Annotated in this window: 45 protein-coding genes and 1 tRNA gene (1 of these 46 running past the window's edge); 21 read left to right on the forward strand and 25 right to left on the reverse strand. The window is 45.3% G+C overall.

What is annotated here, in order from left to right:
* The 11 genes from mgtE to OU793_RS12705 all read right to left on the reverse strand — a co-directional run.
* Nucleotides 1-644 carry the start of a magnesium transporter gene (gene mgtE, locus OU793_RS12655; RefSeq protein WP_005468659.1) on the reverse strand. The gene continues 712 nt to the left of window position 1, outside the view, so only the first 644 of its 1,356 coding nucleotides appear in the window; it begins with the start codon at nucleotides 642-644; its stop codon lies beyond the left edge, outside the window.
* A 219-nt stretch (nucleotides 645-863) separates the two neighbouring features.
* Nucleotides 864-1,121, reverse strand: a complete 258-nt coding sequence (locus OU793_RS12660; RefSeq protein WP_274647782.1) for an HPr family phosphocarrier protein — start codon at nucleotides 1,119-1,121, stop codon at nucleotides 864-866.
* 2 nt (nucleotides 1,122-1,123) lie between these two features.
* Nucleotides 1,124-1,987 (reverse strand): RNase adapter RapZ, encoded by an 864-nt coding sequence (rapZ, locus tag OU793_RS12665; protein WP_005468663.1) that lies wholly within the window; start codon nucleotides 1,985-1,987, stop codon nucleotides 1,124-1,126.
* Nucleotides 1,988-2,001: 14 nt separating this feature from the next.
* Nucleotides 2,002-2,448 carry a PTS IIA-like nitrogen regulatory protein PtsN gene (gene ptsN, locus OU793_RS12670; protein WP_005467453.1) on the reverse strand — a complete coding sequence of 149 codons (447 nt, stop codon included), beginning with the start codon at nucleotides 2,446-2,448 and terminating at the stop codon, nucleotides 2,002-2,004.
* A gap of 2 nt (nucleotides 2,449-2,450) precedes the next feature.
* Entirely contained in the window at nucleotides 2,451-2,738 is a 288-nt protein-coding gene (hpf, locus tag OU793_RS12675) for a ribosome hibernation promoting factor (RefSeq protein WP_005467451.1), read from the reverse strand.
* A gap of 24 nt (nucleotides 2,739-2,762) precedes the next feature.
* Nucleotides 2,763-4,229 (reverse strand): RNA polymerase factor sigma-54, encoded by a 1,467-nt coding sequence (locus tag OU793_RS12680; protein ID WP_005484866.1) that lies wholly within the window; start codon nucleotides 4,227-4,229, stop codon nucleotides 2,763-2,765.
* 50 nt (nucleotides 4,230-4,279) lie between these two features.
* On the reverse strand, nucleotides 4,280-5,005 hold the full coding sequence (lptB, locus tag OU793_RS12685) for an LPS export ABC transporter ATP-binding protein (protein WP_005467801.1): 726 nt from the start codon (nucleotides 5,003-5,005) through the stop codon (nucleotides 4,280-4,282).
* 1 nt (nucleotide 5,006) lies between these two features.
* Nucleotides 5,007-5,501: a lipopolysaccharide transport periplasmic protein LptA gene (gene lptA, locus OU793_RS12690; RefSeq protein ID WP_005467803.1), complete on the reverse strand. Its 495-nt coding sequence runs from the start codon at nucleotides 5,499-5,501 to the stop codon at nucleotides 5,007-5,009.
* Nucleotides 5,482-6,045, reverse strand: a complete 564-nt coding sequence (lptC, locus tag OU793_RS12695; RefSeq protein WP_005467805.1) for an LPS export ABC transporter periplasmic protein LptC — start codon at nucleotides 6,043-6,045, stop codon at nucleotides 5,482-5,484. The genes lptA and lptC overlap by 20 nt, the downstream gene beginning before the upstream one ends.
* 90 nt (nucleotides 6,046-6,135) lie before the next feature.
* On the reverse strand, nucleotides 6,136-7,107 hold the full coding sequence (gene kdsD / locus OU793_RS12700) for an arabinose-5-phosphate isomerase KdsD (RefSeq protein ID WP_005484881.1): 972 nt from the start codon (nucleotides 7,105-7,107) through the stop codon (nucleotides 6,136-6,138).
* Between the two features lie 36 nt (nucleotides 7,108-7,143).
* Nucleotides 7,144-8,109 carry a calcium/sodium antiporter gene (locus OU793_RS12705; RefSeq protein ID WP_005455122.1) on the reverse strand — a complete coding sequence of 322 codons (966 nt, stop codon included), beginning with the start codon at nucleotides 8,107-8,109 and terminating at the stop codon, nucleotides 7,144-7,146.
* 388 nt (nucleotides 8,110-8,497) lie between these two features.
* Between OU793_RS12705 and mlaF the strand changes: the two genes are divergently transcribed.
* The 8 genes from mlaF (at nucleotide 8,498) to OU793_RS12745 (ending at nucleotide 13,939) form a co-directional block, all read left to right on the forward strand.
* A complete protein-coding gene (gene mlaF / locus OU793_RS12710) occupies nucleotides 8,498-9,301 on the forward strand; it encodes a phospholipid ABC transporter ATP-binding protein MlaF (RefSeq protein ID WP_005455119.1) in 804 nt (267 codons plus the stop codon).
* Nucleotides 9,291-10,082 (forward strand): lipid asymmetry maintenance ABC transporter permease subunit MlaE, encoded by a 792-nt coding sequence (mlaE, locus tag OU793_RS12715; RefSeq protein ID WP_021454015.1) that lies wholly within the window; start codon nucleotides 9,291-9,293, stop codon nucleotides 10,080-10,082. Before mlaF ends, mlaE begins: the two co-directional genes overlap by 11 nt.
* 2 nt (nucleotides 10,083-10,084) lie before the next feature.
* The gene (mlaD, locus tag OU793_RS12720) at nucleotides 10,085-10,573 is read left to right on the forward strand and encodes an outer membrane lipid asymmetry maintenance protein MlaD (RefSeq protein WP_005455116.1); all 489 of its coding nucleotides are present in this window, start codon (nucleotides 10,085-10,087) and stop codon (nucleotides 10,571-10,573) included.
* 2 nt (nucleotides 10,574-10,575) lie between these two features.
* Nucleotides 10,576-11,214, forward strand: a complete 639-nt coding sequence (locus OU793_RS12725; RefSeq protein WP_005478835.1) for a phospholipid-binding protein MlaC — start codon at nucleotides 10,576-10,578, stop codon at nucleotides 11,212-11,214.
* Nucleotides 11,214-11,534: a lipid asymmetry maintenance protein MlaB gene (locus OU793_RS12730; RefSeq protein ID WP_025499549.1), complete on the forward strand. Its 321-nt coding sequence runs from the start codon at nucleotides 11,214-11,216 to the stop codon at nucleotides 11,532-11,534. Before OU793_RS12725 ends, OU793_RS12730 begins: the two co-directional genes overlap by 1 nt.
* A 3-nt stretch (nucleotides 11,535-11,537) precedes the next feature.
* Nucleotides 11,538-11,792 carry a BolA family iron metabolism protein IbaG gene (gene ibaG, locus OU793_RS12735; RefSeq protein WP_005484869.1) on the forward strand — a complete coding sequence of 85 codons (255 nt, stop codon included), beginning with the start codon at nucleotides 11,538-11,540 and terminating at the stop codon, nucleotides 11,790-11,792.
* A 9-nt stretch (nucleotides 11,793-11,801) separates the two neighbouring features.
* Entirely contained in the window at nucleotides 11,802-13,058 is a 1,257-nt protein-coding gene (murA, locus tag OU793_RS12740; RefSeq protein ID WP_025592333.1) for a UDP-N-acetylglucosamine 1-carboxyvinyltransferase, read from the forward strand.
* A gap of 155 nt (nucleotides 13,059-13,213) precedes the next feature.
* Nucleotides 13,214-13,939 (forward strand): 1-acylglycerol-3-phosphate O-acyltransferase, encoded by a 726-nt coding sequence (locus tag OU793_RS12745; protein WP_005455109.1) that lies wholly within the window; start codon nucleotides 13,214-13,216, stop codon nucleotides 13,937-13,939.
* A 74-nt stretch (nucleotides 13,940-14,013) separates the two neighbouring features.
* Here the strand turns inward: OU793_RS12745 and OU793_RS12750 are convergent, their stop codons facing one another.
* The 6 genes from OU793_RS12750 to arcA form a co-directional block, all read right to left on the reverse strand.
* Complete coding sequence (locus OU793_RS12750; RefSeq protein WP_005455108.1) at nucleotides 14,014-14,403, reverse strand: RidA family protein; 390 nt, start codon at nucleotides 14,401-14,403, stop codon at nucleotides 14,014-14,016.
* Nucleotides 14,404-14,565: 162 nt separating this feature from the next.
* Nucleotides 14,566-15,027 (reverse strand): aspartate carbamoyltransferase regulatory subunit, encoded by a 462-nt coding sequence (gene pyrI / locus OU793_RS12755; RefSeq protein WP_005455107.1) that lies wholly within the window; start codon nucleotides 15,025-15,027, stop codon nucleotides 14,566-14,568.
* A gap of 16 nt (nucleotides 15,028-15,043) precedes the next feature.
* Entirely contained in the window at nucleotides 15,044-15,973 is a 930-nt protein-coding gene (gene pyrB / locus OU793_RS12760; protein ID WP_021450062.1) for an aspartate carbamoyltransferase, read from the reverse strand.
* A gap of 89 nt (nucleotides 15,974-16,062) precedes the next feature.
* Complete coding sequence (locus OU793_RS12765) at nucleotides 16,063-16,158, reverse strand: hypothetical protein (protein ID WP_005497312.1); 96 nt, start codon at nucleotides 16,156-16,158, stop codon at nucleotides 16,063-16,065.
* Between the two features lie 92 nt (nucleotides 16,159-16,250).
* Nucleotides 16,251-17,255, reverse strand: a complete 1,005-nt coding sequence (locus OU793_RS12770) for an ornithine carbamoyltransferase (RefSeq protein WP_140103006.1) — start codon at nucleotides 17,253-17,255, stop codon at nucleotides 16,251-16,253.
* Nucleotides 17,256-17,410: 155 nt separating this feature from the next.
* The gene (gene arcA, locus OU793_RS12775) at nucleotides 17,411-18,634 is read right to left on the reverse strand and encodes an arginine deiminase (RefSeq protein WP_005455102.1); all 1,224 of its coding nucleotides are present in this window, start codon (nucleotides 18,632-18,634) and stop codon (nucleotides 17,411-17,413) included.
* A gap of 575 nt (nucleotides 18,635-19,209) precedes the next feature.
* On the opposite strand from arcA, the gene rraB reads away from it, so the two are divergent.
* Both rraB and OU793_RS12785 read left to right on the forward strand, forming a co-directional pair.
* A complete protein-coding gene (gene rraB, locus OU793_RS12780; protein WP_005455099.1) occupies nucleotides 19,210-19,623 on the forward strand; it encodes a ribonuclease E inhibitor RraB in 414 nt (137 codons plus the stop codon).
* 145 nt (nucleotides 19,624-19,768) lie between these two features.
* Entirely contained in the window at nucleotides 19,769-20,569 is an 801-nt protein-coding gene (locus OU793_RS12785) for a hypothetical protein (protein ID WP_159404028.1), read from the forward strand.
* A gap of 19 nt (nucleotides 20,570-20,588) precedes the next feature.
* On the opposite strand, the gene OU793_RS12790 is transcribed toward OU793_RS12785, so the two are convergent.
* From OU793_RS12790 to pepA, 5 genes are all read right to left on the reverse strand, one after another.
* A complete protein-coding gene (locus OU793_RS12790; RefSeq protein WP_159404029.1) occupies nucleotides 20,589-21,494 on the reverse strand; it encodes a bifunctional helix-turn-helix transcriptional regulator/GNAT family N-acetyltransferase in 906 nt (301 codons plus the stop codon).
* Nucleotides 21,495-21,604: 110 nt separating this feature from the next.
* A complete protein-coding gene (locus OU793_RS12795; protein WP_015297309.1) occupies nucleotides 21,605-22,009 on the reverse strand; it encodes a DUF2061 domain-containing protein in 405 nt (134 codons plus the stop codon).
* A gap of 210 nt (nucleotides 22,010-22,219) precedes the next feature.
* Nucleotides 22,220-25,078: a valine--tRNA ligase gene (locus tag OU793_RS12800; protein WP_140103004.1), complete on the reverse strand. Its 2,859-nt coding sequence runs from the start codon at nucleotides 25,076-25,078 to the stop codon at nucleotides 22,220-22,222.
* Nucleotides 25,079-25,172: 94 nt separating this feature from the next.
* Nucleotides 25,173-25,622 carry a DNA polymerase III subunit chi gene (locus OU793_RS12805; RefSeq protein WP_005497325.1) on the reverse strand — a complete coding sequence of 150 codons (450 nt, stop codon included), beginning with the start codon at nucleotides 25,620-25,622 and terminating at the stop codon, nucleotides 25,173-25,175.
* Nucleotides 25,623-25,736: 114 nt separating this feature from the next.
* Complete coding sequence (gene pepA / locus OU793_RS12810) at nucleotides 25,737-27,245, reverse strand: leucyl aminopeptidase (protein ID WP_005461107.1); 1,509 nt, start codon at nucleotides 27,243-27,245, stop codon at nucleotides 25,737-25,739.
* Between the two features lie 201 nt (nucleotides 27,246-27,446).
* Here pepA and lptF point away from each other — a divergent pair, with 201 nt between their 5' ends.
* Together lptF and lptG are read left to right on the forward strand one after the other, a co-directional pair.
* The gene (lptF, locus tag OU793_RS12815; RefSeq protein ID WP_005461105.1) at nucleotides 27,447-28,547 is read left to right on the forward strand and encodes an LPS export ABC transporter permease LptF; all 1,101 of its coding nucleotides are present in this window, start codon (nucleotides 27,447-27,449) and stop codon (nucleotides 28,545-28,547) included.
* Between the two features lie 3 nt (nucleotides 28,548-28,550).
* Nucleotides 28,551-29,621 carry an LPS export ABC transporter permease LptG gene (gene lptG / locus OU793_RS12820; protein WP_005461103.1) on the forward strand — a complete coding sequence of 357 codons (1,071 nt, stop codon included), beginning with the start codon at nucleotides 28,551-28,553 and terminating at the stop codon, nucleotides 29,619-29,621.
* Between the two features lie 49 nt (nucleotides 29,622-29,670).
* Here the strand turns inward: lptG and OU793_RS12825 are convergent, their stop codons facing one another.
* Together OU793_RS12825 and OU793_RS12830 are read right to left on the reverse strand one after the other, a co-directional pair.
* A complete protein-coding gene (locus OU793_RS12825; RefSeq protein ID WP_015297306.1) occupies nucleotides 29,671-30,150 on the reverse strand; it encodes an RDD family protein in 480 nt (159 codons plus the stop codon).
* A gap of 182 nt (nucleotides 30,151-30,332) precedes the next feature.
* Nucleotides 30,333-31,601, reverse strand: coding sequence for a DUF2254 domain-containing protein (locus OU793_RS12830; RefSeq protein ID WP_140103003.1), 1,269 nt, complete (start codon nucleotides 31,599-31,601; stop codon nucleotides 30,333-30,335).
* A 303-nt stretch (nucleotides 31,602-31,904) separates the two neighbouring features.
* Here OU793_RS12830 and OU793_RS12835 point away from each other — a divergent pair, with 303 nt between their 5' ends.
* A complete protein-coding gene (locus OU793_RS12835) occupies nucleotides 31,905-32,570 on the forward strand; it encodes an SDR family oxidoreductase (protein WP_140103002.1) in 666 nt (221 codons plus the stop codon).
* A 190-nt stretch (nucleotides 32,571-32,760) separates the two neighbouring features.
* A tRNA-Leu gene (locus tag OU793_RS12840) sits at nucleotides 32,761-32,845 on the forward strand.
* A gap of 621 nt (nucleotides 32,846-33,466) precedes the next feature.
* On the opposite strand, the gene cod is transcribed toward OU793_RS12840, so the two are convergent.
* Nucleotides 33,467-34,750, reverse strand: a complete 1,284-nt coding sequence (gene cod / locus OU793_RS12845; RefSeq protein ID WP_023624207.1) for a chitin oligosaccharide deacetylase — start codon at nucleotides 34,748-34,750, stop codon at nucleotides 33,467-33,469.
* A 247-nt stretch (nucleotides 34,751-34,997) separates the two neighbouring features.
* On the opposite strand from cod, the gene OU793_RS12850 reads away from it, so the two are divergent.
* From OU793_RS12850 to OU793_RS12880, 7 genes are all read left to right on the forward strand, one after another.
* The gene (locus OU793_RS12850; protein WP_005478850.1) at nucleotides 34,998-35,303 is read left to right on the forward strand and encodes a PTS sugar transporter subunit IIB; all 306 of its coding nucleotides are present in this window, start codon (nucleotides 34,998-35,000) and stop codon (nucleotides 35,301-35,303) included.
* Between the two features lie 86 nt (nucleotides 35,304-35,389).
* The gene (locus OU793_RS12855; RefSeq protein WP_180793836.1) at nucleotides 35,390-36,724 is read left to right on the forward strand and encodes a PTS sugar transporter subunit IIC; all 1,335 of its coding nucleotides are present in this window, start codon (nucleotides 35,390-35,392) and stop codon (nucleotides 36,722-36,724) included.
* A 49-nt stretch (nucleotides 36,725-36,773) separates the two neighbouring features.
* Nucleotides 36,774-37,085: a PTS lactose/cellobiose transporter subunit IIA gene (locus OU793_RS12860; protein ID WP_005461092.1), complete on the forward strand. Its 312-nt coding sequence runs from the start codon at nucleotides 36,774-36,776 to the stop codon at nucleotides 37,083-37,085.
* Nucleotides 37,086-37,095: 10 nt separating this feature from the next.
* Nucleotides 37,096-38,418 (forward strand): 6-phospho-beta-glucosidase, encoded by a 1,323-nt coding sequence (locus OU793_RS12865; RefSeq protein ID WP_015297302.1) that lies wholly within the window; start codon nucleotides 37,096-37,098, stop codon nucleotides 38,416-38,418.
* An 18-nt stretch (nucleotides 38,419-38,436) separates the two neighbouring features.
* Nucleotides 38,437-39,192 carry a chitin disaccharide deacetylase gene (gene chbG / locus OU793_RS12870; RefSeq protein ID WP_020835361.1) on the forward strand — a complete coding sequence of 252 codons (756 nt, stop codon included), beginning with the start codon at nucleotides 38,437-38,439 and terminating at the stop codon, nucleotides 39,190-39,192.
* 105 nt (nucleotides 39,193-39,297) lie between these two features.
* Nucleotides 39,298-40,308, forward strand: coding sequence for a LacI family DNA-binding transcriptional regulator (locus tag OU793_RS12875; protein WP_005461087.1), 1,011 nt, complete (start codon nucleotides 39,298-39,300; stop codon nucleotides 40,306-40,308).
* Nucleotides 40,309-40,456: 148 nt separating this feature from the next.
* Complete coding sequence (locus OU793_RS12880) at nucleotides 40,457-41,710, forward strand: HD-GYP domain-containing protein (protein WP_005497344.1); 1,254 nt, start codon at nucleotides 40,457-40,459, stop codon at nucleotides 41,708-41,710.
* The last annotated feature ends 357 nt before the right edge of the window (nucleotides 41,711-42,067 follow it).

Consider the following 42,067-nt stretch of genomic DNA (forward strand, 5'->3'; position numbering starts at 1 on the left):
GTAATCGCATCGTCAGCATCTTCCATGACGTCGATAATTTTTACGTCGGGTTGGGTCGTAATAAGTGTCGTGATTGGGAGTTCGCCAATCAGTTTGCTTTCGTCATCAATCACGTAGAGTGCATCGGTGGCTTCAGGCAGCTCGCCCTTCATACGCAGATAACGCAGGACTACGTCGACATCAACGTCACCACGAATCGTGATAACGTCCGTGTTCATCAACCCACCAGCGGTGTCTTCAGGATAAGACAGTGCCGTCTCGACGCGAGCACGATCTGCTGAATCCATTTGGGAGAGAACTTCACGGGAAAGATCATCTGGCAAACTACGTAGGACGTATGCTACGTCATCGGTATCCATGCCTTCCGTCGCCTCTGCAAGGTCTTCGGGAGCCATTTTTGATACAAGACTGTCTTTAACGTCTTCGTTTAGTTCGTCAAGAATTTCACCGTAATCTTCGGGGTCGGTAAGTTGCCAAAGAACTTCACGGCTTTTACGTGGGGATGCTTCTAAAAGGTGAGCAATATCCTCAGGTTCCATGTCCTGAAGTTGACGACGAACATGGACGAAGCGGCCGTTTTCCAGCGCTTCTGTGACTTCTTGGAGGGCTTGGTGAGCTTGGTCGAATTCTATTTGCTCTGCCATTCGTTCCTCCCAATTCCTGATATTTACAATGCTTTGAATAATAACTTAATTCTAGGCACCTTTTAATAACAACTTGTGAAACAGGACAAAATTATTTGCTGAGTGACCAGAGCAGTCGCAAAGATTTGGGAGAGATATCGCTGTACTTTTTAGCTAGGAAAGGGGATTGCGCTCTATTCAGTTTGGAGGCTAGAGATTGGAACTACAAAAGCGAGTAAATTACTCGCCTTCGTCAAACTTGTCTTCAATCAGGTGACATACAGCGTCGAGTGCCAACTCTGCTTGATCGCCTGTGGCATGAATCGTTACGTATTGTCCTTGAGCCGATTCCAACATCAACAGCCCCATCACGCTGTCTGCGGTGGCGGTTATGGTTACTACAGCATCAAAGCTTTGCGCAAGTTCTACCAACTTAACTGCGGCGCGCGCGTGTAACCCAAGACGATTTTGAATCAATACTTTACGACTTAACTCCACTGCTACTCCTTAGCATTTTTCTCGAGCGAGGTGTGACGAATCTGAACTTGATGCCCTTTATCCGCAAAGTACTCGCCAATCTGTTGGGTTAAATACACTGAGCGGTGTTTGCCGCCAGTACAGCCAATGGCTACGGTGAGATAGCTACGATTATTTTTTTCGAGCAAAGGTAGCCAAGTTTCAATAAAACTTTCTATCTGGTACTTTAGGCTCAATACCGACTGGTGCTGTTCCAAAAACGCAGCGATAGGTGCATCTAAACCCGTCAGTGGGCGCAGTGCTGGTTCCCAGTGTGGGTTCGGTAGGAATCGCACATCAAATACGTAATCTGCATCAGACGGAAGGCCGTATTTAAAGCCGAATGATTCAAACACCATCACCAAGCCTTTGCGATCACGTCCTTCTACTCGCATGCGAACTGTTTCACTCAGTTCATGCAAAGACTGACCGCTACTGTTGAGGATTAAATCCGCATGCGCTTTTAGTGGTGTCAGGATCTCTTTTTCTCTTTCGATAGCTTGATCGAGCGATAGCGACTGACCGCCTAATGATAGCGGGTGGATGCGACGAGTTTCGCTGTAGCGTTTGAGCAAGGTTTCCTTATTGGCGTCTAAGAAAAGTACGGTTACATCGAGTTCAGTTTTTAGCTGCTCTAACGTGCCAGTCAGTTCTTTGAGCTTTTTTGGGATGTTGCGGATATCAATGCTCACCGCAACATTTTGCTTGCTGTCAGCGATGGAATGTACAAACGCATCCAATAGGTTTACTGGTAGGTTGTCGACACAGTAGTACCCTAAGTCCTCTAGCACGCGCAACGCAATACTTTTGCCTGCACCAGAGTGCCCGCTAACAACAATTAATCGCATGGTGATCGTCCTGCTTATTGGTGAATCATGATGTCGTAGAGTTCTTCATCACTCTGAGCATTGCGTAGCAATTTCAGTACTTGCTTGTCGCTCAGACGTTCTGCCATAGAGGATAGAGTCTTGAGGTGCTCTTTGCACTGTTCTTCTGGTACAAGGAGTGCAAACAAAAGGTCGACAGGTCGATTGTCAATCGCATCAAATTCAATTGCTTCATCGCATTGCAGAAGTACCGCAATGGCTTTGTCGCTAGATTGCATTCGTGCATGTGGGATTGCAATACCGTTTCCGATACCAGTACTGCCCATTTTCTCTCTGTTGAGCATGCACTCAAACAGCTCGGTAGAATCTTGGCCCGTGTGTTCAGCGACGATTTGGCTGATCATTTCGAGGGCGCGTTTTTTACTCGTACAGTGGACTGCACTTTTCGTGCAGTCCAATGACAGTATTTCGCTCAGTTGCATGATTAATGACTGTTTAATTTTTCTTTGTGCTTATTAAGTTGGCGAACCAATTTATCTACCAGCGAATCGATCGCGGCATACATATTCTCGTCATCGGCTGATGCGTGGATTTCGCCATGATTTACGTGGAGTGTAGCTTCCGCGATTTGGTTAATTTTTTCAACTTTTAGTACAACTTGTACTTGATTGATATGGTCGAAGAACCTTTCGAGCTTCTGAAACTTAGATTGAACATAGTCTTGCATTGAATCGGTAAGATCAACGTGATGGCCTTGAATATTGATTTGCATAGACTTTCCTTTTCAGTTAGTGCCTTAAAGTAGGCGTTTACGCTGACTTGAAGGGGCAATACCCAAGGATTCGCGATATTTAGCTATCGTACGTCTTGCGACCTGAATCCCTTGGTCAGCCAGAAGAGCAGCAATCTTACTGTCACTAAGTGGTTTAGCAGTATTCTCTGCCGCGACCAGTTTCTTAATGAGTGCGCGGATTGCTGTTGACGAACATTCTCCGCCATTGTCTGTACTGACGTGGCTGGAGAAGAAGTACTTCAATTCAAAAATGCCACGTGGCGTATGCATGAACTTTTGTGTCGTAACACGAGATATTGTGGATTCATGCATGTCCACCGCCAAGGCTACATCATTGAGTACCATTGGCTTCATGGCTTCTTCACCATACTCGAAGAAATCTTGTTGATGTTCAACAATACATCTTGCAACTTTGAGTAGCGTCTCGTTTCTGCTCTCTAAGCTCTTAATTAACCATTTTGCCTCTTGCAAATTGCTGCGAATGTACTGGCTATCCGCACTGTTGCCTTTGCCTAATTGAGCGTATTGTTGGTTAACTTTTAACTTTGGAATGCTGTCAGGGTTGATGGAAACGGTCCATTTCCCATGATCTTTAAATACCGATACGTCCGGAATGACGTATTCTGTGTCGTCTGGGGTAATGCGGCTGCCCGGACGAGGATCTAACTGTTGGATCAGTTTTAATACTTCGCGTAGATCCGCTTCTTTTAGCTTAGTTTCTTTGATGACCAGTTTGTAATCGCGATTACCAAGGTGATCGATGTGATCGGCAAGAATCATTTTGGCTTCTGCAAGCCAAGGCGTGTCTTCTGGGAAGGTTGCAAGTTGCAGGAGTAAGCATTCTTGCAGGTTCCGCGATGCCACACCAAGCGGGTCAAACTGTTGGATGCGTTTGCGCACGGCTTCGACCTCATCCAACTCAATATCTTCGTTGTCGAAGCTTTCGTGAATCTCTTCAGGAGATAGGGTCAGATAGCCGTAATCGTCAATCGCATCAATGATGGCAATGGCAATCGTACGGTCGGTTTCACTGAAAGGCGTTAAGTCGAGTTGCCACATTAAGTAATCGTGCAGCGATTCTGTGGTTTCGCCTTGGTAGACCGGCATATCATCGTCTAACGCTAAACCGGTACTGCCCGTATTTGCGCTGTAGACATCATCCCAAGTTGTGTCGATTTCAAGCTCTGAGCTGATTTCGGACTTTTCGATGACGTCAGAACTATCAGGAACTTCGATTTCTGTTGGCTCGTTGGCACTGTTGTCAGCAGTTTCGAGTGCTGATTTGTCTTCACCATTTGCTTGAGGTTCTTCGTGGCCTTCTTCAACTTCCAATAGCGGGTTTGAGTCCAGTGCTTCTTGGATTTCTTGTTGAAGATCGAGAGTCGACAACTGCAGCAAGCGAATCGCTTGTTGCAACTGTGGCGTCATGGCTAACTGTTGACCTAGCTTGAGTTGTAATGAAGGTTTCATTCAGTGTTACTTACCTTGTAATGCTCAGAATCTTACCGTTCCTAATGTAATCATAGACGGAATTGTTCGCCGAGATAAACTTGTTTCACCTGTTCATTGTTCAGAACTTCTTCCGGAGTTCCCGATGCAATGAGGTGCCCTTGGCTTACGATATAGGCTTTTTCACATACGTCCAGTGTTTCACGTACGTTATGGTCTGTGATTAATACACCAAGGCCACGATCGCGTAGGTGCTCGATGATTTTCTTGATGTCATTAACCGAAATAGGGTCGACACCTGCGAAAGGTTCATCCAACAAAATGAATTGTGGGTTTGCCGCAAGAGCTCGAGCGATTTCGACTCGGCGACGTTCACCACCCGATAGTGCCATACCCGCACTGGTTCTTATGTGCTGTATGTGGAATTCTTCCAACAAATCTTCCAGCTTGTCCTGACGCTCTTCGCGGGTCATTTCTTGGCGAGTTTCCAATACGGCCATGATGTTATCTTCCACGGACAGTTTGCGGAAAATCGACGCTTCCTGCGGTAGATAGCCAATACCCATGCGAGAGCGGCTGTGCATTGGCAAAATACTGATGTCTTTGTCGTCAATGGTGATGGTGCCTTCATCACGAGGCACCAGACCAACAATCATGTAAAACGAGGTGGTTTTACCGGCACCGTTAGGACCAAGTAAGCCCACAATCTGACCAGACTCTACTTCTAAGCTAACATCGGTGACGACTTTGCGCTTTTTGTAGCTCTTTGCGAGATTTTTTGCACTCAGTACCGCCATATTAGTTCTCTATCTGATTTGGTTGCAAAATCGTGGTTACACGCTCGTTTTTAGAGCTGTCAGCTACCAACTTCTGTTGACCGATTTGGTAACGAATCGATGAGCCTTTGATGGTGTTACCATCTTGAGCGAGCTGCGCTTGGCCTTTCATGGTCAGTTCGTCAGTCGAGATGCGGTAATCGAGCTCGGTTGCTTGACCACTTAACGTTTTACCATCGTCCATCAGCTGCGAAAATGTCGCAGGCTTACCAAATGCTTGAATTTGTTTGATTGCTTCCGTTTTTGGATCGCGAGTGACAACAATTCTATCTGCATCGATATTGATGCTGCCTTGCTTAAGCGAGACATCACCTTTAAAAATGACCTGGTTACTCTTCATGTCCACCTGTTGGGTGTCAGAGTTAATGTAAACCGGCTGTTGAGTATCCGACTTAAGTGCAAACGCTTGAGGCGCTGCTAATACTAGTGCCAGTAGACTAAGGTGTAACGGTTTCATATCGACCTTGAACTTCATTCGTTAGAGTCGCGGTGTGCTGTTTTAAGTTTCCTTGCATCGCGCCTCCAGTAGTTTCAAATTGCGGTCCAACCAACATTACTTGTTGATCGGCTTTAAAATCACGATTGGTTAGATTGATGACCAACTTATCGGTCGCCATCGTATCGAAACTGGCGCCCGGTAATAGGTTTTGCATTAAGACTTTGTCGTACAAAGTCAGCACTTGGTCTTCATCTAAAACAGCTCTTGTAGCTGTTACCTTCCACTCGACGACGCTACCTTCTCGGTAAACCATCAAGGTAGGGCTGTTAAAAATCGTTTCTCCACTCTTAGCATAGTAATCTAAGTTGTTGGAGCGGATGATGTAACTACGTACACCATCTTCACCATAGGTGATGTTTTCTAAACCAGTTCCACTGAACAATGGCAGTTCGGTGTCTGGGGCTACTTGAATTGCATCGTTACCTTTTGGTGTGAGTAGGTAATAACCACACCATGCGACGACGAACACCAAGAGCAAATAAATAAGGCGAGTAAAACTCATATATTAAAGGCCTTTTGTTTAGCTCAGTACTTCCCTGACTATTGCCTTAATCTGTGTAATCAATCGTTTGAATGTTTCGTGTTGCCGATATTACATCACACCAGCTTTTAGTAAATCATGCATATTTAATGCGCCAACGATTTTATCTTCTTTGCATAGGATAAGTGCGTTGATGTTTTTGTTCTGCATTAAGTTCAATCCTTCCACTGCTAACATTTCTGGATGTGCCGTGGTTGGATTTTTCGTCATGACTTCGCCAATAGCCGTGGTATGAATATCAATGCGCTTATCCAAAGTGCGGCGTAAGTCACCATCGGTGAATATACCAAGCATAGCATCGTGCTCGTCCACGATTGCTGTCATTCCCAAACCTTTCTCTGAAATCTCCAAAAGCGCATCGCGAATCAACGCATCTGGAGACACTTTCGGTAATGCATTTCCGAAGTGCATAATATCAGACAGCTTAAGTAGCAATTTTCTTCCTAAAGCACCACCAGGATGTGAGAGAGCGAAGTCTTCTGCTGAGAATCCACGCGCTTGAAGTAGGGCAACTGCTAGCGCATCGCCCATTACTAAAGTTGCTGTGGTACTGCTGGTTGGTGCAAGACCAAGTGGACAAGCTTCTTGAGGGACAGTGATTTGCAAGTGCAAGTCAGCCAGTTTTGCCATGTTGGATTCTGGCTTGCCCGTCATGCTAATGATTTTAATGTTTAAACGCTTTAGAACAGGGAAGAGAGACAAGATTTCATGGGACTCGCCAGAGTTAGAAATAGCGATAACAATGTCACCCGCGCTGATCATACCCAAGTCACCATGCGCTGCTTCACCCGGGTGAACGAAAAACGCTGATGTACCTGTGCTGGCAAGCGTTGCTGCAATCTTGTTGCCAATGTGGCCTGATTTGCCCATACCCATCACGACAACTTTGCCGCTATTGGAAAGGATCAATTCGCAAGCTTGTTCAAACTGCTCATCAAAGTATTTGTCTAGCTCTTGCAGAGCCGCGACTTCGATATCAAGAACTTGTTTAGCTGCAGCGCGAAAATCAAATGGATTGGACATATCAGGGCTCCAATTTGTCTCTACTTATTAATGGTATTAAGCGGCCATGTTGGCAAATAGGTACACTTGGTAACCCAAGAAACACGTAAACAGAATCGCCCCTTCGAGGCGGTTGATGCTGCGTGATTTACCTAAACACATTGCTACTAACAACAGTGACACGCCAAGCATGACCCAAAAGTCACGTCCCATCGCGTATTCACTTAGTGTGGATGGGTTAATGATGCCAGGAAGGCCCATTACCGCCAAAATATTGAAAACGTTCGAGCCGATGATGTTACCAACTGCCATATCGTCTTCACCTTTCAATACACCAGCAAGTGATGCTGCAAGCTCAGGAAGACTCGTACCGATGGCAATAATTGTCAGACCGATCACTAGGTCGCTCATGCCGAAATGCTTAGCAATAATAACCGCATTGTCGACCAGTAGGCTTGCTGCCAAAGGAAGCAATATTAAACCGATAACCACCCACATGATGGCCTTAGGGTTGCTAACGCCTTGTGGGATTTCTGATTCTTGATCTTCAAGAAACGCATCGCCAGATTTTTGTTCTTTGCGGCTGATTTGCAACATAGCAAATAAAAAAGCACCAAACAGAACAAATAGTAAGACACCTTCATAAAAACCAAGGTGGCTGTTCCACAGTAAAATCCCAGCTAACACAGTTACCGCGATCATTAATGGTAATTCGCGACGGATAACTGCAGAACTAATAGAAAGAGGTTTGATCAGTGCAGTAATACCTAGGATTAGGGCAATGTTAGCAATGTTTGAACCCAAAACGTTACCGACAGCGGTATCGGTTTTACCGTCCCAAGCGGCTGTTGCTGACACCATCATTTCTGGTGCTGATGAGCCCATTGCAAGAATGGTCATACCGATCACTAAAGGTGAAATACCGACGTTGCGGGCTATAGCTGCAGAACCAAAAACAAGTTTATCTGCGCTCCAAACAAGTAAAACAAGACCGACGATAAGCAACGCTACGGCTTCGAGCATGAGAATTCCTAAGTATTAAATGAGTGAAATGAGTAACCGCTAATTTTGACCTTTTGCAGCTTAAAATGGAAGATAAACAACGAATAAATTAAAGGTTAGTAACGAAAATGTATGTAATTGTCACTCATTCAATCATTGCAAATAAAGTGATGATTCTGGTCTAGGATTTAAACACTTGGTGACAATCAGGCCATAATTTATGGAGAATAGCTTGAATTTGGTCGGCTTTATTTAATCGAACAGTGCTTTAAATTCCAAGCCAATGTGCTTATGATTGCAGCCTAATAAATGTACCGAAGCGGCGATAAGGGAACCCTTAGCGCTATTCGGAAGTGGATTGACTTGACAACTCTGCGAGCGTTAATGCTCTGACAGTAGAAGAGATGATATGTCGAACAACGATTTAGTCACCGTGAACAACCTCACTTTTTCACGAGGAAATCGCACGATCTTTGATGGTATTGATCTGCATGTTCCTGAAGGTAAAGTGACGGCGATTATGGGACCATCGGGAATCGGTAAAACGACACTGCTCCGTTTAATTGGCGGTCAGTTGTATCCCGAACAAGGAGAGATTTGGTTTGATGGTGACAACATTCCGACTCTTTCTCGCAAAAAACTCTACAACGCTCGTAAGAAAATGAGCATGCTGTTTCAATCCGGAGCTCTGTTCACGGATTTGAATGTGTTTGACAATGTGGCCTTTCCACTGCGTGAACACACCAATCTTTCAGAAGATTTGATTCGTACTATGGTGCTGCTTAAGCTCGAAGCGGTTGGCCTGCGCGGAGCCGCGCAATTAATGCCAAGTGAGCTTTCAGGTGGTATGGCGAGGCGTGCCGCATTGGCTCGTGCCATCGCACTTGACCCTGATTTAATCATGTTCGATGAACCATTTGTGGGACAAGACCCAATTACCATGGGTGTTTTGGTTGAGTTGATCAAAGACTTAAACCAAGCTCTAGGCCTTACGTCTATTGTGGTATCACACGATGTACCGGAGGTCATGAGTATTGCTGATTGGGTTTACCTACTAGCAGATGGCAAGATCATCGCGTTTGGCACGCCAGAGGAGTTGAGTCAAAACCCAGACCCGCGAGTGCAGCAGTTCTTACAAGGTGATGCAGATGGCCCGGTGCCGTTTCGTTTTCCTGCGCAAAGTATCGAAAAGGATCTATTTGATGGTCGCTAGCTTTATTCAATTTGTCGCTTCATTAGGAAAACGCACACTCGCCATCTGTGAAGCTTTTGGCCGGGCAACCTTGATGCTTGTTGGCGCTATCTTCTCTAAGCCTCAACCCTCTAAAAGTTTTCCTCTACTCATCAAACAGTTGTATTCCGTTGGCGTGCAATCACTGGCTATCATCGTCGTATCTGGTTTGTTTATCGGCATGGTTCTTAGCTTGCAAGGCTATGTAGTGCTGGTGGATTACGGCGCGGAAGGCAGTCTTGGTCAGATGGTCGCGTTGTCACTACTGCGTGAACTTGGGCCGGTGGTTACTGCGCTTCTTTTCGCTGGACGTGCAGGCTCTGCGCTGACAGCAGAAATTGGTTTGATGAAAGCTACTGAGCAGCTTTCAAGCTTAGAAATGATGGCAGTTGACCCACTGAAACGAGTGATTGCACCACGTTTTTGGGCTGGGGCTATCTCAATGCCACTACTTGCGATGATCTTCATGGCTGTTGGCATCTGGGGGGCACAGCTCGTCGGTGTGGATTGGAAAGGTGTGGATCACGGCAGCTTTTGGGCAGCCATGCAATCTTCTGTTGAGTTGGGACAAGATATCGGCAACAGCATGATCAAATGCTTTGTGTTTGCCATTACGGTAACTTGGATTGCTCTATTTAATGGCTACGATGCGATTCCTACCTCGGAAGGGATCAGCCGAGCAACTACGCGCACTGTTGTGCATTCTTCTTTAGCAGTACTGGGACTAGACTTTGTACTGACCGCATTGATGTTTGGGAATTAATCATGCAACAAACACGTAAAACAGAATTATGGGTTGGCAGCTTTGTATTAGCGGGAATTTGCGCGATTCTTGTGATGATTTTTCAAGTTGCTGACGTAAAAAGCATTGGCTCTGGTGATACTTACACCCTCAAAGCCGAGTTCGATAATATTGGCAGCTTGAAAGTACGCTCTCCGGTGAAAGTTGGAGGCGTGGTTATCGGTCGTGTAAGTAACATTACTCTGAATCCAGATAACTTATTGCCAGTGGTCAGCTTGTCAATTAACAGCCAGTACAATCAATTTCCAGAAACATCCAGCGTACAAATTCTAACGTCAGGGTTGATCGGTGAGCAGTACATTGGTTTAGTACCAGGGTTTGTTTTTGATGACGAAGCTATGCTGGTAGACGGAGATACCATCGAAGACACTAAATCTGCGTTAGTGCTTGAAGACTTAATTGGTCAGGTACTTTACAGCGTTGGTGGTTCAGACGGTTCAAGTAAGGAATAACTATGTTAGCTAGACTATTACTTTCATTTTCTGTGGTGCTTACCGCTTTTGGGGTTGGCGCGGCAGAAGTGGATAAAACTCAGCCATATCAAATGATGAAGCAAGTGGCTGAAGTGACATTTGCCCGACTAAAAGCAGAACAGCCAAAAATCAAACAAGATCCTAATCTATTAAAGGTGATTGTTGAGCAAGAGCTGATGCCTTACGTCAACGACCGTTACGCAGCACTGAAACTGCTTGGCCCTAACTTGAAAGGGGCAAAACGTGAAGACGTGCTAGAGTTTGTAGATGCGTTCCGTGCTTACTTGATTGCGTCTTACGCACAAGTCTTGACGCAATACAGCGATCAACAAATTGAGTTTGGTCCAGAGCCGAAATTAGACGACTCTAAGCGTATTACCAGCATCAAAGTTGAGATCATTGATGCACCTCGTCCAAACATCAAACTAGAATTTAAACTGCGTAAAGACAACAAAACTGACGAATGGGAAGCGTTCGACATGGTTGCAGAAGGCATTAGTTTGCTTTCAAGCAAGCAATCTGAGTGGAACACCAAAATTCGCCAAGACGGTATTCTTGCGGTAGCGCAAGACCTTGAAAAACTTGCAGCGGAGCCAATTCGCTTTGAGGCGAAAAAGTAATGGTTCAGTCTCACGCGCAGTGGCAGTTGCAACAAGATACGTTAACACTAACGGGGGCGCTGGATAGAGACTCAGTGCCGTCATTGTGGGCCTTTGCCCAGCAGTGGAAACCGTCGCAAAAAGAACTGGAATGCTCACTAGAAGAGATCGAACGAGTCGACTCTGCAGGAATGGTGATGTTAATCCACTTATTAGAGCATGCAAAAAAGCAAAACTGTCATATAATGCTCAGTTTCGTGCCGGCGCAACTGCGCACTTTGTTTCAACTTAGCAACGTTGAATCTTTAGTGGCCAAACACATAAAGAATTATCAGGGGTAAATTGTGGACAGCGCAAAAGTACAACAGTTATTAGAAGAAGCACTAAACCTTCAAGAAGTGCATGTAAAAGGTGAAGGTAGCCACTATGAAGTGGTTGCTGTTGATGCTTGTTTCGAGGGAATGAGCCGCGTTAAGAAGCAGCAATTGATTTATGGTCCTCTGATGGAATACATCCAGCGTAACGACATTCACGCATTATCGATCAAAGCGTTCACACCAGAAGAGTGGGCTCGTGATAAGAAACTGATGTCGCTTTAAGGTTTATTGATGGAAAAGTTTCGAGTTATTGGGTCAGATAAACCACTAGTTGGTGAAGTGACCATTTCTGGTGCAAAAAACGCAGCACTGCCTATTTTATTTGCGTCTATCTTGGCTGAAGAGCCTGTAGAAGTGGCAAACGTACCACATCTTCGCGATATCGACACAACCATGGAGCTACTAAAACGCCTTGGCGCTAAAGTAAGCCGTAACGGTTCTGTTCACGTCGATCCAAGCAGCATCAATGAATATTGCGCTCCTTATGATTTAGTTAAAACCATGCGTGCTTCTATCTGGGCGTTAGGCCCACTTGTGGCTCGTTTTGGTCAAGGTCAAGTTTCTCTACCTGGTGGTTGTGCTATCGGCGCACGTCCAGTTGACTTGCACATTACTGGCCTGGAACAACTAGGCGCAACCATCACACTTGAAGATGGTTACGTGAAAGCTGAAGTTGATGGTCGTCTGAAAGGCGCGCACATCGTGATGGACAAAGTGAGCGTTGGCGCGACCATTACCATCATGTGTGCAGCAGCTCTGGCTGAAGGTACTACAACGTTAGACAACGCAGCGCGCGAACCTGAAATCGTCGATACGGCGGATTTCCTAAATAAACTTGGCGCGAAAATCTCTGGCGCGGGTACAGACACCATCACTATCGAAGGTGTTGAGCGCTTAGGTGGCGGCAAGCACAGTGTTGTAGCAGACCGTATTGAAACGGGGACATTCCTAGTAGCTGCAGCGGTATCTGGCGGTAAAGTGGTTTGTCGTAATACCAACGGTCACTTGCTTGAAGCGGTTCTAGCGAAGCTAGAAGAAGCGGGCGCATTGGTGGAGACAGGTGAAGACTGGATCTCTATTGATATGACAGACCGTGAGTTAAAAGCAGTAAGTATTCGCACTGCGCCTCACCCTGGTTTCCCGACAGACATGCAAGCGCAATTTACGCTATTGAACATGATGGCGAAAGGCGGCGGCGTGATCACTGAAACTATCTTTGAAAACCGCTTTATGCACGTGCCTGAGCTGATGCGTATGGGGGCGAAAGCGGAGATTGAAGGTAACACGGTTATTTGTGGTGACGTTGAATCTCTAAGTGGTGCACAAGTGATGGCAACGGATCTGCGTGCTTCGGCAAGTTTGGTGATTGCTGGTTGTATCGCGAAAGGCGAAACCATCGTAGATCGTATTTATCACATCGATCGCGGTTATGACAAAATTGAAAATAAACTGGCTGCACTCGGCGCAAATATTGAGCGAGTGAGCTAGTCAAGTTAAACTGCACAGCAGGTGACTTGGATATGAAGAGAGCCGAAACTCAGGTTTCGGCTTTTTTATATCGCGCTTTCTGTCATAGTTTCTGACTATGTAAAAAGCGATATTAATAGCTGTATCTGGCAAAAGCCGGTTCCTGGAGAACAAGAATGATTGCACTGTTACGTGTATTTGCTGTCGCAATTTTCGCAATTGTGATGTTTATTGGTGGTTGTGGTTACTGCCTATTAAGCCCTCGAAATCCTAAACACGTTTTCACATTTGGCCGCTTGTTTGCCAAGATGTCTCGCGTATTTGGGGTAAAGCTAGAATTACGTATTCCTGAAGATGCGTACTCTCGTGGTCAGCACGTTTACATCGCTAACCACCAAAACAACTGGGACATGTTTACTGTGTCTGCGGCAGTGACACCAAAAGTGGTGACCGTCGGTAAGAAAAGCCTAGCGTGGATGCCACTGTTTGGTCAGCTTTACTGGTTGACGGGCAATATTCTGATTGACCGTGCAAACCGTTCAAAAGCGAAAGGTACTATCGATCAGGTGGTTAACAGCATGAAAGAAAGTGATGTGTCGGTTTGGATGTTCCCAGAAGGTACACGCTCACGTGGTCGTGGTTTGCTGCCGTTTAAAACGGGTGCGTTCCATGCGGCAATCGGTGCTGAAGTGCCAATTATTCCAATCGTATGTAGCTCCACTGACCACATTAAACTTAACCGCTGGAACAATGGTCATGTGATTGTTGAAATGTTGCCACCGGTAAGCACTGAAGGTTACGGTAAAGATGGCATCCGTGAACTCGCAAATGTATGCCGCGAGCAGATGAAGGAAAAGCTAGAAGCGCTGGATGAAGAAGTAAAACAGCGTAACGCCGCTTAAACGGGTTAAACACCGAATACAAAAATGGGTAGCTAAGGCTACCCATTTTTTATTCATTCAATCTGATATCGCAATTATTTGCGAACCGCGATTGCTTCAATTTCGATACCCACATCTTTTGGTAGACGTGCAACTTCAACACAAGAGCGAGCAGGGTAGTTTGCTACTTCGTGCTCATCAAAGAATTTGCCGTACACTTCGTTTACTGTACCGAAGTCATTTAGATCTTTAACGAAAACCGTCATTTTCACGATGTCTGACACTTTAAGACCAGATGCTTCAACAACCGCTTTAACGTTGTCTAGAGATTGACGAGCTTGTTCTGCGATGTCAGCAGACACTTCACCTGTCGCTGGGTTTACTGGAATTTGACCAGAAGTTAGAACCATGTTGCCTAGATCTACGCCTTGAACGTAAGGACCGATTGCTGCTGGTGCAGACTCAGTGTGAAGTACTTTCGTCATTTGATTTTTCCATCTGTTTTAGGGGAAGAAAGAGTATACCCAAGCCTTATTAATATGCTTGAAGGTAATCAGTTTGCCTTTAAACCTGCGGCAGGTAAAGAGCAAAATACCCTGCCAAGACAGGGTATTTCATGCGTATGAGAGTTCGGAGCGTTGGCGAGATTATCGCTCAGTCACAATCTCACGTGAGAATACTTTCTCACAGTATTTGCACTTCAAACGAATCTCTTCTTTCTTTTCGAAAACTTTAAAACTGCTTTCTACTGGCTCGTTGTGAGAGATACAGTTTGAGTTTGGACACTCAAACACGTTGTTGATTTTCTCTGGCAACTCTAGAGCCAGTTTTTTCACGACTTCGTAGTTTTCGATTTGGTTTACCGTCGCGTGCGGTGCGTACAGCGCCAGTTTGCTTGCTTGTTCTTCATTGATGAACACGTTCTCAATCTTCAGCAAGTCTTTGTGACCCAGAGCTGAAGATGGCAAGTTCAGACCAATCGTTACACGTTGAGAAGAATTGTGCATATCGAACAATTTCAGCACTTTGATACCAATTTGTGCTGGAATGTGGTCGATGACGGTGCCGTTTTTGATTGCTTCTACCTGCAATTGAGTTTCTTTAGCCATGTTTTTATCTCCTCGATTACAGTGTTTCGTTTAGAACCAAAGCCAACAGCGCTTGGCGAGCGTACACGCCATTTTGTGCCTGCTGGAAGTAGTACGCGTGTGGGGTTTTATCTACGTCTGTCGTGATTTCATCAACCCGAGGTAGCGGGTGCAGTACTTTTAGATTTTCACGCGCGCCTTCCAATAGAGCCGCCGTCAGAATGTAAGCCGATTTGATGTGCGCATATTCAGACTCGTCGAAACGCTCTTTTTGAACGCGAGTCATGTAAAGAATATCGAGCTCAGGAATTACCGCTTCCATCTCTGTGTGTAGGCTGTATTCAATGCCAGCTTCATCGAGTTCTTCGCAGATGTACTCTGGCATCGCCAATGCGTCTGGAGCGACAAAGTAGAAGCGGATGTTATTGAACTTCGCCAGTGCTTGAGTTAGTGAGTGAACGGTGCGGCCGTATTTTAAATCGCCGACAAATGCTACGTTTAGGTTGTCTAAGCGACCTTGCGTTTCCGCGATGGTGTAGAGGTCAAGCAGAGTTTGTGTTGGGTGTTGGTTAGCACCGTCGCCCGCGTTAATCACTGGAACGCCATTCGAAAACTCGGAAGCAAGGCGCGCTGCACCTTCTTGAGGGTGGCGCATCACAAATGCATCGACGTATGAAGAGATAACTTGTACAGAATCAGAAAGCGTTTCCCCTTTCTTCGCCAGAGACGTATTACCATCGTTATCAAAACCAATGACATCACCACCAATGCGTTGAATCGCGGTCTCAAACGACAAGCGAGTACGCGTTGATGGCTCAAAGAAACAGCTCGCAACGACTTTGTTTTTAATCAGTTCTGGTCGAGGTTTCTTTTTCAGATTACCTGCAGTTTCGACGATAAGTTCCAGCTCTTCACGAGAAAGCTCTGGAATAGAGATGATGTGCTTCTGGTAAAGCGAGTTCGCCATGATATTCTTCCCTATAACAGTGATGACTATCTCCAAAATTGACCGCTGAGGAATTTTGGACATAAAAAAACCTCCCCAAATGGGGAGGTTTAAAAATCGATAGAATTAACGAAAATAACACCACGTAAGCGTAGTCGCTTAGTTAGAGCAAATCGCGTTTTTACGTCAGCAATCAGCTTGGTCATTTCTTAATCCTCAGACAAATTGCCGAGCATTATACGCCTAACTTTTGCGAGCGCAAGCGATTACATCATGCTTTTTGCTTTCCAAAAAAACACTAACTTCCTAGCGTTGCAACCATAATGGCTTTGATTGTGTGCATGCGGTTTTCTGCTTCATCAAAGACGATAGAGTACTCTGACTCAAACACATCTTCGGTGACTTCTAGGCCTTTCATGCCGTATTTCTCTGCGATTTCTTTACCGACAGTGGTTTCATCATTATGGAACGCAGGTAGACAATGCATAAACTTCACGTGCGGATTACCCGTCTGCTTGATGACATCCATATTGATTTGATAAGGCGTCATAAGCGCGACACGTTCATCCCATGCTTCTGCTGCTTCACCCATTGAAACCCAAACATCAGTGTAGAGGAAATCACAGTCTTTCACGCCTTCTTCGACGTTTTCCGTCAAGGTGATTTTCGCGCCGGTTTGTTTGGCAATGTCTTGGCAAGTCGCGACAAGATGTTCTTCTGGCCAGAACGCTTTTGGTGCCACTAGGCGAATGTCCATGCCCATTTTCGCTGCGCCAACCATCAATGAGTTACCCATGTTGTTACGAGCGTCGCCAAGGTATGCAAAGGTCATTTCGTGGAGCTGTTTGCCACGACCATGTTCTTGCATGGTAAGGAAATCTGCGAGGATTTGCGTTGGGTGGAACTCGTCAGTTAATCCGTTCCAAACCGGCACGCCCGCATGAGCGCCAAGCTCTTCCACAATGGATTGACCAAAGCCGCGGTATTCGATGCCGTCATACATGCGACCTAAGACGCGTGCGGTATCTTTCATCGATTCTTTATGGCCGATTTGAGATCCTGAAGGACCGATATAGGTGACTTGTGCGCCTTGATCAAAGGCGGCGACTTCAAACGCACATCGGGTTCGAGTAGAAGATTTCTCAAAGATGAGTGCAATGTTTTTACCTTGAAGTGTCTTCTGCTCTGTTCCTGCATATTTTGCTTTTTTTAGCTCTGCAGACAGTTCGAGCAAGAACTGGATTTCTTTGGTTGAGAAATCCAATAGCTTCAAAAAGTTGCGGTTACGTAAATTGAAAGCCATAGCTCGTCCCTTAGTACGTGTGATTGAATTGAGTCATTGCATTAAAACATATAAATGCTTTATTTGTGAATAATTATTTTAAAGTAAAACTAAAAAAGGTTGATGCATTCACATCAACCTTAGTTTTTATTCACTTAATGTAAAAGGTGAATCAGCTATATATCGTCTCGTTCTATTGGACAGCTCATACAGCGAGCACCACCACGACCACGGCCCAATTCGTTACCAGGAACGGTCAACACTTGGATGCCAGCTTTGTCGTACTTCTCGTTGGTGTAGACGTTGCGCTCGTAACCAATCACAACGCCTGGTTTTACAGTCAGCACGTTGTTCGCGTCATTCCATTGCTCGCGCTCTGCTTCGTAGCTGTCACCGCCTGTGGTGATGATTTTAAGCTGATCAAGACCAAGAGCGGATTCAATCGCGTGTAGGTAGTTGTGTGACGCTTCGACATGCATTTCACCGTCTGTGCCTTTCGGGGTCAGACGCCATGTATCCAGATCCTTGCGCATGATTTCTGGGTAGACTGAGAAAGTATCCACATCCATATGTGTCATGACCGTATCTAAGTGCATACAAGAGCGGTGCTTAGGCAGGTCAATGGCGATCACTTCGCTAGCTTGTCCTGCTTTAAACAGGCTTGCCGCTAAGTTTTCTACCCCTTGTGGCGTGGTGCGCTCAGACATGCCAATCAATACCGCGCCTTTACCGATCACCAGTACGTCACCGCCTTCAACGTTTGCGTTGTCGTAATGCAGATCATCATCACCAAAATATTTAATGAAGTCTTGGCCTGCAAAGATCGGGTGCCAGCGATAGATAGCGCGTAAATGGTTTGTTTCGCGTTGGCGCGCAGGCATCATCATTGGGTTGAGTGATACACCGCCATATACCCAACATGAGGTGTCGCGGGTAAATAAATGGTTTGGTAGTGGCTCGATCACGAAATCCAGTGGGCGCTTCATCTTCGGTAGCATCGAAGAAGATTGAATAGGTAACTCAGAATAGGCTAAGCCGCCAAGCAAAATAGTCGCGAGGTGTTCGTCGTCCATTTCCAAAAGGTATTGACGTAAATCGCGAGCGAAGGTTGGCCCGTAGCGGAAGTCAGAAATCTGCGTGTTCAACAGCCACTGTTTTGCCTCTGGAACGGCTAGGGTTTCCACCAGTAAATCGTGGAGCAGAAGTACTTCAACATCTTGCTCTCTTAAGGTTCGAGCAAAAGCATCATGCTCTTCACCCGCGGCTTCTACAGCAAGTACGTCATCAAACAATAGCTCATGACAGTTTGACGGCGTGAGGTGGGTGAGGGCGCGCTCTGGGCGGTTTAAAAGTACTCGTCTAAGTTGACCAACTTCTGATCCAACGTACAGCTTACTCATTTTGCATCCTTACAAATTTTCCAGCCATTAGTTATGACAATCTTACGGCAAAGATGCAAATTCGTTAACTTCGTTTAAATGTTGTGATCGGTTGTATTTTTAGTGGTTTTTATTTTGGTTGGCATTTTTGTATTTAATTTTTGGTTTTTAATTCCATTTTGTTGGTTTTTAAATGAATGCGTTTTTATTCTTTTTGTATTTTGCAGGAAAGATTACATGCTTAGTGCATAAAATGTGCATTTCTATTCTAAAATATGCAGTTTTTCAGTTTTCTTTATTCGTTATCCTTCCAAATTGGTAGCGTGGCTGTATTCACTCAGGCGTCATAATCACTCAACAAACCATCAAATATCCTACAATGAGCTCAATTAGGATCTTCTGAATATTAAAAAATACCGTTTTTTGTTAACTTTTTGTTTCTTTGTGATGGGTTTTAATATTTGGGCAGGAAGAATCATCGCGGTTTGGCGTTTGTTTGTGGCTTTTCATCGCAATCCATGCCATATTTCACCGGTTCAGCATACTCAGTATCGGGTATAGTGTTTCCATCAAGTAACTAATCTGGAGCCAAAAACATGTCTCACGAAGATGAATATCTATCAGTAGAAGAATTAATTGAGATTCAAAAGGAAGAGACTCGCGATATCATTGCAGCATTGCTAGAAGATGGCAGCGATCCAGATTCGCTATACGAAATTGAGCACCACCTTTTTGCTGAAGATTTCGATACGCTAGAAAAAGCGGTTGTTGAAGCGTTCAAAATGGGCTTCGAAGTTCTAGAAGCAGAAGAAACAGAAGACGAAGACGGCAACAAACTGCTGTGTTGTGACGCGACAATGGAATCGGCTCTAAATGCAGAGGCGATTGACGCACAAGTTGAAAAGCTGGTTCACCTAGCTGAAAAATACGACATCATCTACGATGGCTGGGGTACGTACTACGAAGGCGAAGATGCGCTTTACTCTGACGAAGATGATGAAGACGAGTAATTTAATGTTTTCGAAAAACCAGCGTTTATCGCTGGTTTTTTTATGCCTAGAAAATGACAACGCTGGGTAACGATAAACAATTCACGTTGAGTTTATGGGGGATTTCTCCCTATAATGCGTGAAATTGATCTAGCTCAAGGTAAATATGCAACTCTCACTCGCCGGATTATGGCAAGTCTCTCCACTGACGGACCTTTCTATCCCACAGGATGACATCACTTTCCCTGCTCCTCTGAGTCAGGTGCTGCCCGCTGAATTGACGGAAGTGGCCATTCGCCAACAAGAATGGCACTTGATGCACGACATTGAGGTGGATGAATCCATGATGGCGTTCCCGGCGGTTGAAATTGTGCTGGGTGGGGTGGACTACCACGCTGAGGTGCGTTTGAATGGCGTTGCATTGTTTGACTGCGATGGCTCTCAGAATGTCTACAAGAAAGACATTCGCCCTTACATGCAAATGGGGCGCAACCGCTTTGAAATCTTGTTCTTAGAGGAAGACGAAGATCTTCTGTTTGATGAAGATAAACCCGAGCTGTGTTCGCTGTCCGATCATGAATATAGAAAAAGCGATGATCGCTTAGGCGTGTGGCAAGTGCCTTACCTGCAGTTTATTCGCAACGTACGTTTAGATCGTGTCGCGACCGAACAAATCTGGCACCACGGTGGTGGTTGTGAGTTTAAAGTGGATCTTTACTATCAGACTTTTGTGCCGGGTTTGGTCTCGGCATCAGTGAAGTTTGATGGTATGACTTACCATATTCCAATTGATGTGCGCGCCGATCATGCCAGTGCGTTATTTCAGATCGAAGCGCCTAAATACGCTGATTTGAATGACCCCGATCCGAAAGATCTCTACCAACTTGCGGTGGAGTTAGATGGGCAGCGCCAAGCATTTTCTGTTGCGCTTAGCCAAGAACTTTGCGTTACCCATGTTGTGCTTTAACTCTTAGTAATGCTCTTTATTACAGTGTTTTAAGCATCACTACTTCACATGCATCATGCCCTGTTTGTCCAAGCGGGGCATGTAACTGCTCAAAGCCTAACTTCTCATACAAACCTATCGCTTCTTTTAAGCACTCTGTCGTTTCCAAATAACACTTTTGATAGCCAAGTTGCTTCGCCAGTTGCAAACTCAGCGCGACGATACGTTTTGCCAAGCCGTGTCCACGAGTTTGGGGTAAAAAGTACATTTTCTGTAGTTCGCACACGTTAGGTTCGCCTGCTAGTGGAGCAAAACCACCACCACCGACGATGACGCCATTGTGCACAATCACCCAATAAGCGGCACCTTGTTGGTTATACACAGAATACATGTCATCAAGTGTTGGGTCTGCGACGCCGTATCCTTTGTCTGCGGTTAGACCATATTCCGCGGAAACCTGACGAATCACGTCGGCGACTTGTGGGTTATCGGCCTTGCTGAGTGGGCGAAGAACAAATTGGTTTGCTTGGCATACTTTGGTTAAGCCTTTTAGATACACTTCAAGCCCTTGTTTGAGCTGGTGCTGTTCGTTTTCGTCCAGATGGGATAGCAATGATTCGAAGAAAGTATTTTGTTGTTGGTCGAGTTGAGATAGCGCGTGTTGGCCTTGCTCGGTCAAAGCTATGAACTGGCTGCGCTTGTCTTTTGGATTTTCGATGCTCTCAACCAGGCTCTGCTTGATGAGAGCAGTTACGGTGCGGCTGGCATTGGATTTATCTACGTTAAGCTGCTGCGCCAGTTGATTGATAGTCAGTGGCTGTAATTGGATCTCGCCCAAGGCATGAGCTTGTACTGGGGTGAGGGTAACCTCGCCACATTGTTTATCAAGCATACCTAACAAGCGGACGGTCTGTCGGGAGTAATGTCTGAGCTGACGAGGATTCATCTTAAGTTACCTATAATAAGTTGCGCACCGCAATTAATTTAATTGCGGTGCGCAACATTGTCAATGATAAATCGGTTTGAGCTCGCTGTTGCTTTGGTTTCGACCCGCTCTTACGCGTGTTTGTGGAAGCAAAAATGCGGCGCTGAACTCTGATCAGACGATTTCCGCAACCAAACTTTTTCGTGGAAGTAGTAGGCTACGGTATTTAATGATGGCTCTAGCATTGCCATAACGCCACCGATAAATGCATCACCCGTTAACAAGTAAACCACCGTAAACGCTACGCTAAAGTGTACCGTTGCGAAACTCGCGGTTTTTAGCTTGGTCATGAATTGACGAGCTTTTAAAGCGGGAACACTTGCCCAAGCTTTTTCATGAAAGTAAAAAGCGACGGTGTTTACTGATGGCTCAATCATGGCAATTAAACTACCAATTAGAATGTCGCCAGTAAGCACGTAAGCGACACTAAATGCGATAGTAAAATGCAGCGTTGCGAATGTTAGTGTCTTTTTCATGATAATTACTCAATCGTGTTTGTTTCGATGAATACATTATCGATAATGCTTCTCATTAATGCCAATGGGTGGTGGATATTAATTTGATAGGTAAAAACTATCGATAGGAGGTTTTTACTGAATGGACTGATACAAAAAAGGTTGGCCATGATGACCAACCTTTCTGATTTTAAGAGCAGAAGCGTTTCGCTTCTAGTCCAACGCTAACGATTAAAGAGCTGCGATGGTTTTCTTTTGCTCTTCCAGCTTCGCTAGTGTTTCTTTGTAGCCTTCAAGCTTCTCACGCTCTTTAGCAACAACTGCTTCAGGTGCTTTCGCAACGAAGCCTTCGTTACCTAGTTTGCCTTCAATACGCTTGATTTCGCCGTGAGTCTTCTTGATTTCGCCATCAAGACGAGCAAGTTCTGCATCTTTGTCGATCAGACCCGCCATTGGGATCATCAGCTCAGACTTAGCAACCAATGCTGTTGCACACGCTGGCGTTTCTTCGTCAGCAGCAAGCACGCGTACAGATTCTAGTTTCGCTAGAGACATCAGTACTTGTTTGTTTGCTTCTAGACGCGCTGCGTCTTCTGCGTTTGCTGCTTTCAACATAACGTCAAGCGGCTTACCTGGGTTGATGTCGTATTCAGCACGCAGGTTACGGATGCTGGTAATGAACGCTTTCACCCATTCGATATCGTCTAGCGCTTCTTGGTTGAAGTTTGCTTCGTCGAATTGAGGCAGTGCTTGAAGCATAATCGTCTCGCCTTCAACACCGTCTACTAGTGGCTTGATGCTTTGCCAGATAGTTTCAGTGATGTAAGGGATCACTGGGTGAGCCAGACGTAGCGTCTTCTCAAGAACTGTGATTAGTGTACGGCGAGTGCCACGTTGCTGCGCTTCTGTACCTTTCCATAGAACGGGTTTAGTTAGCTCTAGGTACCAGTCACAGAATTGGTTCCAGATGAATTCGTAAAGCGTGTTAGATGCCATATCTAGACGGAAGTTGTCGATATGGTTGTTGAACGCTTTCGCTGCTAGTTCAAACTGAGACTCGATCCACTTGTCCGCTAGTGAGTATTCAATCTCACCACCGTTGAAGCCACAATCTTGCTCTTCTGTATTCATCATTACGTAACGGCTTGCGTTCCATAGTTTGTTACAGAAGTTACGGTAACCTTCAAGGCGCTTCATATCCCAGTTGATATCGCGACCTGTTGATGCCATTGCTGCAAGCGTGAAACGCAGTGCGTCTGTACCGTATGCTTCGATACCGTTTTCAAACGTCTTACGAGTATTCTTCTCGATCTTCTTCGCTAGCTGAGGTTGCATCATGTTGCCAGTGCGCTTCTCTACTAGAGACTCTAGGTCGATACCATCGATCATGTCGATTGGGTCAAGCACGTTACCTTTCGACTTAGACATCTTGTCGCCGTTTTCGTCACGAATTAGGCCGGTAACGTAAACCGTTTTAAATGGTACTTGTGGCTTGCCGTTTTCGTCTTTCACGAAGTGCATGGTCATCATGATCATGCGCGCAACCCAGAAGAAGATGATGTCGAAACCAGTTACTAGTACGTCTGAAGGGTGGAATACTTTCAGATCGTCAGTTTGCTCTGGCCAACCTTGAGTGCCGAACGTCCATAGTGCAGAAGAGAACCAGGTATCCAGTACGTCTTCGTCTTGGTGTAGTTCAATGACTGACTCTAGGTTGTTGTTCTTGCGAACTTCTTCTTCAGAGCGACCTACGTAAACATTGCCTTGGTTGTCGTACCAAGCTGGGATGCGGTGGCCCCACCATAGCTGACGAGAGATACACCAGTCTTGAACGTCACGCATCCAAGAGAAGTACATGTTTTCGTATTGCTTAGGTACGAATTGGATGTCGCCGTTTTCTACTGCTTCAACTGCTGTTTTCGCTAGAGGCGCAGTACGTACGTACCATTGGTCAGTTAGCATTGGTTCGATAACCACGCCACCACGGTCGCCGTAAGGAACTTGTAGATCGTGATCTTTCACTTCTTCAAGTAGACCTAGCTCGTCAAACTCAGCAACGATAGCTTTACGTGCAGCAAAACGTTCCATGCCGTGGTACTTAGCAGGAAGTTCTGTTGAGTAAGCGTCGCTTGGCTCACCGTTTGTGTTGAATACTTCAGCCGCACCGCGGATGTTTGCGTCAAACGTCAGAATGTTGATCATTGGTAGCTGGTGGCGCTTACCAACTTCGTAGTCGTTGAAGTCGTGCGCAGGTGTGATTTTCACACAGCCAGTACCTTTTTCCATATCTGCGTGCTCATCGCCCACGATTGGGATGCGACGGTCAACGATAGGAAGGATGATTTCTTTACCGATAAGATCTTTGTAACGTGGATCTTCTGGGTTAACTGCAACACCAGTATCGCCTAGCATGGTCTCTGGACGAGTGGTCGCAACAACGATGTAGTCTTTGCCATCTGCTGTTTTAACGCCATCTGCTAGCGGGTAGCGGAAGTGCCACATGTGGCCTTTAGTGTCTTTGTTCTCTACTTCTAGATCTGAGATAGCGGTGTGTAGCTTTGGATCCCAGTTAACTAGGCGCTTACCGCGGTAGATTAGGTCATCTTCGTATAGACGAACGAAAACTTCTTGAACGGCGTTAGACAGACCATCGTCCATCGTGAAGCGTTCACGATCCCAGTCTACCGATGCGCCAAGACGACGAAGCTGCTTAGTGATTGTGCCGCCTGATTCGCCTTTCCATTCCCAGATTTTGTCGATGAAAGCATCACGACCGTAATCGTGCTTAGTTTTGCCTTCTTCTGCTGCGATCTTACGCTCAACAACCATCTGAGTAGCGATACCTGCGTGGTCAGTACCTACTTGCCAAAGGGTGTTTTTACCCTTCATACGTTCACAACGGATAAGCGTATCCATGATCGTATCTTGGAACGCGTGGCCCATATGTAGGCTACCAGTGACGTTCGGTGGCGGGATCATGATGCTGTATGATTCTTTAGTAGTGTCACCGTGTGGCTTAAAGTAGCCTTTCTCTTCCCAAGTCTGATACAGAGCTTGTTCGATTGAAGTTGGGTTGTATGTCTTTTCCATAGCGCTCTTTAAATGGATACGTTGATGGTTGAATCTTAGTCAATCTCTATAAGTGAACTCTCTAAAGAGAGAGCTTAACTATAAGGATTGACCGCTAAGGATATTGAATTTCGATCGTTTGCAGCTGGTAGCCTGCTTGTCGGTAAATTTTATATCTTTCCCTTGCGAGCTGTTTAGCTTTTTCTTCGCAAGGCACGAAGTCTACCACTTGAGCAAACTTGTTCGCAAAGGTTGTCTCATTTTCCGCCAAATTAATTACCAGTTGACGATTCCAAGATGGTTTCACGCCATCGTGGCCGATTTCAATATTGGTGGCGTATTTCGGTCCTTCGCCAACGAGATTATGTGCCATGAACTGGTCTGCATCAATTTGCCAGAAAGCTTCAGCAAGCTGTTCGGCATGCGGTTTATCTTGGCAGTTTAGGTACACTTTAGCGCCTTGGCGTGCGAAATGCTGCGCCAAAAAAACGATGTACTCTTCAAAGCCAGCCGTCGTTGCTTGCGGGCTCTCTTCGTTAATGATGTAGAAGGTCGCAGTTTGCATCATTCTCTCACTTGCCTTGGTCTCATCCTAAGACCATCTTAAAGCCCATTTTCAATGAAGAAAATCGGGGTAATAAAAAAGGGCCTTGCGGCCCTTTTCGATTTAGTTCAGAAATTACTCTTCTGTCTCTTGGCCGCTGCGGTTCAAAAGGAATTGGACAAGCATTGAGACAGGGCGGCCCGTTGAGCCTTTCGCTGCGCCTGACTTCCACGCAGTTCCTGCGATATCAATGTGTGCCCAGTTGTACTTTTTCGCAAACTTAGACAGGAAACAACCCGCAGTGATAGTGCCACCAGGGCGACCACCAATGTTTGCCATATCAGCAAATGGACTCTTCAACTGTTCGTGGTATTCGTCCGCCATTGGTAGACGCCACGCGCGGTCACTTGATTGCTCAGAAGCGTTTACAAGTTCGTGCGCCAGTGGGTTGTGGTTCGATAGAACGCCGCTGATGTGGTGACCAAGTGCGATAACACAAGCGCCTGTTAGCGTTGCTACGTCAACAACACAGTCTGGTTCGAAACGCTCTACGTAAGTCAGTGCATCACACAGAACCAAACGGCCCTCTGCGTCAGTATTTAGTACTTCAACAGTTTGACCTGACATTGTGGTCAGGATGTCACCTGGACGGTAAGCGTTGCTGCCTGGCATGTTTTCACAGCCTGCTAGAACACCAATTACATTGATTGGTAGGTTTAGCTTCGCTAGCGCTTTCATTGTACCGAATACCGATGCCGCACCACACATGTCGTACTTCATCTCATCCATACCTTCGCCCGGTTTCAATGAGATACCGCCTGAATCGAAGGTTAGACCTTTACCCACAAGCACGATAGGTTTTGCATCTGAGTCAGGGTTACCCTTGTACTCGATGATAGACATCATAGATTCGTTCTTCGAACCACGACCTACCGCTAGGTAAGATGTCATGCCCAGTTTTTCCATCTCTTGCTCACCAATGATCTTGGTGGTTACGCTTTCGTAATCGTCCGCTAGACGACGAGCTTGAGAGGCAAGATAAGCTGGGTTGGCTACGTTTGGTGGCATGTTGCCAAGGTCTTTCGATGCTTTTACACCAGACGCAATGGCTAGACCGTGGGTGATTGCTTTTTCACCTAGGCTCAATTCACGACGCGTTGGTACGTTGAAAACAAGTTTACGCAGTGGGCGGCGAGTTTCAGGTTTAACGCTCTTGAATTGGTTGAATGTGTATAGACCATCTTTCGTCGCTTCTACTGCCTGGCGAACTTTCCAGTAAGTATCGCGACCTTTAACGTGCAGTTCTGTTAGGAAACATACCGCTTCCATTGAACCTGTTTCGTTAAGTGTGCTGATCGTCTTTTGAATGATTTCCTTGTACTGGCGCTCGCCAAGCTCACGTTCCTTACCGCAACCGACAAGTAAAACGCGCTCTGACAAAACACCTGGTACTTGATGCAGTAGCAGCATCTGACCAGGTTTACCCTCTAGATCACCACGGCGAAGTAGTGAACTGATGTAACCGTCACTGATTTTATCAAGTTGCTCGGCTACTGGAGAAAGGCGACGTGGTTCAAACACACCAACAACGATACATGCGCTACGTTGTTTCTCTGGACTGCCACTTTTAACACTGAACTCCATGCGTACTCCTACATCCTGAAGACAAATTGCTCTAAATGTTAGATAATGATCGCTTACTTGTTGAATTTTAGCTCCGAGCTTACATTTAGAGCTGATTTAAGCGACTAACATTTAGTTTATAATTTTTAAAAAAATAAATGGTTCAACGGGAAACTATAGTGATTCGACCAAAAAAACAAGTTTTGTATAGGTAATTTCAGCGTGATTATTGTTAGATATTTGATCCGCGAAACACTCAAGAGTCAATTTGCGATTTTTTTCGTACTTTTTTTGGTGTTTGTGAGCCAGAAGTTCATCAGTGTTCTCGCTGATGCTTCTGACGGGGATATTCCTGCTGGATTGATTTTCTCTATTGTTGGTTTGAACATGCCAGCAATGGGTTTATTGATGCTGCCATTGAGTTTGTACATCGGCATATTGATCACTTTTGGTCGTCTCTATGCAGAAAGCGAAATTGTCGTGATGAATGCGACGGGGATCGGCAACAAGTTCCTAGTGCAAGCTGCACTTTACTTGGCGTTGATCACCTCTGGTGTGGCTGCGTTTAATGCACTTTGGTTATCACCTTGGTCTCAAGACCGAGTGGAGCACCTTTACGAACAAGTCGCGGCGGAAAACAGCGTCGACTTACTTAAAAAGGGTCAGTTCCAAGGTACGCCAGACGGTTCATCCGTGGTATTCATTGACGATATTAAGGACAGCACGCTTAGCAACGTTTTTGTCGCGCAAATGCGTCCACGAGATTCGGTTCTACCTAGCGTGATGTTCTCTTCTTCTGGTGAAGTAAAAGAACTGTCAGATGGCCGTCAGGTTATTACGATGCAAGAAGGTACGCGCTATGAAGGTGTGCCAACTCGCGTGGAGTATATGATCACCAAATTTGATGAATATGAAGGGGTGATCGGGCAGCGTGAAGTCAAACAGAAAGGTCGTGACTGGGAAGCTTACCCAACGGCGGATTTGATTGGCCATCCGGATCCTGAAGCGCAAGCGGAGCTGCAATGGCGTATTTCTCTGTTTGTATGTATTCCATTGCTCACGATGCTTGTGATTCCTTTGTCTGCGGTGAACCCTCGTCAAGGGCGCTTTGCCAAAATGGGCCCGGCGATTCTGATTTACTTGGCATACTTCCTTGCGATTAGTGCGACAAAATCGGCATTGGAAGATGGTGCGATTCCGGCGGCGATTGGAATGTGGCCTATTAATGCGATGTTGCTGATTGTCGCGATCATGGCCAATATGATGGACAGTGTTCCTGCTCGACGAATGAAAGAAAAATTCCGTAAGAAGAGGCTCGCGTAAGCTGTGTTCAAAATCTTAGACCTTTACATCGGTAGAACCATCATCTCTACCACAGCCTTGGTTCTGGCAACGTTTGTTGGCCTATCGGGTATCATCAAATACGTGGAACAGCTACGAAAAGTGGGGCGTGGTGTGTATGACCTGACGCACGCTTTGTATTTCGTTTTGTTGAGTGTGCCTCGTGACGTTGAAATGTTTTTCCCAATGGCAGCATTGCTGGGTGCGCTGATTGGTTTGGGTATGCTGGCGTCGAGCTCTGAGCTTGTGGTCATGCAAGCGGCGGGTTTCTCCAAGCTGGATATCGGTTTGTCCGTGCTAAAAACGGCCGTACCATTGATGCTTATCGTGATGACTTTAGGTCAATGGGGTGCTCCAGAAGCTCAGAAAATGGCGCGTGATTTGCGATCTTTTGCATTGTCTGGCGGCAGCATCGTTTCGGTTCGTGCTGGGGTTTGGGCTCGTGATGCTAACGACTTCATCTTTATCGGTAAAGTGGAAGATGACAAGTTGTATGCGTTGAACATGTGGCGCTTTGATGATGACAAGAACTTAGAAAAAGTTATCTTCGCTGAAGAAGTGGATTACCAACAAGATAACAATTGGTTGATGCGTGACGTGCAAATCACCAACATGCAAGACGAAAACGTGATTTCCAAACAAGAGATGGATCAAATGGAATGGCACACGTCGTTGGCTCCTGACAAGCTAGCCGTGGTGACAGTAAAACCAGAAGAGCTCTCTCTGAGCGGCTTATATGATTACGTGACGTATTTGAAAGCATCAGAGCAAGATGCTTCACGTTACGAACTCGCATTTTGGCGTAAGCTGACGCAGCCTTTGTCGATTGCCGTAATGATGCTGATGGCGTTGTCTTTCGTCTTTGGTCCGTTGCGAAGTGTAACAATGGGGGCGAGAGTTTTATCTGGCGTTGTGGCTGGTTTCACTTTCTATATCTCCAGCGAGTTCTTCGGGCCATTGACTCTAGTGTATGGCATACCGCCGATATTTGGTGCCTTAGCCCCGAGCTTAGCTTTTTTGGCGATTGCGGTAGCGTTGCTGAGAAGAAAGCTATAATCAAAGAAAAAGGAAGGTGCTATGCCTTCCTTTTTTGTTTCTCTGCGATTTATTTTGCTTTTGGCAAAACCACCACTTCAGTTTTTGCCCAGATATCGTGGAAACCACGTTTTTGCGGGTCAATTGGCACGGTTAAGTTCGCAAGACCAAAGCCTGATGTCGCAAGGCGGATTAATGCTTGGGTTGCCGTAATTGGAGCGCCGTCTTTCGCGTTTCGAATTTGCAGTTTCCAAGCGCGCATGCCTAGGGTTTGACCTGCTCGCGTCCAGAAAAAGACGAAGAAGTAAATCCAGACTACCGCCAGATAAAGTGTGAATATCGGACTCAACACCGGATGTTTCCCTAACATATCTGCGGCATCCACATATTCTCCGTAGCTCAGCAAACCTGCTGCATTCAAAGCAAACACCACTGCAATTACCACACCCGCAGCCATCATTTCAATGGCTAAGACTATTAGTGTGTCATAAAACAAAGCGGCCAATCGACGGAAAAATCCCGCTGGTGGAAGAGTTGTAGAAGTAGTCATAATTCCATCACTTACCTTAAAAATTGTGCGTCAGGATATAGATTCCACCAGTCTGTGAAAAGAGAGCTGACGCACAGACTCTCCAATTACGGCCAAATCTAAGAAACTTTTCACGAAGGATGATGGCTGCGCATACGCATGTTTGAGGCGTGTGCTTAAAACGCTGCTGATTGAATGGATCGTCAACGCCGTGTTTTTGGGTCAGTTACCTGGTTCGAAAGTTGCGCAAGTTGATGCTTTTCATCTTCAGTGAAATGTTGGGTCAACGCGAGTTCTAAAGCTTTCTCTGAAAGCTTGGTTGCTGAAGCGCTAAACAGCTTGGGATGCATACTAGACAAGGCTAGTAATGCCTTTTGCAGGCGAACCTGAACTTGCAGTTGAGCTGCCCCATCATGCGCTATCGGCAAAAAGACATCATCGAATAAATCTTGGCATTTTAACGAGGGCACAAACAATCTTGGGAAGCTAGTTTTGGTCGGCTGTTGGCTAATAAGTTCTCCCCAAAGTGAAAGCGCCCGAATCGAACGTCCCAGAACATCAATCGCAGTACCATTATCATTAACGGCAGGAGAGAGGGCCCTAGAGGCTATTTCTGCAAGTACAACTAAGCCAAAGCGAGGATCTTGGTCATAGGATCGCTCAGTTCGGATCGTGAACGCTGCCGTTACCTCACTTTCTTCTGTTAATTCGCCACAGACCCAAGCCAATGGTTGACCAAGATAAACAAAACTCCCTGGCTGCCTCTCAATATAGATAGTGGATTGAGAGGCTTTAGCAACACTATCTAGGTGGTGCATATCAATATGTTGTAAGTAACCAATTTCTTTGCTGACAATCGGTTTGCTTCCTCTCGGTTTGTGCTCTGGATGACTCCAAGGAAATGCACCCAGCCAAGGCTCACAGCCTCGTTTTCGAATCGCACTTAATAGCGCTTGTTCCACATTTGAGGTGGTTTCCGAGACTCTACCAAGTACAGATAGGTGCTGAATCCAGCGAAGTAGAGTCAGGATGATCATAATGATCACCACCATGGTTACGATGAACAAATAGATCTGTGCCTGCTCGTGATAGGCGCCAATACCAAGTGCGATGATACCTACCAAACTAAACAAGAATGAGCCAAGAAAAGTCGCCAGAGCATTTTGCGTTGTGCTGTCTTCCATCAATAGCTTAGTAGCTCTAGGAGTGACCCCTGCACTGGCCGCGCTGTACGCTGAAACCATAATGTTGAGTGAAAACGTCGTCACCGCCAGCATCGACGTCGCGAGAATATTCAATATGTTATTCAGCAGCTCATTACTGACATTGATGGTGGGAGGCAGGGTAATGAATTTATTTAAAACAATAGAGATCAGGGCGGTTACAACAGCAAGTAAGGCGAAAAGTGATGTACGAACCCACAGTTTGCGTGTCATTTGTTTAAGCAGCCACTGCCATTTGGAGCCGGTCATTCTCATGTGCCTCTTATCTTTAGTGAGAAAGTCGATAGGAAATTCAAAACGTTATTCTTTGTTTAAGCATAGGTGAAATTTCCGGTTTCTCTTTGTGCTTGATGGGCTTCGTGATCAAGGTACAGGTATCCGAACCATTGGATAGTTTTGAAAACTATTGGGCATATTTAGAAGTTAACGAGCGTTAAAATCAGAAAGTCATGCTGCTTCAAAGAATGGCGTTCGTAAGATGTGAATCAGCCTATATTCCGTTACCTTAATTGGTCCACACATTAGAAAGCACTTTTACGAACGAGGTAGAAAATGATTGTAATCACAGGGGCAAGTAGCGGCTTAGGGGCGGAGTTGGCCAAGCTTTATGATGCGGAAGGGAAAGCCACTTATCTGACTGGCCGAAGTGAGAGTAAGCTCTCTACAGTCACAAACCTCTTATCGAACAATGTTGGCTATCGAGCTTGTGATCTCGCATCCCATCAAGAAGTGGAACAATTGTTTGAACAGTTAGATTCTATTCCGAGCACGGTGGTTCACAGTGCAGGCAGTGGGTACTTTGGGTTGTTAGAAGAGCAAGATCCAGAGCAGATTCAAACCTTAATAGAGAACAATCTCAGCTCAGCGATTAACGTGCTGCGGGAGTTGGTTAAGCGATACAAGGATCAGCCTGTTAATGTAGTGATGATCATGTCTACTGCGGCTCAGCAGCCCAAAGCTCAAGAATCCACATACTGCGCTGTGAAATGGGCAGTCAAAGGATTGATTGAATCGGTTCGTCTGGAGTTGAAGGGTAAGACAATGAAGATTATTGCCGTGTATCCGGGAGGAATGGCGACTGAGTTTTGGGAAACCAGTGGTAAGAGCTTGGATACGAGTAGCTTTATGAGCGCAGAAGGTGCAGCATTAATGATACATGGTTCGCTAGCTAACATTGGCAACGGCTACGTTTCTGATATTACAGTGAATCGACAGTAAATCTTTTCTGAATGAGAGAGTTTTTGCGCGGTTTTTTGTGAAGATGAATTTGATTTTCTCCTCCGAGCTTAGTTTTATCACACTTTGTGGCGAAATTATCAGCAAACGATAGTTATTTAAGGTTTTTCTGCTTGCGCAGGTCAAAAGCTTCCGTATAATGCCAACCATCAAAGGGCAATAGCCCAGAGATGCCGGTGTGGTGAAATTGGTATACACGACGGATTCAAAATCCGTTGCCTTCGGGCGTGGCGGTTCAAGTCCGCCCACCGGTACCATATTCCAAGACAGAGCCTCGACGTAAGTCGGGGCTTTGTTGTTTCTGGCGTTTGTAAATTCAAATCCAGCGTGGCGTTAGGAGTGTCTGCCCAGTTGGATGCAAGCCTTGTCACCTCACTTATCAGTACCATACATAGAAAGGTCGCTTTTATAGCGGCCTTTCGTCGTTTTAGGTGCTTGAAAATATCAAAAGAAAGTTAACGTTGCCTTCGCGGTGGCGGCAGGAATGCCTGTCCAATCAGTCCGCCCACCGGTACCATATTCTAAGGCAGAGCCTCGACGAAAGTCGGGGCTTTGTTGTATCTGGCATTTGTAAATTCAAATCCAGCGTGGCGTCAGGAGTGTCTGCACAGTTGGATGTAAGTCCACTCCCCTCACTTATCAGTACCATACATAGAAAGGTCGCTTTTGTAGCGGCCTTTCGTCGTTTGGGGGAGATGCGTTTAGATTTACGTGTGTTTGGAGATTCGCGTTGAAGACCGATTTGCCGCGTTTCAAAAGAAAAAAGCGGTACGTGTGTTTGGAGATTCGCGTTGAAGACCGATTTGCCGCGTTTCAAAAGAAAAAAGCGCGAGGGTATGCCTCGCGCAAACTACTACATGATGATAGTAGGGAACAGCTTATAGAGCTGTGAACAAGGTGTTCTGTGAGCTCGGACTCCAGTCTGCTTGAGATACGTGCGGTACATTAACTAGGTAACGCAAACCTTGATAAGTCACCACATCGCCTTGTTTGTATGAAACATTCTGAGTCCAATTAGTAGCTGGATCCGCATTCGTCCACAAGCTAGATGTTGGTGATGGAGCCCAATCTTGTTGCGCTGTATGGCTTGTTACTGCTTGATATACTGTACCGAGGTGTAGAACGTAGTCGCCGGCGCTGTAGTTGTTACCAACTTGCCAGTTCGGTGTGTAGTTATCCATGGTATCGAAGACATAACCAGCCTGTTTGGCTAGCTGGATAAACTTCGCGAGCTTCGGTAGGTTTTGAGTTGCACCCATGCCACGTTTACCGTCTTCAAACAGGAACTCGTGAGTTAGCACAATAACTTTATCGGCATGCAAAGGTGTACCACATGGGAACTCTTGTGCTTTGGAGTTGATAGGGTTAATTGTCGTAGGCGCACAAGTATTTAGCGCGGAATCGACATACCCAAGGAATGGTTCAGCTTCTGTAAGGCTGTTTGCTGGCATCGCAATGCCCCAGTTTTCAGGGGCCCAATCCACATCCCAACCGTGAGTTTGATAGCCATTATTCGCTAGGATATTTTGAACCGCGATGGCTGCTTTTACACTGTTGGATGGATTTGCCGTATCACATGCATAGCCAGGCTCCCAAGGTTTAAGATCATCGGACGTGGCACATAAGCCGTCCGCTTTGAAGTCTTTCGTAACGCGCCAACCATTGGTATACGGCAAACGAGCAAACTCATTCGCTTTATAGTTTGGGTAGCTCGTAATGTTCGGCAAATATTTTTCTAGTACTGACAAGTTTTCTGCAAACATCGAGGCATCGTAGGCAGGATCTTGATAAGAGTTGATCTGGTGATCACCCGTTGCATTACATTCTGCCGCACTGTTTGGGCCAAATTCTTCAACACAGTTGTGAACCATATGGTCATAACTGTGGTTTGCGACTATGTGGCCGCTATCCAACGCCAGTTTTAGTGCCTCTAACGCTCTGTCTTCGTTTTCATCACCAATACCATCTAGGTGCCACGCATTAAAGTAAAACGTCGCTTTTACTTCTTCTTGATTTAGCACATTAATGACGTCAATTGAGGCGTTGATTGGGCCATCATCAAACGTCAGATAAATGGTTCCTTTGGTGTCAGTTTGGGCAAATGCATATTGAGATAGAGCGGCACTTACAAGCGTTGCAATAGCCAGTTTATTTAATTTCATTTTCGATTCCTTTTCGAAATTAATAATGACGTTGTCAGTAGTAATATATTGATAGTTGTAAATGTAAATTCGTAATCTTCCTTAATTCTCTGACTTTTATCCTAGACCTAAATAATTATTAAAAAATAGACCTTATTTTCTAAAGTGAGATTCTGTTCACGAATAACGCAACCGGTTGCGCTTTTTTGTGCTGATTATTTTTGCTACAGTTTTTGCAGGTTAAAATTTACACAACGGGAGTAAGGCTATGAAAAAGATCCTTTTATGCTGTAGCGCAGGGATGTCGACCAGTATGCTTGTTAAAAAAATGGAGCAAGCTGCTGAAATTAAAGGAATTGAATGCAAGATTGATGCGATGTCAGTGAATGCATTTGAAGAGGCGATTAAAGAGTATGACGTTTGTTTACTAGGTCCTCAGGTACGCTTTCAACTGGAAGAGTTAAGAAAAACAGCGCAAGAGTACGGAAAAAATATCGATGCGATATCTCCCCAAGCATATGGAATGATGAAAGGGGACGAAGTACTAGAACAAGCATTAGAATTAATTAACTAAGCCAATAATTTGAAATAAAAGAAAATTGTTCATCAAATATAAATATTTGATGCGGGATTATTTTGTCTGAAATAAGGATGGACTCTATGAAGCTTTATGACGCGATTATAGGAACAGTCGAAAAGCATATAGCCCCTATCGCTGCAAAAGTGGGTAATCAACCCCACGTTCGCGCAATGAGAGATGGTTTTATTGTCGCTATGCCGTTTATCATCGTGGGCAGTTTCATTTTGATTTTTGCATTTCCACCATTTGCTGAAGATACGACGTTTACCTTTGGTCGTCTTTGGCTTGACTTTGCTACCACTCACTTTGACACCATTATGATGCCTTTCAATATGTCGATGGGGATCATGACCATCTTCGTGTCGCTTGGTGTCGCCTACAGTTTGGCGAGAGCGTACAAAATGGATGGGATCACTAGCGCGGTTTTATCTTTAATGTGTTTCTTGCTGGTGGCTGCACCAGCTCAAGATGGCACGTTAGCGATGAAACACATGGGCGGTACAGGGATCTTCACTGCAGTAATGTGTGCCTTCTTTGCTGTTGAGCTGTATCGATTTATGAAAAAGCACAACATCACGATTCGCATGCCAGAGCAGGTGCCACCTGCGATCGCGCGTTCTTTCGAGGTGTTACTGCCTGTTCTAGCTGTGTTTGTCACGCTTTATCCATTAAGCATCTTCGTTCAAACCCAATACGACATGTTGATTCCTGATGCAGTTATGGCGATGTTCAAGCCATTAATCAGCGCATCAAATACTTTGCCTGCCATCATTGGTGCACTACTCATGTGTCAATTACTTTGGTTTGCAGGGATTCATGGTGCCGCGATTGTGGTTGGCCTTCTATCGCCAATCTTTCTAACAAACATCAGTGGAAACATCGACGCATTTGTTGCTGGGCAGCCTGTTCCGAATATCTTCACTCAGCCGTTCTGGGACTTCTATATCTTCATTGGTGGTTCTGGTGCGACGTTAGCGTTGGTTCTACTGATGTCATTTAGCCGCTCTGCTCACCTAAAGAGTATCGGCCGAATGAGTGCGGTTCCTGGCTTCTTCCAAATTAATGAACCAGTGATTTTTGGTAGCCCAATCGTAATGAACCCAACATTGTTCATCCCATTTGTTTTTGCTCCAGTAATTAACGCAACGATTGCTTACTTTGCTGTGCATCTTGGCTTCGTAGGTATGGGGGTGGCTACTACACCATGGACGACGCCGGCAATTATTGGTGCGTCTTGGGGAAGCGGCTGGACGTTTTCTCCGGTACTGCTCGTAGTGGGTCTGTTGATTCTTGACCTTCTTATCTACTTCCCATTCTTCAAAATGTTTGAGAAGCAAATGCTTGAGCAAGAACTACCAACAACCAAAGAAACGAAACAGGCAGAACAACCTGCTGGTGAAGGCGTAACCGCTTAATTATGAATGGGTTGTTTTACCAAGCAGCCCATATTTTTGGAGAGAGAAAATGGAACAAGAACTGGTTGTAATGGAAATCATCTGTAATGCGGGTGAAGCCAGAAGTTTAAGTTATGAAGCACTCCGTTTGGCGAGAGAGCAAAAATTTGAAGCAGCAGAAGAGAAATTGTTGCAAGCCAGAGAGTGCATTAACAAGGCGCATTTAATTCAGACGCAACTGATCGAAGAAGATCAGGGGGAAGGCAAAGTGCCGATGACTCTGGTTATGGTGCACGCTCAAGATCATTTAATGACAACGATTCTAGCGCAAGAAATGGCTGTTGAGATTGTCGCTTTGAACAAGCAACTCGCGAACAAGTAAGGAAATCATTATGTCTAGAGAGGCGATCAAACTTGCCATTATTGGTGGTGGCAGTAGCTATACCCCGGAATTGGTTGAAGGGGTAATCAAACGCTTGGATTACTTGCCAGTTAAACAGATTCACTTTGTGGACATAGAATCCGGCGCGGAAAAACTAGAAATCATCAAAGGCTTGGCTCAGAGAATGGTCGATAAAGCGGGCGCGGATATTGAAATTAAAGCGGATTTTGACCGCCGTGCTGCGATCAAGGGCGCTGACTTTGTCATGACTCAATTCCGTGTTGGCGGGCTTGCTGCTCGAGCAAACGATGAAAGAATTCCTATCAAATATGACGTGATCGGACAAGAAACCACAGGCCCTGGCGGATTTGCTAAAGCACTGAGAACCATTCCGGTCATTCTTGATATCTGTAAAGACATTGAAGAGTTGGCGCCAAACGCTTGGATGCTCAACTTTACGAACCCTGCTGGTCTCGTCTCAGAAGCGGTGAGTAAGCATACTAAAGTCAAAAGTATCGGCTTATGTAATGTACCCGTCTCAATGGAAATGATGATTGCAGAGATGATGGATTGCGAGCCCAAAGAGCTACAGTTGGAGTTTGCAGGTCTAAATCATCTGGTCTGGGTACACAAAGCGTGGCTGAAAGGCGAAGACATCACTCAAACCGTCTTAGAGAAAGTCGGAGATGGCGCTAACTTCAGTATGAAGAACATTTGGGAAGAACCGTGGGATCCGGCATTTCTAAAAGCGCTCGGTGCGATTCCTTGTCCTTATCATCGCTATTTTTACCAAACAGACGCTATGTTGGCAGAAGAAAAGCAGAGCGCAGGTGAAAAAGGGACTCGTGCAGAGCAAGTCATGGAAACCGAAAACGCATTGTTTAAGCTCTATCAAGATCCGAACTTAGACCACAAACCGAAAGAGTTGGAAGAGCGAGGGGGAGCGTATTACTCAGATGCGTCACTCAATCTCGTCGACTCTATTTATAACAACCGTAACAGCATTCATGTCGTAAACGTCTTAAACAACGGCGCGATCAATGGTCTACCGGATGACGCCGTGATTGAATGCAGTGCAGTGATTGGTAGTTGGGGAGCAAAACCACTTGCTGTTGGTGAGCTATCAAACAACATCAAAGGACTACTGCATCAAGTGAAAGCTTATGAGCAGTTGACGATAGAAGCCGCTGTTGAAGGTAACTATGACAAAGCATTGATGGCATTAACGAATAATCCTTTGGTGCCAGACATTGGTCGAGCGAAAGCGATATTGGATGAGCTGTTAGCGGTTAATGCGCCTTATTTGCCTCAATTTAAACTTACAGCGTTGTAATACTAAGGAAGAGCGTCAATGAAAGTCATTTTTAATGCGGACGATTTTGGTCTGACTCAAGGTGTTAATAACGGCATTGTAAAGTCCCATCAAGATGGTGTCGTGAAATCGACTACTATGATGGTAGGGATGGATGCCGAGCAGAATGCAATCGAGTTAGCTCATCAAAATCCAGACTTAAAAATTGGCGTACATCTACGGTTTACAGCAGGTGCTCCTCTCACGGAGCACCCAAACTTAACCAATGGTAGAACGCATTTCGTCAAATACAGTGAATTGTGGAACAAGCAAGATTTTGAAGCTCAAGCGGTTTACGATGAAGCTAAAGCTCAAATTGATCACTTCTTGTCACTGGGACTAACGCTCAGTCACCTTGATAGTCATCATCATGCTCATACGCACCCCCAGATTCTTCCTATTGTTCAGAAACTCGCGAAAGAGCACCGCGTGCCACTTCGCGGGAGTGGTATCTGTCATCAACCAATGACGACAAGCTATTTCTTTTCCGATGAGTTTTACGATCAAAAGGTAAGTTTGGACGGATTAATGCAACACCTTCTGAGCTTAAAAGAGAATTACGATGTGGTAGAGGTGATGTGTCATCCTGCTTATGCCGACCAGCCCCTTATTATGAAAAGTGGCTATGCACTACAAAGAGAGTTAGAGCTACAAGTGCTCACATCTCCCATTCTAAAAGAGCAATTGGCGCAGCATGGTATAGCCGTCACGGATTACTCCGCACTCGTTTCTACCAGCCAAGTTGTAGGTGTATGATTAAGGCTGCCAGATTCGACCCCTATAGTCACCTTACGAATTGCTGGCAGCCATTTTTCGAATAAAAACATTCATTATTTATTAGCAGTTGGATTCATTAGCATTATGGCAAGGATTAAAGATGTCGCCGAACTCGCCGGTGTAAATCGTTCTACCGTTTCTCGCATCATTAATGGGGAAGGAAAGTTTCGTGAAGAAACTAGAAAAAAAGTAGAACAAGCCATGGCGCAATTGAATTACCGTCCAAGTGCGATCGCCCGTTCTCTTGCAACATCGTCAAGTAATATGGTCGGTTTGTTGGTGACTTATTACACCGGTGGATTTTTCGGTGAAATGATGGAGCAAGTGCAAACAGAATTAGACATTCATAAGAAGTTTCTCATCACTGCGCAAGGCCATCATTCTGCTGAAGGAGAGAAAGAAGCGATTCAGCGTTTCAACGATCTTCGTTGCGATGGCTATGTTCTGCATAGTCGCTATTTATCCGATGATGATCTACGTGAGTTAGCAAAACTTCCTACGCCTTTTGTGCTTCTCGATCGTTATGTCGAAGGGATTGAAGAGCGCTGCATTACGTTTAATCACCACCATGCAAGTCGTATCGCTGTTGAGCACTTAATCGCTGGTGGCCATAAAAACATTGCCTGTATTACCGGGCCATCCCTACGTCACAATAGTTTGCTCAGAAAGCTTGGCTATGTTGATGCAATGAAAACAGCTGGTATCGACATTGATGAAAGTTGGTGTGAAGAAGGGAATTACGGCAGACAAAGCGGTTATGATGCGATGGCTTCCATTTTAAAACGTCACCCAGAGGTAACTGCTGTATTTTCATGCAGCGAAGAAATGACGGTTGGGGCGATGCAATATCTTCATGAGCATAAAATTTCGGTGCCGGAGCAAATCTCTTTAACCAGTTTTGACAGTGTAGACCTATGTGAAAGTTTGTACCCGACGGTATCTGCGGTGCATTTCCCTATTAGTGATATGGCGCGAGCGGCTGTGCAAACGTTAATGGGGTTAGTAAAAAAACAGGAGCACATAGAAAAACCTGTCTTCGAAGCCAAGCTGAAACTGCGTCATGCGGATCGAGTATTAAAACAAGACTCTGATTGATACTCAGGTATGAGCTTGATTCAAATTATGAACAACACATTGGTTCTTAACGCGAATGACTCGCACTTGTGAGTTCTTATTGATGAATTTATTTACAGAATCTACTACTATTCTTGGTTTATCGTGAAAACTTAATAGTAGTGAAAAAGTGGCAGCAATTAAACTTACAGTGGATCGTATTCAGCCGGGATTACATATCCGCCTTCCGCTAAAGTGGAACGATCACCCCTTCCTACTCAATAGCTTTAAAATTAAAGACCAGGAACAGATCGAGATGATTCGTCATCTCGGTGTGAAGTTCGTGTACTTTAATCCCGAACAAAGCGACACCGCACCATTGCCCGTCAATCAAATCCAAACGGACAGCACAACAAGCAATGAATCGTTGGATCTAGAAACGCAAAAACTGTGGCAAGAAAAACAGAAACGAATTGAAAAGCTCAGTGCATATCGTCGACGAGTGATTCAGTGTGAGAAAGAGTTTGAGCGCTCACTTGCGCGGATGCGATCAGTCATGACGAAAATTCGTAACCGCCCAACTGCCGCTGTTGATGAAGCTCAACTGTTAATAGAAGACATTGTTGAGAAGTTGATGTGCGATGATAATGTCACGCTTCATCTAATGAACGGCAAAAACGAATTTGAAGATATCTATTTCCATTCTCTAAACGTTGCGGTTATTGCCATGATGATTGGGCGTGCGAAAGGGTATTCTGCCAAGCAACTAAAAGAGCTCTCTTTCGCTGCTCTGTTTCATGATATGGGTAAGATCAAAATCCCTACCGCTATATTAAGAAAGCAAGTGCCATTAACCGAGCCAGAAACCAACTACCTAAAGTTACATACTAAATATGGTTTGGATCTCGCGAATCAGATCGAAGGTTTTCCTGAACCAGCTAAAACCGTGATTGCTCAGCATCATGAGTTAAGAGACGGCTCCGGTTATCCTGAGGGCCTTAAAGGGGATGAAATTGATGAATTGGCTCAAATAGTCATAGTGGCAAATGCATTTGATAATTTGTGCCATACACCGATCGCATCAGAACAGAAAATTCCATACACCGCCCTTTCTCATTTATATAAAAACTGTAAACACCTATATAAAGAAGAAAACCTTAATATCCTGATCAAGTTTATGGGCGTCTTCCCTCCTGGCACGGTTGTTCAGCTATCTAATAATATGGTGGGATTGGTCATCTCAGTGAACGCTTCAAACCTGCTATTTCCAAATGTTCTGGTTTACGACCCATCAGTGCCAAGAACTCAAGCTCCCATCATTGAGCTTGCATCGAAAGATTTGAGGATCGTAAATGCGATTCATCCATCTAAATTGCCAGATAAGATAAAAGAGTACCTAAACCCACGCTCGCGAATATCCTATTTCTTTGACAGTGACGAGTAGTTATCCACAGTTTTTTGTGAGTATTCTGTAGAAATGCTGGGTGTTAATTTGGGTGAATTTAGATGTTGAGTGGAAAGTGTCCATTTGGCATGTTTTTTTAGAAAAAATGCATTTTTAGTATTGCCAAAGAAATTCTTCTCCCTATAATGCGCATCCACCGACACGGCAGACGCGATAAGGCTTCAGCAGGGTCGGAGAGGTAAAAAGCTTCTAAGAAAAATTAGTTGAAAAAAGTGTTTGACACTAACAACCAAATCGCTAGAATGCACCTCCGCTCTGAGAGAAAAACTTCTCGAAAAGCAAGCTCTTTAACAATATAGACCTATCAATCTGTGTGGGCACTCGTTGATGATAATC

The organism is Vibrio sp. VP6, from assembly GCF_028823755.1.
Lineage (GTDB): Bacteria > Pseudomonadota > Gammaproteobacteria > Enterobacterales > Vibrionaceae > Vibrio > Vibrio parahaemolyticus.

Excerpts from the sequence above, each read along its gene's own strand:
- lptC (WP_005467805.1), bottom strand. The coding sequence starts at position 6,045 with ATGAGTTTTACTCGCCTTATTTATTTGCTCTTGGTGTTCGTCGTCGCA.
- OU793_RS12745 (WP_005455109.1), top strand. The coding sequence starts at position 13,214 with ATGATTGCACTGTTACGTGTATTTGCTGTCGCAATTTTCGCAATTGTG.
- pyrB (WP_021450062.1), bottom strand. The coding sequence starts at position 15,973 with ATGGCGAACTCGCTTTACCAGAAGCACATCATCTCTATTCCAGAGCTT.
- OU793_RS12680 (WP_005484866.1), bottom strand. The coding sequence starts at position 4,229 with ATGAAACCTTCATTACAACTCAAGCTAGGTCAACAGTTAGCCATGACG.
- rapZ (WP_005468663.1), bottom strand. The coding sequence starts at position 1,987 with ATGCGATTAATTGTTGTTAGCGGGCACTCTGGTGCAGGCAAAAGTATT.
- kdsD (WP_005484881.1), bottom strand. The coding sequence starts at position 7,107 with ATGTCCAATCCATTTGATTTTCGCGCTGCAGCTAAACAAGTTCTTGAT.
- OU793_RS12785 (WP_159404028.1), top strand. The coding sequence starts at position 19,769 with ATGCAACTCTCACTCGCCGGATTATGGCAAGTCTCTCCACTGACGGAC.
- OU793_RS12860 (WP_005461092.1), top strand. The coding sequence starts at position 36,774 with ATGGAACAAGAACTGGTTGTAATGGAAATCATCTGTAATGCGGGTGAA.
- cod (WP_023624207.1), bottom strand. The coding sequence starts at position 34,750 with ATGAAATTAAATAAACTGGCTATTGCAACGCTTGTAAGTGCCGCTCTA.
- OU793_RS12835 (WP_140103002.1), top strand. The coding sequence starts at position 31,905 with ATGATTGTAATCACAGGGGCAAGTAGCGGCTTAGGGGCGGAGTTGGCC.
- arcA (WP_005455102.1), bottom strand. The coding sequence starts at position 18,634 with ATGAGTAAGCTGTACGTTGGATCAGAAGTTGGTCAACTTAGACGAGTA.
- OU793_RS12795 (WP_015297309.1), bottom strand. The coding sequence starts at position 22,009 with ATGAAAAAGACACTAACATTCGCAACGCTGCATTTTACTATCGCATTT.
- OU793_RS12765 (WP_005497312.1), bottom strand. The coding sequence starts at position 16,158 with ATGACCAAGCTGATTGCTGACGTAAAAACGCGATTTGCTCTAACTAAG.
- pepA (WP_005461107.1), bottom strand. The coding sequence starts at position 27,245 with ATGGAGTTCAGTGTTAAAAGTGGCAGTCCAGAGAAACAACGTAGCGCA.
- murA (WP_025592333.1), top strand. The coding sequence starts at position 11,802 with ATGGAAAAGTTTCGAGTTATTGGGTCAGATAAACCACTAGTTGGTGAA.
- OU793_RS12805 (WP_005497325.1), bottom strand. The coding sequence starts at position 25,622 with ATGCAAACTGCGACCTTCTACATCATTAACGAAGAGAGCCCGCAAGCA.
- lptB (WP_005467801.1), bottom strand. The coding sequence starts at position 5,005 with ATGGCGGTACTGAGTGCAAAAAATCTCGCAAAGAGCTACAAAAAGCGC.
- OU793_RS12865 (WP_015297302.1), top strand. The coding sequence starts at position 37,096 with ATGTCTAGAGAGGCGATCAAACTTGCCATTATTGGTGGTGGCAGTAGC.
- ptsN (WP_005467453.1), bottom strand. The coding sequence starts at position 2,448 with ATGCAACTGAGCGAAATACTGTCATTGGACTGCACGAAAAGTGCAGTC.
- OU793_RS12725 (WP_005478835.1), top strand. The coding sequence starts at position 10,576 with ATGTTAGCTAGACTATTACTTTCATTTTCTGTGGTGCTTACCGCTTTT.
- mlaD (WP_005455116.1), top strand. The coding sequence starts at position 10,085 with ATGCAACAAACACGTAAAACAGAATTATGGGTTGGCAGCTTTGTATTA.
- mlaE (WP_021454015.1), top strand. The coding sequence starts at position 9,291 with ATGGTCGCTAGCTTTATTCAATTTGTCGCTTCATTAGGAAAACGCACA.
- OU793_RS12875 (WP_005461087.1), top strand. The coding sequence starts at position 39,298 with ATGGCAAGGATTAAAGATGTCGCCGAACTCGCCGGTGTAAATCGTTCT.
- mlaF (WP_005455119.1), top strand. The coding sequence starts at position 8,498 with ATGTCGAACAACGATTTAGTCACCGTGAACAACCTCACTTTTTCACGA.
- chbG (WP_020835361.1), top strand. The coding sequence starts at position 38,437 with ATGAAAGTCATTTTTAATGCGGACGATTTTGGTCTGACTCAAGGTGTT.
- OU793_RS12825 (WP_015297306.1), bottom strand. The coding sequence starts at position 30,150 with ATGACTACTTCTACAACTCTTCCACCAGCGGGATTTTTCCGTCGATTG.
- OU793_RS12830 (WP_140103003.1), bottom strand. The coding sequence starts at position 31,601 with ATGACCGGCTCCAAATGGCAGTGGCTGCTTAAACAAATGACACGCAAA.
- OU793_RS12800 (WP_140103004.1), bottom strand. The coding sequence starts at position 25,078 with ATGGAAAAGACATACAACCCAACTTCAATCGAACAAGCTCTGTATCAG.
- OU793_RS12770 (WP_140103006.1), bottom strand. The coding sequence starts at position 17,255 with ATGGCTTTCAATTTACGTAACCGCAACTTTTTGAAGCTATTGGATTTC.
- rraB (WP_005455099.1), top strand. The coding sequence starts at position 19,210 with ATGTCTCACGAAGATGAATATCTATCAGTAGAAGAATTAATTGAGATT.
- OU793_RS12750 (WP_005455108.1), bottom strand. The coding sequence starts at position 14,403 with ATGACGAAAGTACTTCACACTGAGTCTGCACCAGCAGCAATCGGTCCT.
- lptA (WP_005467803.1), bottom strand. The coding sequence starts at position 5,501 with ATGAAACCGTTACACCTTAGTCTACTGGCACTAGTATTAGCAGCGCCT.
- pyrI (WP_005455107.1), bottom strand. The coding sequence starts at position 15,027 with ATGGCTAAAGAAACTCAATTGCAGGTAGAAGCAATCAAAAACGGCACC.
- OU793_RS12790 (WP_159404029.1), bottom strand. The coding sequence starts at position 21,494 with ATGAATCCTCGTCAGCTCAGACATTACTCCCGACAGACCGTCCGCTTG.
- OU793_RS12850 (WP_005478850.1), top strand. The coding sequence starts at position 34,998 with ATGAAAAAGATCCTTTTATGCTGTAGCGCAGGGATGTCGACCAGTATG.
- OU793_RS12705 (WP_005455122.1), bottom strand. The coding sequence starts at position 8,109 with ATGCTCGAAGCCGTAGCGTTGCTTATCGTCGGTCTTGTTTTACTTGTT.
- hpf (WP_005467451.1), bottom strand. The coding sequence starts at position 2,738 with ATGCAAATCAATATTCAAGGCCATCACGTTGATCTTACCGATTCAATG.
- OU793_RS12730 (WP_025499549.1), top strand. The coding sequence starts at position 11,214 with ATGGTTCAGTCTCACGCGCAGTGGCAGTTGCAACAAGATACGTTAACA.
- OU793_RS12855 (WP_180793836.1), top strand. The coding sequence starts at position 35,390 with ATGAAGCTTTATGACGCGATTATAGGAACAGTCGAAAAGCATATAGCC.